Origin of the sequence: Lysinibacillus macroides (genome assembly GCF_001281525.1) — a bacterium.
In the GTDB taxonomy this organism is placed as follows: Bacteria; Bacillota; Bacilli; order Bacillales_A; family Planococcaceae; genus Lysinibacillus; species Lysinibacillus macroides.
The window spans coordinates 1-57,671 of the sequence record NZ_LGCI01000014.1 but is presented as its reverse complement, the minus strand read 5'-3'; the positions used below and the strand labels follow the sequence as shown (position 1 = coordinate 57,671).

The 57,671-nt window shown below is 37.9% G+C and carries 55 protein-coding genes and 3 tRNA genes (1 of these 58 running past the window's edge); 48 read left to right on the top strand and 10 right to left on the bottom strand.

Going from position 1 to position 57,671, the window contains the following annotated elements; genetic code table 11:
* The 22 genes from rnmV to ADM90_RS22120 form a co-directional block, all read left to right on the top strand.
* Window positions 1-84: the 3' portion of a ribonuclease M5 gene (gene rnmV, locus ADM90_RS22225; RefSeq protein ID WP_053997050.1), read on the top strand. The gene continues 483 nt to the left of window position 1, outside the view; 84 of the gene's 567 nt are visible here — the last part of the coding sequence; its start codon lies beyond the left edge, outside the window; its stop codon occupies window positions 82-84.
* Complete coding sequence (gene rsmA / locus ADM90_RS22220; protein ID WP_053997049.1) at window positions 77-958, top strand: 16S rRNA (adenine(1518)-N(6)/adenine(1519)-N(6))-dimethyltransferase RsmA; 882 nt, start codon at window positions 77-79, stop codon at window positions 956-958. The genes rnmV and rsmA overlap by 8 nt, the downstream gene beginning before the upstream one ends.
* A gap of 157 nt (window positions 959-1,115) precedes the next feature.
* Window positions 1,116-1,376, top strand: coding sequence for a biofilm formation stimulator Veg (gene veg / locus ADM90_RS22215; RefSeq protein ID WP_004229199.1), 261 nt, complete (start codon window positions 1,116-1,118; stop codon window positions 1,374-1,376).
* Window positions 1,377-1,490: 114 nt separating this feature from the next.
* On the top strand, window positions 1,491-1,670 hold the full coding sequence (locus ADM90_RS22210) for a small, acid-soluble spore protein, alpha/beta type (protein WP_053997048.1): 180 nt from the start codon (window positions 1,491-1,493) through the stop codon (window positions 1,668-1,670).
* 327 nt (window positions 1,671-1,997) lie between these two features.
* On the top strand, window positions 1,998-2,864 hold the full coding sequence (gene ispE / locus ADM90_RS22205; protein ID WP_053997047.1) for a 4-(cytidine 5'-diphospho)-2-C-methyl-D-erythritol kinase: 867 nt from the start codon (window positions 1,998-2,000) through the stop codon (window positions 2,862-2,864).
* Between the two features lie 56 nt (window positions 2,865-2,920).
* A complete protein-coding gene (purR, locus tag ADM90_RS22200) occupies window positions 2,921-3,754 on the top strand; it encodes a pur operon repressor (protein WP_053997046.1) in 834 nt (277 codons plus the stop codon).
* Window positions 3,751-4,125 carry a RidA family protein gene (locus ADM90_RS22195; RefSeq protein WP_053997045.1) on the top strand — a complete coding sequence of 125 codons (375 nt, stop codon included), beginning with the start codon at window positions 3,751-3,753 and terminating at the stop codon, window positions 4,123-4,125. The genes purR and ADM90_RS22195 overlap by 4 nt, the downstream gene beginning before the upstream one ends.
* A gap of 228 nt (window positions 4,126-4,353) precedes the next feature.
* A complete protein-coding gene (gene spoVG / locus ADM90_RS22190; RefSeq protein WP_053997044.1) occupies window positions 4,354-4,656 on the top strand; it encodes a septation regulator SpoVG in 303 nt (100 codons plus the stop codon).
* A gap of 276 nt (window positions 4,657-4,932) precedes the next feature.
* Window positions 4,933-6,303, top strand: a complete 1,371-nt coding sequence (gene glmU / locus ADM90_RS22185) for a bifunctional UDP-N-acetylglucosamine diphosphorylase/glucosamine-1-phosphate N-acetyltransferase GlmU (RefSeq protein WP_053997043.1) — start codon at window positions 4,933-4,935, stop codon at window positions 6,301-6,303.
* A 24-nt stretch (window positions 6,304-6,327) separates the two neighbouring features.
* On the top strand, window positions 6,328-7,287 hold the full coding sequence (locus ADM90_RS22180; protein WP_053997042.1) for a ribose-phosphate diphosphokinase: 960 nt from the start codon (window positions 6,328-6,330) through the stop codon (window positions 7,285-7,287).
* 218 nt (window positions 7,288-7,505) lie between these two features.
* Window positions 7,506-8,102 carry a 50S ribosomal protein L25/general stress protein Ctc gene (locus ADM90_RS22175; RefSeq protein ID WP_053997041.1) on the top strand — a complete coding sequence of 199 codons (597 nt, stop codon included), beginning with the start codon at window positions 7,506-7,508 and terminating at the stop codon, window positions 8,100-8,102.
* Between the two features lie 152 nt (window positions 8,103-8,254).
* Window positions 8,255-8,821, top strand: a complete 567-nt coding sequence (pth, locus tag ADM90_RS22170; RefSeq protein ID WP_053997040.1) for an aminoacyl-tRNA hydrolase — start codon at window positions 8,255-8,257, stop codon at window positions 8,819-8,821.
* A gap of 179 nt (window positions 8,822-9,000) precedes the next feature.
* Window positions 9,001-9,228 carry an anti-sigma-F factor Fin gene (locus ADM90_RS22165; protein WP_016993788.1) on the top strand — a complete coding sequence of 76 codons (228 nt, stop codon included), beginning with the start codon at window positions 9,001-9,003 and terminating at the stop codon, window positions 9,226-9,228.
* Between the two features lie 142 nt (window positions 9,229-9,370).
* Window positions 9,371-12,880 (top strand): transcription-repair coupling factor, encoded by a 3,510-nt coding sequence (gene mfd / locus ADM90_RS22160; RefSeq protein ID WP_053997039.1) that lies wholly within the window; start codon window positions 9,371-9,373, stop codon window positions 12,878-12,880.
* A gap of 729 nt (window positions 12,881-13,609) precedes the next feature.
* Window positions 13,610-14,146, top strand: a complete 537-nt coding sequence (gene spoVT, locus ADM90_RS22155; RefSeq protein WP_053997038.1) for a stage V sporulation protein T — start codon at window positions 13,610-13,612, stop codon at window positions 14,144-14,146.
* Window positions 14,147-14,436: 290 nt separating this feature from the next.
* Window positions 14,437-16,059 (top strand): putative polysaccharide biosynthesis protein, encoded by a 1,623-nt coding sequence (locus ADM90_RS22150; RefSeq protein WP_053997037.1) that lies wholly within the window; start codon window positions 14,437-14,439, stop codon window positions 16,057-16,059.
* 184 nt (window positions 16,060-16,243) lie between these two features.
* Complete coding sequence (gene yabN / locus ADM90_RS22145) at window positions 16,244-17,704, top strand: bifunctional methyltransferase/pyrophosphohydrolase YabN (protein WP_053997036.1); 1,461 nt, start codon at window positions 16,244-16,246, stop codon at window positions 17,702-17,704.
* 4 nt (window positions 17,705-17,708) lie between these two features.
* Entirely contained in the window at window positions 17,709-17,999 is a 291-nt protein-coding gene (locus ADM90_RS22140) for an RNA-binding S4 domain-containing protein (RefSeq protein ID WP_053997035.1), read from the top strand.
* Between the two features lie 112 nt (window positions 18,000-18,111).
* On the top strand, window positions 18,112-18,411 hold the full coding sequence (gene yabP, locus ADM90_RS22135) for a sporulation protein YabP (protein WP_004229167.1): 300 nt from the start codon (window positions 18,112-18,114) through the stop codon (window positions 18,409-18,411).
* Window positions 18,408-18,899: a spore cortex biosynthesis protein YabQ gene (gene yabQ / locus ADM90_RS22130; RefSeq protein WP_053997034.1), complete on the top strand. Its 492-nt coding sequence runs from the start codon at window positions 18,408-18,410 to the stop codon at window positions 18,897-18,899. Before yabP ends, yabQ begins: the two co-directional genes overlap by 4 nt.
* A gap of 17 nt (window positions 18,900-18,916) precedes the next feature.
* Window positions 18,917-19,321 carry an FtsB family cell division protein gene (locus ADM90_RS22125; protein ID WP_053997033.1) on the top strand — a complete coding sequence of 135 codons (405 nt, stop codon included), beginning with the start codon at window positions 18,917-18,919 and terminating at the stop codon, window positions 19,319-19,321.
* A gap of 134 nt (window positions 19,322-19,455) precedes the next feature.
* The gene (locus tag ADM90_RS22120) at window positions 19,456-19,884 is read left to right on the top strand and encodes a S1 domain-containing RNA-binding protein (RefSeq protein ID WP_053997032.1); all 429 of its coding nucleotides are present in this window, start codon (window positions 19,456-19,458) and stop codon (window positions 19,882-19,884) included.
* A 297-nt stretch (window positions 19,885-20,181) separates the two neighbouring features.
* Here ADM90_RS22120 and ADM90_RS22115 read toward each other — a convergent pair whose 3' ends face one another.
* Window positions 20,182-20,433, bottom strand: coding sequence for a hypothetical protein (locus tag ADM90_RS22115; RefSeq protein WP_053997031.1), 252 nt, complete (start codon window positions 20,431-20,433; stop codon window positions 20,182-20,184).
* A gap of 154 nt (window positions 20,434-20,587) precedes the next feature.
* Here ADM90_RS22115 and ADM90_RS22110 point away from each other — a divergent pair, with 154 nt between their 5' ends.
* The gene (locus ADM90_RS22110) at window positions 20,588-21,277 is read left to right on the top strand and encodes an aspartate/glutamate racemase family protein (protein WP_053997030.1); all 690 of its coding nucleotides are present in this window, start codon (window positions 20,588-20,590) and stop codon (window positions 21,275-21,277) included.
* Between the two features lie 727 nt (window positions 21,278-22,004).
* On the opposite strand, the gene ADM90_RS22105 is transcribed toward ADM90_RS22110, so the two are convergent.
* From ADM90_RS22105 to ADM90_RS22095, 3 genes are all read right to left on the bottom strand, one after another.
* A tRNA-Glu gene (locus ADM90_RS22105) sits at window positions 22,005-22,076 on the bottom strand.
* Between the two features lie 6 nt (window positions 22,077-22,082).
* Window positions 22,083-22,159, bottom strand: a tRNA-Met gene (locus ADM90_RS22100).
* A 9-nt stretch (window positions 22,160-22,168) separates the two neighbouring features.
* Window positions 22,169-22,243 (bottom strand) — tRNA-Gly (locus ADM90_RS22095).
* Between the two features lie 543 nt (window positions 22,244-22,786).
* Here ADM90_RS22095 and ADM90_RS22090 point away from each other — a divergent pair.
* The 19 genes from ADM90_RS22090 (at window position 22,787) to ADM90_RS22000 (ending at window position 45,257) form a co-directional block, all read left to right on the top strand.
* A complete protein-coding gene (locus ADM90_RS22090; protein ID WP_053997029.1) occupies window positions 22,787-25,180 on the top strand; it encodes a SpoIIE family protein phosphatase in 2,394 nt (797 codons plus the stop codon).
* 27 nt (window positions 25,181-25,207) lie between these two features.
* Window positions 25,208-26,614, top strand: coding sequence for a tRNA lysidine(34) synthetase TilS (tilS, locus tag ADM90_RS22085; protein ID WP_053997028.1), 1,407 nt, complete (start codon window positions 25,208-25,210; stop codon window positions 26,612-26,614).
* A 71-nt stretch (window positions 26,615-26,685) separates the two neighbouring features.
* On the top strand, window positions 26,686-27,228 hold the full coding sequence (hpt, locus tag ADM90_RS22080; protein WP_053997027.1) for a hypoxanthine phosphoribosyltransferase: 543 nt from the start codon (window positions 26,686-26,688) through the stop codon (window positions 27,226-27,228).
* Window positions 27,229-27,574: 346 nt separating this feature from the next.
* Window positions 27,575-29,602, top strand: coding sequence for an ATP-dependent zinc metalloprotease FtsH (gene ftsH, locus ADM90_RS22075; RefSeq protein WP_053997026.1), 2,028 nt, complete (start codon window positions 27,575-27,577; stop codon window positions 29,600-29,602).
* A 154-nt stretch (window positions 29,603-29,756) separates the two neighbouring features.
* Complete coding sequence (locus tag ADM90_RS22070) at window positions 29,757-30,590, top strand: aldo/keto reductase (RefSeq protein WP_053997025.1); 834 nt, start codon at window positions 29,757-29,759, stop codon at window positions 30,588-30,590.
* Between the two features lie 131 nt (window positions 30,591-30,721).
* On the top strand, window positions 30,722-31,489 hold the full coding sequence (locus tag ADM90_RS22065) for a type III pantothenate kinase (RefSeq protein WP_053997024.1): 768 nt from the start codon (window positions 30,722-30,724) through the stop codon (window positions 31,487-31,489).
* A 21-nt stretch (window positions 31,490-31,510) separates the two neighbouring features.
* Window positions 31,511-32,392 (top strand): Hsp33 family molecular chaperone HslO, encoded by an 882-nt coding sequence (gene hslO, locus ADM90_RS22060; RefSeq protein ID WP_053997023.1) that lies wholly within the window; start codon window positions 31,511-31,513, stop codon window positions 32,390-32,392.
* Complete coding sequence (locus tag ADM90_RS22055) at window positions 32,376-33,347, top strand: peptidyl-prolyl cis-trans isomerase (RefSeq protein WP_053997022.1); 972 nt, start codon at window positions 32,376-32,378, stop codon at window positions 33,345-33,347. The genes hslO and ADM90_RS22055 overlap by 17 nt, the downstream gene beginning before the upstream one ends.
* A gap of 244 nt (window positions 33,348-33,591) precedes the next feature.
* Entirely contained in the window at window positions 33,592-34,521 is a 930-nt protein-coding gene (cysK, locus tag ADM90_RS22050) for a cysteine synthase A (RefSeq protein ID WP_053997265.1), read from the top strand.
* A 195-nt stretch (window positions 34,522-34,716) separates the two neighbouring features.
* Entirely contained in the window at window positions 34,717-36,471 is a 1,755-nt protein-coding gene (locus ADM90_RS22045) for a methyl-accepting chemotaxis protein (protein ID WP_053997021.1), read from the top strand.
* 610 nt (window positions 36,472-37,081) lie between these two features.
* On the top strand, window positions 37,082-38,491 hold the full coding sequence (pabB, locus tag ADM90_RS22040) for an aminodeoxychorismate synthase, component I (RefSeq protein WP_053997020.1): 1,410 nt from the start codon (window positions 37,082-37,084) through the stop codon (window positions 38,489-38,491).
* Complete coding sequence (gene pabA / locus ADM90_RS22035; protein WP_053997019.1) at window positions 38,488-39,063, top strand: aminodeoxychorismate/anthranilate synthase component II; 576 nt, start codon at window positions 38,488-38,490, stop codon at window positions 39,061-39,063. Before pabB ends, pabA begins: the two co-directional genes overlap by 4 nt.
* Window positions 39,064-39,068: 5 nt before the next feature.
* Window positions 39,069-39,914 carry an aminodeoxychorismate lyase gene (gene pabC / locus ADM90_RS22030; protein ID WP_053997018.1) on the top strand — a complete coding sequence of 282 codons (846 nt, stop codon included), beginning with the start codon at window positions 39,069-39,071 and terminating at the stop codon, window positions 39,912-39,914.
* Window positions 39,907-40,761 (top strand): dihydropteroate synthase, encoded by an 855-nt coding sequence (gene folP / locus ADM90_RS22025; protein WP_053997017.1) that lies wholly within the window; start codon window positions 39,907-39,909, stop codon window positions 40,759-40,761. Before pabC ends, folP begins: the two co-directional genes overlap by 8 nt.
* Entirely contained in the window at window positions 40,761-41,126 is a 366-nt protein-coding gene (gene folB, locus ADM90_RS22020) for a dihydroneopterin aldolase (RefSeq protein ID WP_053997016.1), read from the top strand. The genes folP and folB overlap by 1 nt, the downstream gene beginning before the upstream one ends.
* Window positions 41,126-41,632 (top strand): 2-amino-4-hydroxy-6-hydroxymethyldihydropteridine diphosphokinase, encoded by a 507-nt coding sequence (folK, locus tag ADM90_RS22015; RefSeq protein ID WP_053997015.1) that lies wholly within the window; start codon window positions 41,126-41,128, stop codon window positions 41,630-41,632. The genes folB and folK overlap by 1 nt, the downstream gene beginning before the upstream one ends.
* A 57-nt stretch (window positions 41,633-41,689) precedes the next feature.
* Complete coding sequence (gene dusB / locus ADM90_RS22010) at window positions 41,690-42,730, top strand: tRNA dihydrouridine synthase DusB (RefSeq protein ID WP_053997014.1); 1,041 nt, start codon at window positions 41,690-41,692, stop codon at window positions 42,728-42,730.
* Between the two features lie 158 nt (window positions 42,731-42,888).
* A complete protein-coding gene (gene lysS / locus ADM90_RS22005; protein WP_200908585.1) occupies window positions 42,889-44,391 on the top strand; it encodes a lysine--tRNA ligase in 1,503 nt (500 codons plus the stop codon).
* Window positions 44,392-44,795: 404 nt separating this feature from the next.
* Window positions 44,796-45,257, top strand: a complete 462-nt coding sequence (locus ADM90_RS22000; protein WP_152928068.1) for a hypothetical protein — start codon at window positions 44,796-44,798, stop codon at window positions 45,255-45,257.
* A gap of 247 nt (window positions 45,258-45,504) precedes the next feature.
* Here ADM90_RS22000 and ADM90_RS21995 read toward each other — a convergent pair whose 3' ends face one another.
* From ADM90_RS21995 to ADM90_RS21970, 6 genes are all read right to left on the bottom strand, one after another.
* Complete coding sequence (locus ADM90_RS21995; RefSeq protein ID WP_053997011.1) at window positions 45,505-46,785, bottom strand: tetratricopeptide repeat protein; 1,281 nt, start codon at window positions 46,783-46,785, stop codon at window positions 45,505-45,507.
* Window positions 46,772-48,004, bottom strand: a complete 1,233-nt coding sequence (locus tag ADM90_RS21990; RefSeq protein ID WP_152928067.1) for a tetratricopeptide repeat protein — start codon at window positions 48,002-48,004, stop codon at window positions 46,772-46,774. The genes ADM90_RS21995 and ADM90_RS21990 overlap by 14 nt, the downstream gene beginning before the upstream one ends.
* 4 nt (window positions 48,005-48,008) lie before the next feature.
* A complete protein-coding gene (locus ADM90_RS21985; protein ID WP_053997009.1) occupies window positions 48,009-49,754 on the bottom strand; it encodes an Hsp70 family protein in 1,746 nt (581 codons plus the stop codon).
* 13 nt (window positions 49,755-49,767) lie between these two features.
* The gene (gene grpE / locus ADM90_RS21980; protein WP_053997008.1) at window positions 49,768-50,469 is read right to left on the bottom strand and encodes a nucleotide exchange factor GrpE; all 702 of its coding nucleotides are present in this window, start codon (window positions 50,467-50,469) and stop codon (window positions 49,768-49,770) included.
* A gap of 214 nt (window positions 50,470-50,683) precedes the next feature.
* Window positions 50,684-52,111, bottom strand: a complete 1,428-nt coding sequence (locus tag ADM90_RS21975) for an AAA family ATPase (RefSeq protein WP_053997007.1) — start codon at window positions 52,109-52,111, stop codon at window positions 50,684-50,686.
* Window positions 52,112-52,114: 3 nt separating this feature from the next.
* A complete protein-coding gene (locus tag ADM90_RS21970) occupies window positions 52,115-53,263 on the bottom strand; it encodes a DnaJ domain-containing protein (RefSeq protein ID WP_053997006.1) in 1,149 nt (382 codons plus the stop codon).
* 137 nt (window positions 53,264-53,400) lie between these two features.
* Between ADM90_RS21970 and ADM90_RS21965 the strand changes: the two genes are divergently transcribed.
* The 6 genes from ADM90_RS21965 (at window position 53,401) to ADM90_RS21950 (ending at window position 57,323) form a co-directional block, all read left to right on the top strand.
* A complete protein-coding gene (locus ADM90_RS21965; protein WP_053997005.1) occupies window positions 53,401-54,105 on the top strand; it encodes a YARHG domain-containing protein in 705 nt (234 codons plus the stop codon).
* A 348-nt stretch (window positions 54,106-54,453) separates the two neighbouring features.
* Entirely contained in the window at window positions 54,454-54,816 is a 363-nt protein-coding gene (locus ADM90_RS21960) for a hypothetical protein (RefSeq protein WP_053997004.1), read from the top strand.
* 32 nt (window positions 54,817-54,848) lie between these two features.
* Window positions 54,849-55,853 (top strand): putative zinc-binding metallopeptidase, encoded by a 1,005-nt coding sequence (locus ADM90_RS21955; RefSeq protein ID WP_235473813.1) that lies wholly within the window; start codon window positions 54,849-54,851, stop codon window positions 55,851-55,853.
* 265 nt (window positions 55,854-56,118) lie between these two features.
* Window positions 56,119-56,262 carry a hypothetical protein gene (locus tag ADM90_RS24605; RefSeq protein ID WP_161804098.1) on the top strand — a complete coding sequence of 48 codons (144 nt, stop codon included), beginning with the start codon at window positions 56,119-56,121 and terminating at the stop codon, window positions 56,260-56,262.
* Window positions 56,263-56,772: 510 nt separating this feature from the next.
* Window positions 56,773-56,883 (top strand): LuxR C-terminal-related transcriptional regulator, encoded by a 111-nt coding sequence (locus ADM90_RS25275; RefSeq protein WP_235473795.1) that lies wholly within the window; start codon window positions 56,773-56,775, stop codon window positions 56,881-56,883.
* Between the two features lie 152 nt (window positions 56,884-57,035).
* Window positions 57,036-57,323 carry a hypothetical protein gene (locus ADM90_RS21950; RefSeq protein WP_053997002.1) on the top strand — a complete coding sequence of 96 codons (288 nt, stop codon included), beginning with the start codon at window positions 57,036-57,038 and terminating at the stop codon, window positions 57,321-57,323.
* Window positions 57,324-57,671 lie beyond the last annotated feature (348 nt).

Here is a 57,671-nt window from a genome sequence, read left to right as displayed (position 1 = left end):
AAACGATTGAAGATGTTTCAAATTACAGAACAGCAATTTGGTGCGGCAGTCGCACAGTTAGACCAGGAGGAAGATCATGCATAAAGATATTGCAACACCAATACGAACACAGGAAATTTTAAAGAAATATGGATTTTCTTTTAAAAAAAGCTTAGGGCAAAATTTTTTAATTGATCCTAATATTTTACGAAATATAGTGAGTCATGCAAATTTAACAGAAAATAGCGGTGCGATTGAAGTTGGACCTGGTATTGGGGCATTAACAGAGCATTTGGCGAGAAATGCCAAAAAGGTTGTTGCCTTTGAAATTGACCAACGATTATTGCCTGTGCTAAATGATACACTTAGCCCATATAATAATGTATCCATTGTTCATGCTGATATTTTAAAGGCAGATGTTGCAGAGGTTATTGCAGAGGAGATGCCAGGGATTGAGGATATTATGGTTGTTGCCAATTTACCGTACTATGTAACAACACCCATTTTAATGAAATTACTTAATGACCGATTACCGATTCGTGGCTTTGTTGTTATGATGCAAAAGGAAGTGGCAGATCGAATAACGGCTAAGCCAGGGACGAAGGAATATGGCTCATTATCGATTGCGATTCAATATTATGTAAAGGCGGATATTGCAATGACTGTGCCAAAAACCGTTTTTATGCCACAGCCGAATGTTGATTCTGCCGTTATTCGTCTTATTAAGCATGATGAACCACCCGTTAAAGTAATAGATGAGGATTTTTTATTTGTCGTAACACGTGCATCATTTGTACAACGACGAAAAACAATCTACAATAACTTGCAATCAGGTTTACCAAATGGTAAGGCGCAAAAGGAACTGATATTAGAAGCATTAGCAGCTGCTAATATAGAACCGACCCGTCGAGGAGAAACACTTACCATTCAGGAGTTTGGAAAATTAGCAGATGCTTTATATCCTGTCTTTGCAAAGTAAAAATTTCTGTTAACATTTTTTCTTAAATGTAAAAAAATATCTATATTTTTATAAAAAATAAGTTGACAAGATTTATAAGAGGCTGATAAAATATTATATTTTGTTGACATTTTTGGGCCATTAGCTTATACTTGTTATTAGTGAGGTGTAAGCGAAAATGCCAAAAACTTTAGCGGACATTAAAAAGTCGTTGGATTGTCATTTGGGTAAACGTTTGCAATTAAAAGCAAACGGTGGTCGCAAGAAAACGGTTGAGTGTGCAGGGATACTACGTGAGACATATCGCGCCATCTTTGTAGTAGAACTCGATCAAGAAGACAATACGTGTAAGCGCGTATCGTATAGTTACACAGATATTTTAACTGAAGCAGTAGAGATTACATTTTTAGACGAAGCAAAAGCTGCTGTCGCAAAATAGTTTCTAGTACTTATTTCTATATTTTAGGAACACTCATGTATGTTAAAAAATACATGAGTGTTTTGCGTTTTCACGGGCATACTAAATTCGTCAGCTGTTAAAGGAGGAGTTACTATGCCTAGAAAAGGTATCATGTCACCTCGATTAAAAGAAGAGATCGCAAAAGAGCTTGGATTTTATGATGTTGTGCAGAGAGAGGGCTGGGGCGGCATAAAAGCTCGTGATGCTGGTAATATGGTGAAACGTGCCATTGAAATGGCTGAACGGGCAAGTAGTGAGCAGGAGCGTAAGTAAACTACACTTGTCTTGAAGCAGCAGGGATAAAAATCCTTACGAACACAACAAATACAGCTGACAACAGGGAACCGTTACACCTAACAGGGTATACGGTTCTTTTTTTCCATTTTCGTATGACCAATATGGTAAAATAAAATGAAAAATCTTGCGCGACAATAACTTTTTATTTTGATTTAGCAGATATACAAATGCCCACTGAATCAAGATAAAGCTTCTAGTGGATGTCATGAATTTGGAAAAAGAGCTTTTTAAGCAGGTTCAAAAAATTCGGATGTAAGGACACGGGGGCGAAGTTGATGCGTGAGCGATAAAGGAGGAAGAAAAATGCTTTATGTAAAGGCGCCTGCAAAAATTAATTTAACATTAGATGTACTTTATAAAAGACCCGATAATTTTCACCAAGTTGAAATGGTGATGACAACAGTCGATTTGGCTGATCGCATAAGTCTTGAATCTCGAGAAGATGGCGTGATTCAAATTATTTCAACAGATAATTTTGTACCCACTGACCATCGTAATTTTGCTTATCAGGCAGCGCGTCTTATCAAAGATACATACGGCATTAGACAAGGTGTATCCATTACTATTGAAAAGGAGATACCTATTGCGGCAGGATTAGCAGGTGGAAGTAGTGATGCGGCTGCTACATTAAAGGGCTTAAATGAGCTATGGGAATTAGATTTGTCCATAGATGAAATAGCGGAGTTAGGAGCTAAAATCGGTTCAGATGTGTCGTTTTGCGTCTATGGTGGCACGGCATTAGCTACAGGGCGTGGAGAAATCATAGAAGAATTACCAGCACCCCCTAATTGTTGGGTTGTCTTGGCCAAGCCGAAAATTGGTGTCTCAACGGCTGAAGTATATGGAGGGCTAAAAGTCGAAGGGCTAGAACATCCAAATACAAAGCAAATGATACGTGCAATTGAAACAAAGGATTATGAACTACTATGTGCTTCATTAGGAAATGTTTTAGAAACTGTAACATTTAAGCTCCATCCAGAAGTTGTGATGCTAAAGGAGCAAATGAAGCGTTTTGGGGCAGATGCTACATTAATGAGTGGAAGCGGTCCAACTGTGTTTGGCTTAGTAGATAGTGAAGCTCGTGTCAGTCGTATTTATAATGGCTTACGTGGCTTTTGTGAGGAAGTTTATGCAGTACGGATTTTAGGCGAGCGGAATACACTTGCTTAAAAACGCATAATTGTGTTAATTTTACCTATAAATATTCGTGTTTAGGAGAGGGTCGCGTGAAATGGAAACGTAGTGAACGACTAGTTGATATGACGTACTATTTACTAGAACATCCACACCAATTGATCCCGCTAACTTATTTTTCAGAACTATATCAATCTGCAAAATCGTCCATTAGTGAGGATTTAACGATTGTAAAAGAAACCTTCGAAGAAAAGGGAATCGGGTTATTGATGACAGTGCCAGGCGCAGCAGGAGGCGTAAAATATATTCCGAAAATGTCCGAGGCAGAAGTACGTTTAGTAATTCAGGATTTAAAGGCAGAGCTAGAACATTCAGATCGATTGTTACCAGGTGGCTATTTATTTATGACAGATTTACTGGGCAACCCAGATTTAATTAACCGTGTAGGGAAGATCTTTGCTTCTGCTTTTGCAGATCAGCAAATAGATGTGATTATGACGGTTGCAACGAAAGGTATATCAATTGCCCATGCTATTGCAAGACATTTAAATGTACCTGTAGTGGTTGTCAGAAGAGATAGTAAAGTAACAGAAGGCTCTACAGTTAGTATTAATTATGTATCTGGTTCTTCCAGAAGAATTCAGACAATGGTATTATCAAAAAGAAGCATGAAAAGTGGACAACGTGTGTTAATTACGGACGACTTTATGAAGGTCGGCGGTACTATGAATGGCATGAAAAATCTCTTAGAGGAGTTTGACTGTCAGTTAGCAGGCATTGCGGTGCTTGTGGAGGCGGAGCATGCGGACGAAACATTAGTAGATGATTACTATTCACTTGTAAAGCTTCATGAGGTGAATGAAAAAGATCGAACAATTGCATTAAGTGAAGGTAACTATTTTTCTAAAAGGGGACATGACAAATGAAAGTAGTAGCAACAACAAACGCACCAGCAGCAATCGGACCATATTCACAAGGAATGATTGTTAATGGAATGTTTTATAGCTCAGGTCAAATTCCATTAACAGCTACAGGTGATTTAGTGGAAGGCGATATAACTGTACAAACAAATCAAGTATTTGCTAATTTAAAAGCAGTTTTAGCGGAAGCTGGGACTTCTTTAGATAATGTTGTGAAAACAACGGTCTTCATGAAGGACATGAACGACTTTGTAGCGATGAATGAAGTATATGCAAGTCATTTTGGTGATCATAAGCCGGCTCGTTCAGCTGTAGAGGTAGCCCGTCTTCCAAAGGATGTAAAAGTGGAAATCGAAGTTATTGCTATTGTTAAATAAATGGAAAGGCTCACTAAAGAGTATGATATTTTCTCTTTAGTGAGCTTTTTTCGTTAATAAATGAAATGTTGACAAACAATTGTCAAAATTGGCGTATATAAGGGAAAATATTATTCTGATAAGTATTCAAATTTTTTAGAAAATTTGATAGACTATAAAAAGGAAAATATTTGGTGACCGAGAATATAATATTTTCATAAGGCATCTAAGAAGAGAGGTGGTGAAACAATGGAAGTTACTGATGTGAGATTACGTCGGGTACAGACGGATGGTCGCATGCGTGCGATTGCTTCCATTACACTTGACAATGAATTTGTTGTTCACGATATTCGTGTAATTGATGGAAACACTGGGTTATTTGTAGCAATGCCTAGCAAACGAACGCCAGATGGAGAATTTAGAGATATTGCCCATCCAATTAATTCTGACACGCGAAACAAAATCCAAGAGATCATTTTAAAAGAATACCATAATTCTAGTGATGTAGAGGAAACGGTTAACGAGGGAGAATTAGAGGAAATTGGTGTGTAATAAAAAGGTAATAAATTCTAATTAAAATATTTATTACTAATTATTATCAGATGTGAAATTTAGGATGATTATTAAGAACTCTTCATAATTTTGAGGAGTTCTTTTTATTGTAATAAAACAAGAAAAAGAGCAATTTTAGGAGAGATGATGCCTTGTTCGAGCAGAAGGCGTAGCGGTTTTTGGTGTTCATCTTTTTGTCAACTCTACATGCCTTGAAAATAGATGGATTTTGCTATATAGTCATAAGAGAAAATGAGCGTATTGGAGGACTTACAGATGAGCAATATTTTTGCTGTCATTTTGGCTGCAGGTCAAGGTACACGTATGAAGTCCAAATTATATAAAGTGCTCCATCCGGTATGTGGAAAACCAATGGTACAGCATGTGGTGGATCATATTCAAACGTTAGATGTAAATCGCATTGTAACGGTTGTAGGACATGGTGCAGAAACAGTACAACAACAACTTGGCGATAAAAGTGAGTATGTTTTGCAAATAGAGCAGCTAGGCACAGCACATGCTGTCCAACAGGCTGAAGCTATTTTAGACAATGAAGAGGGCACAACATTAGTCGTATGTGGTGATACACCATTAATTCGCCCTGAAACAATGAAGGCCTTATTCGAACATCACCAAACGAAAAATGCTAAGGCGACTATTTTAACAGCGATTGCCGAAGATCCAACTGGCTATGGTCGTATTTTACGTGGTAGCAATGGACAGGTTGAACAAATCGTTGAGCAAAAGGATGCTTCAGCTGAGCAGCAATTAGTAAAAGAAATAAACACAGGCACATATTGCTTTGATAACAAATTGTTATTTGAGACATTAAAACTTGTGAAAAATGATAATGCACAAGGTGAATATTATTTACCAGATGTCATTGAAATTTTACAGAAGCAAGGCGAAATTGTAGAGGCATATGTAACAGATGATTTTGAAGAAACGCTAGGTGTAAATGATCGTGTGGCACTGTCACAAGCAGAGACATTAATGCGTGCAAGAATTAATGAAAAACATATGCGTAATGGTGTCACAATTATTCATCCAGAATCAACGTATATTAGTGCAGATGCTGTTATTGGATGTGATACAGTTATCCAGCCAGGTTCTATGATTGAAGGTTCTACAATTATCGGTGAGGACTGCATCATTGGGCCAAATACTCAAATTACAGATAGCCGCATCGGGGATCGTACAACGATTCATTCTTCTGTTGTGCATGAAAGCGCTATAGCGGAAAATACAGCTATCGGACCGTTTGCACATATTCGACCGCTTTCAGACATCGGTAGTCATGTGAAAATTGGTAACTTTGTAGAAGTGAAGAAAAGTAAACTAGATAATGATACAAAAGTATCGCATTTAAGCTATATTGGTGATGCCGAAATAGGTAGCAATGTCAATATTGGCTGTGGTTCTATTACCGTCAACTATGATGGACAAAATAAGTACAAAACAATTATTGAAGATGATGTATTTGTAGGATGTAATTCTAACTTAGTGGCACCAGTGAAGATTGGAAAAGGTTCATTTATTGCAGCAGGTTCTACAATTACAAAAGAAGTTCCTGAAGATGCACTTGCCATTGCTCGTGCAAGACAAGAAAACAAACCGAATTATGTAAGCAAATTAAAATCAAAATAATTATCAATTAAACAGGAGGCCATCATGCCATATCATTATGCAAACTCACAATTAAAAATATTTTCACTTAATTCGAATAACCCACTAGCGCAAGAAATTGCGCAGGAAATGGGCGTTGAATTAGGAAAATCTTCTGTTAAGCACTTCAGTGATGGAGAGATTCAAATTAGCATTGAAGAAAGTATTCGTGGTTGTGATGTGTTTATCGTGCAGTCTACTTCTGCACCAGTAAACGAACATTTAATGGAGCTTTTAATTATGGTGGATGCAGTGAAACGTGCATCTGCTCGTACAGTAAACGTTGTTATGCCTTATTACGGCTATGCGCGCCAAGATCGTAAAGCAAAAGCACGCGAGCCAATTACAGCTAAATTAGTGGCAAACTTACTTGAGACTGCTGGAGCAACACGTGTTATCGTGTTGGATTTACACGCACCTCAAATCCAAGGTTTCTTTGATATTTTAATCGACCACTTAATGGCAGTACCTTTACTATCTGATTACTTTAAATCTAAAGGTATTCCAGAAGACGAAATCGTTATTGTTTCACCAGACCATGGTGGGGTAACACGTGCTCGTAAAATGGCTGAACGTTTAAAAGCACCAATTGCAATTATTGACAAGCGTCGTCCAAAACCAAATGTTGCGGAAGTTATGAACATTGTTGGTAATGTTGATGGTAAAGTGGCAATCTTGATTGATGATATTATTGACACAGCTGGCACGATTACAATTGGTGCAGATGCATTACGTGCTGCTGGCGCAAAAGAAGTTTACGCTTGTTGTTCTCACCCTGTCCTATCTGGTCCAGCCATTGAACGTATTGAAAATTCTTCTATTAAAGAATTAGTGGTAACAAATACAATTCAGCTTGCGGAAGAGAAAAAATCGCCAAAAATTACAGAGCTTTCTGTTGCTAAATTAATGGCTGATGCAATTTCTCGTGTGTATGAAAACAAATCTGTAAGTACATTATTCGATTAATAATAAATAGGATAAATAAAAGGCAAATCTATCTTTAGCGATAGGTTTGCCTTTTTATGAGCTTATTTTGTGTGAAAGTTCTCACAAATGGGTATAATAGAAAGTATGTTATAGTATTTACATTATTTTTTAAGAGGTAAATAGTATAATAGCCTTCGAAAGAACCATAATTATAAAGAAGGCGTAAATAATTTTTCTTGGAAGGGGAATAAAGAGGTATGAGTACAGTATTAAGTGTTAAAAAGCGCGAAACTGGGCATCGTTCGACATTAACCCAACTTAGAAAAGGGGGAGCTATTCCTGCAGTTATTTACGGCTATCAATTAGAGTCAACCCCAATTTCTATTTCTGCAAAGGAACTAAAAAAGTCCATACAAAAAAATGGACAAAATGGTGTGTTTGCAATGGAGCTAGAAGGAAAGAAAGTAAATGCTGTTATTTCAGAAATGCAGCAAAATGCATTAAAAGAACAAGTGAATCATATAGACTTTTTAGCCATTAATATGTCTGAGGCATTAGAAACAGCTGTGCCAATTAAATTAGTGGGTGAGTCAGTTGGTGTGAATGAGGGCGGTATTTTAATGCAGCCTAACTTAGAGCTAACCGTGAAAGTAAAGCCAACTGATATCCCTGAAGCAATTGATATTGATGTGACTGCACTTAAAATTGGAGACACACTAACAGTTACCGATATTCGTGATCGTGTAGCTGTTGAGATTATTAGTGAAGACGATTATGTCATCGCAACAGTGGTAGCTCCAACTGCTACAGAAGAAACGACAGAAGCAGATGATAATGCTGAAGAACAAGCGTAAAAATCAATAAATAGGACAGGCTAGTAAGAAAGTTTCGTCTTTCTTACTAGCCTTATTTTTTTGCTTAAGCTTTTGGAACTGTACCATATGCTTTCTAGCTGTGTGATATGGTAAAATAATGACTATTAGAGTGGGGAAAGAGAGAGGTATTTATGAAAATTATTGTTGGTTTAGGAAATCCAGGTAAACCTTATGAACATACAAGACATAATATTGGCTTTGATGTGATTGATGCATTAGCAGAAAAATGGGGAACCTCTTTAACAAATTCAAAATTTAATGGGATGTATACAACTGTTCATCGACCTGAGGGAAAGGTTCTACTTGTTAAGCCTTTAACATATATGAATTTATCAGGGGAATGTATTGGGCCGCTGATGGATTATTTCGATATTGCTGTAGAAGATTTAATTGTTATTTATGATGATTTAGATTTAGAAACAGGAAAATTACGCCTACGCCAAAAAGGCAGTGCAGGTGGACATAATGGCATTAAATCTTTAATTCAGCATTTAGGAACACAGGAATTTAATCGTATTCGAGTAGGTATTAGTCGTCCACCAGCTGGCATGAAGGTAGCCGATTATGTACTGGCGAAATTTTTGAAGGAAGATCAAGCCCTTATTGAGGATGCCATTAAAAATGCTGTAAATGCTATTGAAGCATCTCTTTCCAAGCCATTTCTTGATGTGATGAATCATTTTAATGCGAGCAAATAGATGGAGCTAGGCTCATTGAGTTCCATGAAAGTCTCAATGGTTTAAAGTGCACTTATTGCTAAAACAATAGTTAGGTACTTTAAAATATTGCAAAGCAGATACATTAGCAAAGTGCATAATCCTTTTTATAAATGTCTATACTTTAAGTAGTAAGTTGCTTAAAGGAGGATGATTTGGAGATGTCAGTTCGCTATCGATGTAGGCATTGTGAAGTAGAAATAGGGACACTACCGTTTGATGCAGATGATACAATTCGAAAGCTACATATTTTCGAATTGGGAGAAGCAGATGATTATGTTGAAAAGGATCAACATGGACAAACAACTGTACACTGCATTTGTGAGCAATGTGAGGATTCGCTGAGACAATATCCAGATTATCACGCACTCAATAAATGGATTCAATAAATGGATTGGAAGGATGCTTTGACGCACTTCGTGTGTGTTCAAGGCTTTTTCCGTTTTATAAAAGAGCCAATAAAGCTATATTTATAGTACTAGGTTAATAGTAGAAATTAATACATTTTTATGCTGAAAGGAGCTTTTGACTGTGGAAATTTTACGACAGCTTGTGTCGCAGGATAAACATATTACATCATTTTTACAGGAGATTCGGAGCGGTCAAACTGCATCACAGCTTATTACAGGTTTAACAGGAAGCGCACGCCCTGTCATGGTTGATGCGTTATTTGAATATGTAAAAAAGCCAATTTATATTGTTTCTCCTAATCTATTGCAGGCACAGAAGATGGTTGATGAGCTGGCGGGATTATTAGGGGAGGAACATGTTTACTATTATCCAGCTGATGAATTTATTGCAGCAGATCTTTCTGTAGCCTCTCCTGAATTACGTGCTGAGCGTATTGCAACACTGGATTGCTTAGCTAGGGGCAAGAGGGCTGTCTATGTTATCCCTGTTGCAGGTTTACGCAAAGTCATGCAACCGAAAGAGCATTGGCTACGATATTTTTTACAAACAGCTGTAGGAGAAGAGATTGATATTGATGTATGGCTACAAACATTAGTCGAGATGGGCTATGTACGGAATTCAATGGTGACAACGCCAGGAGAATTTGCGTTACGTGGGGGGATATTAGATATTTATCCACCTTATTTAGCAGCGCCTATTCGTATTGAATTATTTGATACAGAAGTAGATTCTATTCGAACATTTTCGGCAGATGATCAGCGCTCTATTGATAAATTGCCCAAAATTCGTATTCTTCCTGCATCGGAGGTTATTCTTACTCAATCGGAAAGACAGGCATTGGCAGGTCGCTTAGAGACAGCACTAGCCTCTAGTTTAAAGAAGGTAAAGAAGCAGGAAACAAAGGAATTGCTTTATCAGCATATTCAGTATGATATTGAATTGCTACAGCAAGGAAGTTTACCTGACTATGTTAACAAATATGGCTCATTATTATATGAGCAAACCGCCTATTTGGGTGATTATTTTGCACATGATGGACTTGTCCTTTTTGATGAGCTTGGACGTATTCAAGAGGTTATGGATGCGTGGGAACGTGAGGAGGATGAATGGTTTTTATCTTTAATTGAAGAGGGAAAAATGGTTCATGATGTGAAGCCTGCCTTTACATTAAAGGAAATACTCGCTATGCTTCCACAGCAAAAGCTATCATTTTCCTTATTTTCACGAACATTCTCAGGCATCACATTTAATAAAACAACGAGCTTTTCCTGCAAGCCAATGCAGCAATTTCATGGACAAATGTCACTGCTACAAAGCGAGGTGGAACGCTGGCTACTTGGTAAGTTTACAGTATTAATCGTTGTGAGAGATAGTGAGCGTGTGAAACGTGTGCAGCAAATGCTGGGGGAATATGATATCCATGCCGCACTAGGGGAGCCAACAGAGCCTGGTATTTATATTGTAGATGGAAGCTTATCGAGTGGTTTTGAATTGCCCCTTCAACGTTTAACAGTTGTAACAGAGGATGAGCTATTTAAACAGCAGGCAAAGAAAAAAGCACGTACGCAGAAAATGACCAATGCTGAACGTATTAAAAGCTATACAGAAATTAAACCTGGTGATTATGTTGTCCATGTTCATCATGGGATTGGTAAGTATATTGGTGTAGAAACATTAGAAGTCAACGGTACACATAAGGATTACCTACATATTCGATATCGTGCAGACGATAAATTATATGTACCTGTCGAACAAATAGACTTAGTCCAAAAATATGTGGCCTCAGAGGACCGTGAGCCAAAGCTACATAAATTAGGTGGGGCAGAATGGAAAAAGGCGAAAGCAAAGGTATCCTCTGCTGTACAGGATATTGCTGATGATTTAATTAAGCTTTATGCGAAGCGTGAAGCAGAAAAGGGGCATGCTTTTACGCCTGATAACGATGATCAACGTAATTTTGAAGCTATGTTCCCATATGAGGAAACAGAGGATCAGCTACGTTCTATTGTTGAAGTGAAGCGAGATATGGAACGTGAGCGCCCAATGGATCGCCTAGTTTGTGGTGATGTAGGTTACGGTAAAACAGAGGTTGCCATTCGCGCAGCATTTAAAGCCATCCAGGATGGTAAACAGGTTGCCTTCCTTGTACCTACAACAATTTTAGCTCAGCAACATTATGAAACAATCCGAGAGCGCTTCCAAGACTTTGCTATTAACGTAGGGCTGTTATCTCGTTTCCGTACTAAAAAAGAGCAAACAGCAACATTAAAAGGGCTAAAAGAAGGGCAAGTCGATATTGTTATAGGAACACATCGTATTTTATCGAAGGATTTGATATTCCAAGATCTTGGCTTATTGATTGTTGATGAAGAACAACGCTTCGGCGTAACCCATAAGGAAAAAATTAAACAATTAAAAACAAATGTCGATGTCTTAACGTTGACGGCTACACCCATCCCAAGAACACTTCATATGTCAATGGTGGGTGTCCGTGATTTATCTGTTATTGAGACACCCCCAGCCAATCGTTTTCCCGTGCAAACTTATGTGATGGAGCATAGTGGAGCATTAGTGCGAGAGGCAATCGAAAGAGAAATGGCACGTGGCGGACAAGTGTTTTATCTCTATAATCGTGTAGAGGATATGGCTCGAAGGGTTGAGGAAATTCAAGTGCTTGTTCCAGAGGCTCGTATAGGCTTTGCACATGGGAAAATGACAGAGACGGAGTTAGAATCGGTTATTTTATCCTTTTTAGAGGGTGACTATGATGTACTTGTGACGACAACAATTATTGAGACAGGTGTTGATATTCCAAATGTCAATACATTAATTGTCCATGATGCTGATCGTATGGGCCTAGCACAGCTTTATCAATTACGTGGACGTGTTGGGCGTTCAAATAGGGTAGCCTATGCCTACTTTATGTATCAACGTGATAAAGTATTGACAGATGTAGCAGAGCAACGATTACAGGCAATTAAAGAATTTACAGAGCTTGGCTCAGGCTTTAAGATTGCGATGCGTGATTTATCGATTCGCGGAGCTGGGAATTTGCTCGGAGCGCAGCAGCATGGCTTTATTGATTCTGTTGGCTTTGATTTATATTCGCAAATGCTGCAAGAGGCAATTGCTGAACGTCAAACAGGTGTGAAAAAGGAAGAGAAGCCTGAAATTGAAATTTTATTGAGCGTGGATGCTTATATTCCTGATGCCTATATTCCAGATGGCTATCAAAAAATCCAAATGTATAAACGCATTAAGGCAATGGATCAGGTAGAGGAATATGACGAAATCATGGAGGAATTAGAGGATCGATTTGGCGATCTCCCAATTGAAACAGAGCGCTTGCTACGAATCGCCCGCATGAAGGTATGGGGGTTAGGTGCAGGTGTAGTATCTGTAAAGGATAGGCAAAAAGTGATAACGATACTGTTATCTGAGGAAGGCACAGCCAATGTGGATGGCAGTAAAATTATTGAAGAGTCTATGAAATTCGAGCGTGCTGTTGGCTTTGGTATGGATGGCATGCAATTAAAAGTAACAATAGATGAGCGCCGGTGTGGGAAATACCAGCCGTTCGATATTTTAGAAGAGCTGATGCAGATTATTGATCAAGCTAAAAAGCAATAAGAGAAATGAGGTTAGTTTATCTTTTTAGACAGATAAACTAACCTTATATTGTTAGGGGATTTATGTAAAAACCCTTCTGTTAAAGAAAGAGGTTGATGTCCATTATAAGTATATGTTTTGACGCTATCACCTTGCTTTCACGCAGAAGGGCATCCCTATACAAATAGAATCTTTAGAAAACTGTCCAACCTATAATTATGATAAAAATATAGTACTGATTAAGACAATTGGAGTTAACAACAGACCTGTGTAGTTAAGCCATCGACTTTCCTCTGACTTCTTAAAGGCTAAAATCTCCACTATAATACTAACAGTAAAATATAATATCCCTTTAACACCAAATATTATTAAAAATCACTTGTAGATTGATGAGGAACGCCATTTCACTAGAAGGCATAGGACACCTATAAGCATAAAGAATACTATACCAATAATTTCAAGGATTATTGCATACATAGAAAATTTACTCAATTCCAAATCTCCCTATTCTTATTACAACGTTTCCTTTCTAAAATTGTATAAGAGTATTTAAGAATTTGCATATAAAAAGTAATTTTTTGGGTACTATCATAAGGTGTTAATGGACGTTTGCGTTAGGAAATTAGCGCTTTTTGCAAAATTTTGATGGCTGTGACATCCTTTTTCTTCAGTTTTTTGCATAGATTGCTTCAATAAAAACCATACTGTAGGTGAATAAAAATTTCATTGTAGCGAAAGCGAGGCATTAGAATGAAGGCAACAGGAATTGTTCGTCGTATTGATGATTTAGGGCGTGTAGTTATTCCAAAAGAAATTCGTAGGACGCTACGTATTCGTGAAGGCGATCCGCTTGAAATTTATACGGACCGTGAAGGTGAAGTCATATTAAAAAAATACTCTCCTATTAATGACCTAGGAGAATTTGCAAGAGAGTATGTGGAGACACTTTACGAAACATTAGGAACACCAGCATTTGTCACTGACCGTGATGAGGTAATCGCCGTTGCAGGGATTGGCAAGAAGGAATATATCAATCGTCGTATTACATCCTTTGCAGAGGGCTTTATGGATGAGCGCTCTACAAAGATTGAAAAAATGGAAGCAACGCTTGAAATTGTGCCAGGACAATATGAGCAAGTAAAATCGTATTGTGCGACGCCGATTGTCGTAAATGGCGATCCGATAGGCTGCATTATTATTTTATCAAAAGTGCATTTTGTTGGAGATGTAGAAGTCAAGGTAGTGGAAACTGCTGCTAACTTCTTAGCAAAACAAATGAATAGTTAATGCATATAAAAGTTATTGCGATGGTCTTTTTAGGCTGAACAATAACTTTTTTTGCGTACAGAAAGAATACGAATGAGGAAACTTGAGGCTAGCAAGCACGTCAAACTTTTAAGATCGAACCGTAGGGATCACGGGATAGCTTGGTATAGAAGAGAAATCGCTGTGAGGTAATACATACGCTCGCAAGTAAGCTCTGTCCCAAGAAGCGCCCACTTCAAGCGTAGCTAAGTGGCGAGTGGTTCACGGTATGCTATACTATTGGCATTGTTAAGAAGGAAAGAGGGCAATTTATGGCGCAACATTTCGGCATGAAAAGCTATATGAAGGGAGCGGCCTTGTTAACAATAGCTGCCCTGATTGTAAAGGTGCTTAGTGCTATTTATCGTGTACCTTTTCAAAACCTTGTTGGTGATGAAGGCTTTTATATTTATCAGCAGGTATATCCTGTTATATCGATTTTTGTTGTTTGGACATCCAGTGGTTTTGCTGTGGCTGTTTCTAAAATGCTAGCAGATAATGACTCACTGAGTAATGCACAAGAACGTGAACAAAGACGAAGTGCCATTATGCGTATCGTTTTTTATTATTTGACGGTGTTATCATTGCTATTTTTTGTAGTGTTATTTGGTGGTGCCGAAAAAATTGCACAATGGATGGGTGATGCTCAGCTTGCGCCATTGATACGCACAGGCTCCTTTGTTGTATGGGTGATGCCAGCACTTGCTATTTTAAAAGGCGGCTTTCAATCGAGAGGAATGATGGAGCCGATTGCCTATGCTCAAGTTCTCGAACAAGCGATTAGAATAACGGTGATTTTAGCAGGGACCTTTATTATTATGGCTACAACTAATTCACTTTATAGCGCAGGGAAAATGGCTATTACTGGTACTGTTATTGGGGAAGTAGCTGCTTTTTTCTTCCTTGTCTATCTATTTTATCGACAATTTGGACTGTTTCATACTAAGCAGCAACGACAGCCTGTGTCCAGCTTATCAATTATTAAAGAAGTTACCTTATTGAGCATAAGCGTAAGCATGAGTGGTCTACTATTACTTGGGTATCAATTGGTTGATTCATTTACGATTTATTCACTACTGATGGAAAATGGGATGGCTTCTACAATGGCCAAGGAAACGAAGGGGATTTATGATCGTGGTCAGCCCTTGGTCCAGTTGGGCATTGTTATCGCATCTTCATTGTCACTTGCGATTGTCCCCCTTGTGGCTCATTTATCGAAAAAACAAGAGGGGCGTAGTGCAGTTCCATTTATCCAACTAACCTATAAAGCAGCTATTTTATTTGGATGGGCTGCATCCTTAGGCTTAATGCTTATTATGCCATATTTGAATGAAATGCTGTTTAAAACAAATGCCTTATCAGCAGTATTAACCGTCTATGTATTTCAAATTGTGCCATTGTCGATTATCCTTACATTTACAGCTATTTTACAAGGCTATGGCAAATTAAAAAAGCCAGCTCTATTTCTGCTGTTAGGCTTTATCATCAAAATTGTACTAAATCTATGGATGATTGGTTGGCTTGGTATATTAGGCGCAGCTATCGCAAATGATATAGGCCTATTATTAACGGCAAGTATGCTTATTATCTATTTAAAACGTTTAACAAGCATTCAATTGGCATCAGTCAGCTTTTATAAAAAAGTAGGAATCGCTTCTTTAAGTATGGCAATTGCTGTGCTTCTATGGTTACAGTTTACACCAGCTCTTTTAAGCTATTACCTATCTTCACGTGTAACAGCCATCATTGCCAGCTTTACAGCAGTATGCTTAGGGGCATTTGTGCTGCTAACGATGGTAGCGAAGAAGCGGGTACTAGCAGAAAAGGAGTGGTACCTATTACCATTTGGCCGAAGAATGGCTGTTTATCAACTATGGTTAAATTCAAAAAAATAAGCAAGGATTCCTCGCCCCTCAAGAAGCATAATGAGTAAATATGGGTTAAATTAGAAAAGATAAACGAACGGCAGAAGGGGCGGAACATTAATGATATGCCTTTCTTATAGGTAGTCAATCAACATATAGTGTCGCGTTCCTTAAAATGCCTGTGTGAATTGACATAAAGAAGTAGGTGGGAGTATTGAAGACGTTAACAATTATTGGCTTAGGTGCGGGAGATTTTAATCAACTGCAAATGGGTGTTTATCGAAAATTAAAAAATGCGAAAAAATTATATGTTCGCACAGTGGATCATCCCGTATTGGAGGAATTAGCAGCGGAAGGTGTCGAATTTGAGAGCTTTGATAAGGTCTATGAAGAGCATAATTCATTCCAGCCTGTCTATAAGGAAATTGCAGACAGACTTATTGAAGTAGCAGCTGTAGAAGATATTATGTATGCTGTGCCTGGTCATCCTTTAGTGGCAGAGCAAACAGTGCAGTTGCTTATTGCAGCAGCGGATGAGGGAAGCGTTAATGTAGTTATTGAGGGTGGACAAAGTTTCTTAGACCCGATTTTTGGCGCATTAAAAATTGATCCGATTGAGGGCTTTCAATTACTGGATGGTACTAGCTTTTCCATGCATGATATTAATATGCGCCAGCATCTGTTAATTGCACAGGTATATGATACATTTAGTGCCTCAGAGGTGAAGCTAACCTTAATGGAGAAATATGATGATGAGTACCCTGTAACAGTTGTAACGGCAGCAGGCTCTGCTCAAGAGAAAATTATCACTGTACCCCTCTATGAACTCGATCAAAGTGTCGAAGTTAATAATTTAACAACTGTTTATGTACCGCCTGTGAGATCACAGGAGGCAGCACTGCGTGATTGGACAACATTGCGCCAAATTATTGCAACATTAAGAGGTCCGAATGGCTGTCCTTGGGATCGAAAACAAACGCATGAATCCTTAAAAAAATATTTGCTGGAAGAGGCACATGAATACTTAGCAGCTGTAGATGCTGAGGATGATTATGCAATGATTGAGGAGCTTGGTGATGTGCTATTGCAAGTATTTTTACATGCACAAATTGGAGAAGATCAAGGATACTTTACACTTGAAGATGTTTTAGCCACTCTTAGCGAAAAAATGATTCGTCGTCATCCACATGTTTTTGGTGATGTTGCGGTGGAGGATGCGGATGGCGTTGTTGCCAATTGGGAAGCGATCAAAGCTCAGGAAAAGGGCACTAGTGATAAACCATTATTAAAGAATGAGTATAGAGCCTCCTCTGCGCTACAAACATCCTATAATTATCAAAAGCTGGCTGCAAAGGTAGGCTTTGAATGGCCAGATGTAGAAGGGGCATGGGAGAAGTTTGCAGAGGAATGGCAGGAATTTCGAGCTGAGGTCAAAAAAGGTTCAAGTGTATCTCGTCTCGATGAATTTGGGGATGTGTTATTTACATTAGTGAATTTAGCACGCTTCTATAAAATCTCACCTGAGGAGGCTATGCTACATGCCAATGAAAAGTTCGCAAGGCGCTTTGGCTATGTAGAGGCACAGGTAAAGGCAAGTGGCAAATCATTTACTGATTTTACATTAGAACAATTAGATGCTTTTTGGGATGAAGCAAAGCAGTTAGAAAAGGAGTAGAAAGATGAGATTAGATAAATTTTTAAAAGTATCACGTTTAATTAAACGCCGTACTTTAGCAAAAGAGGTGGCAGATCAAGGGCGTATTACCATTAATGGAAAGGTAGCAAAGGCTAGCAGTACAGTAAAAGTGAGCGATGAGCTTGCCATCCGTTTTGGCCAAAAAATCGTCACAGCACGTGTAGAGGAATTACGGGACACGGTGAAAAAAGAAGATGCTGCAAAAATGTTTACGATTTTAAACGAAGAACGTCTCGAAAAGATTGAACCTGAATTTATTGATGATGAGGAATAGTCTTTCTGTTGCTTCCTTCTTCTTTTATAGCTGAAAGTCAATAAAGTTGTCATGCTTTGAAGGTTGTCCGCATAAAGTGAACAGAAGCTAGGACGACTAAAGGAGGAAGAAAATGACGCTACATCAAGAAAGTAATCGTTACACAATTCCATCTGGAGAGCATATTTTAACGATTCGCAATCGTAAAAGAATGGACATGACTTCTGTAAAATCAATTGAACGCTTTGATCAGGAAGAATTTTTCATTAAGACGTCCCAAGGGCATTTGCTAATCCGTGGAGAGGAACTGCATATCGTTCATTTAGATGTTGACAAAGGCTTATTGACACTTGAAGGAACTGTAAAAACCTTACAGTATGACGAGGAGGAAAGTGGCTTCTCCAAAGGTTTCCTTCATAAATTATTTGGATGATTGTTAGTGAACAGTTTTTTCAATTAATCGTCATGGTTTTGAGCGGTATAGCAGTTGGTTTCATTATTGATAGTGTGAGACTTATTGTTTTTTCGACTCCAAAAAGGTCAAGCCTTCGAAAGTGGATGATGGTTTTTGAATTACTAACATGGATTTTACTCGGAGGATTGACATACTATTTATTGTTTTGGCTAAAGGATGGCGCTTGGCGGGCTTATGACCCGCTAGCGCAAATTGCTGGGATTTTTTTGTACCAATCATTTTTTCAAACCTTTTTACGTTTCGTTGCAAGAACTTTGGTGAATATAACATGGAGACCCTTTTGGTTTATCGTACACTTGATTATTACGGTTATTCGACATATTCTTCAACTATTCATTCATATCGTTATGTTTGTTTTGAGGCCTTTTGTCAAAATTTATTCGTATTTGTCCTACACTTTTTTTAAAAAGTTACGATATTTGAAGTATAATAAAAAGCAACAATAATTTTCGGAGGTGCGGGCATGACAAAACGTCATTCATCAAATGATGAACAACAAAATTTCACGAAGCTTGATAATGACTATGTCCGTAACACGGATAAAGCTATTAATCGCAAGCAGCAAGCACGCAAACGTAAAATGCGTCGTATTATCTTTTTTGCGATTATACCAGTCGTTATTATCGCTCTTCTCTTAAATGTGTTGTCACATCAAAATGAAGTATTAGCAACAAAAGAACAGGCAAAGAAAGAAGCAGAGCAACATCTTGCTGAATTGAAAGAAGAACAAGACTTATTAAATCTTAAAATCAAACAATTAGAAGATGATGAATATATCGCAAAGCTCTTACGAAAAGAGTATTATTTATCTGAAGAAGGTGAAATTATTTTCATTATTCCTGATAAAGAGGATAAAAAAGACGACTGAAAGGCTATGTATTGTTGACACTCTTTTTTTGTTATATATAATGAAAAGAGAAGTATATTGCAATAAAAAGTTTGATTAAATTGATTACATGACTCAAAAGGGTCGCTTAATTTTTAAGGAGGAGCATTTTTTTTATGTCAATTGAAGTAGGCAGCAAGGTACAAGGTAAAGTAACAGGAATCACAAATTTTGGAGCATTCGTTGAGCTGCCAGATGGCAAAACAGGCTTGGTTCACATTAGTGAAGTAGCTGATAATTATGTGAAAGATATCAATGAGCATCTAAAAGTTGGAGATGAAGTTGAAGTAAAAGTGATGAATGTTGAAGCGGACGGAAAGATTGGTCTTTCAATCCGTAAAGCAAAGCCTCAAGTTGAGAGACCAGAGCGTCCAGCACGTCCACGTCGTGATAATCGTTCTAACGATCGCAACGAACGCCATCAGCCAAAAGAAAATTTTGAACAAAAAATGGCACGTTTCTTAAAAGATAGTGATGAACGTCTAGCAACACTTAAACGTGCTACGGAATCAAAACGTGGTGGTCGCGGAGCTAGAAGAGGGTAGTTTGCTGACTGTTTTAATCGTAGAAAAAGTGTATGAAATAGAGTAGGGATTAGCTTTCTTTAAAGGCTAGTTCCTTTTTTTGCGAAAACGAGTCAGTTTACGCTGAAGCAGTGCATCAATTTTTCTAACCTTGTTTGACCAGAAGAAAGATGATTTGAAATTGTTTTGTGATAATCGTTAATTTTAGCTTTTATATCAGAAAAAGCCCTATCAGACAAAAGAGCGAGAAATCAAGGTTTATTATTGATTTCTTGCTCTTTTTTATAGTGCTTATAAATCTGTCTGTTTTGAATGTACCTACAAAGTAGACGAAGGTTTTTTCTTCTTGTTAGGTGGTGTGGTAGTTGTTTGGTGAGAAGGGGTTTTCCTCGTGCTTTCTGTTGGGTGGATGGCCATTTTTACAAGTAAAAAGACGCCATATACACTTATAGCAAGTCCACTAAGCAATAGTAGAATTTGCACAAAAAACGGCAAGCGAATAAGAATCGAAACCAGAATAATCATCGAGCCGCTTCCACAAATAAGAGCGGCTTTTGTTAATTGATTCACAAGTAATAGACCTCCTGAATAGTATGAATTGTCTATATAAGTATGCCATATTTTGAGGTAATCGGCACAAAAGAAGGCATATATACTGTTTCTCTAATTATCAGAATGCTATAGTATATTTTAAAGAAAAGCCTGTTAAAGGAGGAATTTACATATGAAAACAATTGGATTGATTGGGGGTATGAGCTGGGAATCTTCAGCACAATACTACAGAATTATCAATGAAGAAGTGAAAAGAAGGTTGGGTGGGTTGCATTCAGCGCAATCTATTTTAGCGAGTGTGGATTTTGAAATGGTTGAACAGTTTCAGCAATTAGGAAAGTGGGATGAAGCAGGTGAGTTACTTGCAAAGGTTGCGAGCAATTTAGAAACAGCAGGGGCAGATTTCATCGTTATTTGTACAAATACAATGCATAAGGTAGTACCAATTATCGAGAAGGCCATTACAATTCCAATTTTGCATATTGCGGATGCAACAGCCTATGAAATGAAGCATCAAAAGATAAGGAAAGTTGGTTTACTCGGCACTAAGTATACGATGGAGCAAGATTTTTATAAAGAAAAGATTCAGCAGCATCAAATAGAGGTTGTGATTCCTAACGAAGGGAGTCGTACAGAGATTAATCGTATTATCTTTGAGGAGTTATGTTTAGGAGAAATTAAGGTATCCTCTAAAGAATACTATTTACAGGTCATCCATGAGCTTGTACAGCAGGGCGTGGAGGGGATTATTTTAGGTTGTACAGAGATTGGGCTTCTCATTAATGCGCAGGATGCAGCTATTCCTTTATTTGATACAACAATTATTCATGCTACATATGCAGTAGATGTAGCATTAAAATAAAATTTTCTTGATAGAGGGAATTTTAGCCTTATGAAATGATATTGTAGGTATTTTAAAAAATAGAATAAAGAAACTTTCTTTCTACTACTAAAAAGTACAATATTGAGTTTTTTGTATAGTAATAATTCCTATTATATTCCTGTATTTGTTAGAATCATAAAGGACATTTGATGTGAATACAGTGAATATCAGTAATTAATGTTTGATGACGTGATAAACGTATTGAATTATCTGGAAATAGGAAATTTGTTTTAAAAGGGCAATGGTTGCTGTTTTTAAAGTGTCTCCCTGCTGATTGTTCACTATTCGATCTAAGAGTATGTAGTTGTAGATCAGTATAAAGTGAGCCTTCTAATAGATCCGCTTTTATCTACCTGTCCTTAAAATGATCAAACACTATGTTAAGTCAACTCCCACTATGAACTTAGCATATTTACTTCGTTTGGTTAAGTAGAGTACTTCACAAGGTAAATGTATGGTGAAAAATAACATCCAATAATAACCAGAGTATTAAAAATACGGAAAAATTAATGGATATGAAAAGTCAATTTACATTAATGGATTTAGTGTAAATTGACTTTTTCAGTGTTCTCATAATAACTTAAGAAGGATTTTTCAAGCCTTCTTTTTTATAAAATCGGAGTAGACAGTGCCATAAAAATACTGTTGTAGATAGAGATAAATAAAAAGCCCAAAACGATGTTAATGATCGTCTCGGACTTTTGGATGACCCGTACGGGATTCGAACCCGTGTTACCGCCGTGAAAGGGCGGTGTCTTAACCACTTGACCAACGGGCCTAATAATGGTGGCGGCCGAGGGGATCGAACCCCCGACCTTACGGGTATGAACCGTACGCTCTAGCCAGCTGAGCTAGGCCGCCAATAGAAAATGGAGCGGAAGACGAGGTTCGAACTCGCGACCCCCACCTTGGCAAGGTGGTGTTCTACCACTGAACTACTTCCGCCTGTTGTCTAAGCAACAAATTAAATAATACAAGCCAATGATGCTAGTGTCAAGTAGCTTTACAAAAAAATTAACTAAAATGATGTTGTACAAAGTTTGCCACTAAAACAAGGGGATTTTATCCTAGAATTTTTTACTGTTAACATTAAGAAAAAATGTAGTGCTCCTACTACGTTCTACTATGCTTTCATACAAATAAGACCATGTTATAGTAATGAACGTCTGGCGGATTTTTTGTTCTTGCGTAGAAATCTATCGCTAGCCTTGTTCATTGCAAGAGATGTCGTAATTTTTATAAACTTTAGGCTTGGACAAGTGATTATTAAGGCTGCCGCTGCATTTTGTTACACTCTAGTTCAGATAAATTATGTGTGGCTGTCGCTGTGTTTTCCTCCACTGTCGCACAAATTCATATTTGCTGCCGCTTCTCGTATTTATGTATAGCTATTCGTCGAAAAATTTATATTTTTTTATGCCACCGTCAGACAATCTTTCTATACATAATTTTTTATAATAGCCAAAAGTGCGGAAAGGGGATAGTTAAATGACAAGTATCGAATGGTATACTACAACAAATGTAGATGACCAAAGATTAGGAACAAAAAAAAGACAAATACTCATCGGCGCCCTCTTTTTTTTAACATCCTTTTTTTTGGCGCAGTCTGTTGTATTTGAAGCAGCTGTACCGTTCTCAGTTCCTTTTTGGGCTATTATTCGAACAAAGTATCGAGAGTATGCCAAATTTGTGTTATTTGGAGGTTTGATAGGCTGCTTGTTCCTCGGCTTTGGACAAGTCCTTATTTTAGTATTGCAAATCCTTATGTATGAATGTATTAGACGCTTCCGTTACTGGCAGTTGCCTCAAAGTATTGCCGTTTCATTGGCCGTATTGCTGGTACAAATGGTATGGCAGGGCGTAATGTATCAGGGCTTGCCTCCGGTGCTTGTACAGTTTTATGTAGGGTGTGAAGCGGCTCTAGCTCTTATTATGACGTTGTTTATGCAAGTATTATTTGTTAACTCCTATGAGTGGTTTACGAGTCATTGGACATATGAGAAGCTGGGTTCTGGATTAGTAGTATTTGCCGCCATGCTTACAGGAATGCAGGCAGTTGTGTTTAGTTATTTTTCATTGCCTATATTTTTATTACAGCTTTTTATTTGCTTTGGCGCGTTAGTAGGAAGCGTTCCATTGGCAACGGTAATCGGTGCAGTTTTGGGGACCCTTATCGGTGTTGCAAAGCTGTCGTTTACAGGAATGCTATCTGTAGCGACTTTAACAGGATTATGTGCGGGTATGGGGGCTAAAGCAGGTAGATTTGGCGTAGCAATCGGCAGCATTTTGCCCAGTGTCTTTTTTTTATTTTATGATGCCACATTGCCGCTAGATAGTGTTTACTTTACCTCCATTGTTATTGGCAGTGTTGTTTTTTTAACCATTCCAAGGAAATATTCAGATATGGCGAGGGACAAGCTCTTTCCACAGCGCGAGGAGATTTTACTTGCAAGGCAAAATTGGTTAACTGAACATGTTACGTATAAATTAGAGCATTTTCAGCATTTTGTACAATTTATGAAGGAGCTGGTCTTTGATCGTTTTATGACAACACCCGTTGAAGCAACAAAAGAAGTATCACCGATGAATACTTGCTTAAGTTGTTTTCGTTATGACCATTGTTGGGGAGCACAAAATAATGGGATGGACAAGCTTATGACAGATTGGTTTCATATGAAAGGTATGGGGAAGGAGTCAACTCTTCATCGTGTGGAAGAGCAAATACGCTATAAATGTGTGAAGTCTACAAAAATTTTTGAGGAGCTAGATACGGAACTCTACCGTGAACACATTAATGGTCAATATTTTCATGGAAAAAAAATGATCGCACTTCAGCTTCGGGATATGAGCAATCATTTAAATCAGCTAATGGCTGAGATGAAGGAGGATGCGATTTCCTTTGTGAGCGTGGAAAAGGATATTATTGAACGCTTAAAGGAAGCACATATTGAGTGCTTTCAGCTTGATGTGCTGAGCAATAAGCCTGGAGCACGAAAGATTGTTTGTGCTTTAGCACCGGCGCGGGTTGATTGGGAGGAAGAGACGACATTAGCTGAACGGATGATTTTACCGATTCTTTATGAGATTTTTGATGAGCCATTTGAAATTGAAAAGGTTGTTGCTTGTGATGTACCATTTCGACATGTCCAGATATGCTTTAGATCAGCTATTAGCTTTGAAGTAGAGTATGATATATATAGCATGTCAAAAGAAGCAACATTATACTCTGGTGATTCACATGCCCTCTTTCAATTACACCCTGGGCTCTTTGCAATCTTGCTATCAGATGGTATGGGGCAGAGCAAGGAAGCACAACATGAAAGTAGAAAGCTGATCCATTTAATGCGAGAATGCCTTAATTACAATATGAATCCAGAAACAGCGATGCATACATTGCATTATGTAATGTCTTTAAAGCAGCAGAATGATATGTATGCAACGCTTGACTTTGCGCTTGTTGATTTACAGCATGGCGATTTATGGTCTTGGAAGGCTGGGGGAATGTCCACTTATATTTTACGTGGAAAAGAGATCTTAAAGGTTGAAAGTAATGCAGCGCCTGTAGGGTTTTTATCCATTTCAGCAGTTGAGGCTGAAAAAAGAAAGCTAAAAGCAGGGGATGTTATTTTAATGCATTCAGATGGTTTATTTTCCAGCGTAGCTGATTGGGATGAGCAGGAGGAGATGTTTTTAGCTTATGCACAGCAGGTCATAAGTACCACTAAAACTATTCAAGATAAGCTAACAACCATTATGCAGTCGTTCCAGGATTATTATGCTATTGAAGATGACTGTACAGTATTAATGCTGGAGGTGACACATGTTGTACCGACATGGGCTGTCTTTAGACCAGCTCAACATTCACTGAGTAAATCATCTTAATTGTATCGAAAAGGGGAGGAGAAGCGTTTGTCATTTGAATTAAAGGTCAAATCATTTATTGAAAAAGAGCGATTATTACAGCAAGACGACCATCTTCTCATCGCCGTTTCGGGAGGAATCGATTCGATGGCGTTACTGCATTATTTTGTGGACACAAAAGAGCAATGGGGCATTCAGATAGAGGCAGTACATGTCGATCATATGTTAAGAGGGGAAGCTTCTGCTGAGGATAGAGCATTTGTCCAAAAATATTGTGATAATAATGGCGTTTACTTACATGCGAGGGCGATTCCGATACCTGCAATAATGGCACAGGAAAAAGGGAATACACAGCTTATTTGCAGGAGGGAAAGATACCGATATTTTAAAGAGGTCTTACAGCAAACGAATGCGACGAAGCTTGTCACTGCACATCATGCGGATGACCAATTAGAGTCTGTGTTAATGGCGCTAACCAAAAATGCGACCATCAATAGTATGCAAGGAATACGTGCCCAACGATTTTTCGCTGGAAAAACATTAATTCGTCCATTTTTAACGGTTACAAAGTACGAAATAAGGGAATATTTACTTAGAAAAGGTTTAGATTATCGGGAAGATGCTAGCAATGCCAAGGATACTTATGTACGCAATCGCTATAGACATCATGTGGTGCCTTTATTGGAGGCAGAAAATCCACGAGTGAGTGAACAGGTAACCCATTTTACAAAGCAATTGCAGGAAGACGATGCGTTTTTAATGGCCTTAGCCCAAGATGTATTTTCTCAAATTATCGAGAGAAGTAACGAAAATACATACAGCATGAAAATTGATGCTTTTCAATTGATATCGCTTGCTTTACAAAGGAGGCTCATTTTAATACTATTAAACTATCTTTACAAAGATTCAAATACGATACAAAGTTATGCTTTAGTGACATCAATTTTAAAGCTTTGTGAGACGACAGCAGGATATGCTGAAATTCACTTGCCTGAGGATTTTTTAGCAGTTCGTCGTTACGGACAATTAACAATTCAGAAGAATAGGCCATTGGAAGGAGTAGCTTCTTCTGAGAAAAAGATAATTTCGACTGCTAATGGATGGACAACATTGACAACTGGTGAACGTTTATGCCTAGCTAAGCTAGATGATTTAACATCTGAGCTGCTGACGGATACTGCACAACTTTTTTATTTTAACGCTAGCAAACTCTACCTACCGCTCTATGTACGAACGCGCAAGGATGGAGATCGAATGCTGTTAAAAGGAATGGATCAGCCAAAACGCTTATCTCGCCTTTTTATAGATGAAAAGATTCCTTTAAATGAGCGAAATAGCTGGCCGTTACTGATTTCTCAATCTGATGAGGTAGTAGCGGTAATTGGTGTGCGGATGGGCATGTTTTTTTCAACTACCCCGCAACCAAACGATGATACAGTGCTCATCGTAGACTAAGGTCTTTGTAAAATATTTCAACATAAATGATAGGTTGAAGATTTTTTGATACATCACGAGGAGGAATCGATATGTTACAAAATGACATCGAAAAAATTATGATTACAGAAGAACAATTGCAGGAAAGAATTGTAGAGCTAGGTGCACAATTGACAGAGGAGTACAAAGATGCATTCCCATTAGCTGTCGGTGTTCTTAAAGGGGCGATGCCTTTTATGACAGATTTAATGAAGCGCTTTGATTCTTTCATCGAGCTAGATTTTATGGATGTCTCTAGCTATGGCAATGCTACAGTGTCATCTGGTGAAGTAAAGATTTTAAAGGATTTGAATACAAGCGTTGAGGGGCGTGATGTATTAATTATTGAGGACATTATTGATAGTGGTTTAACGTTAAGCTATCTCGTAGATTTATTTAAATATCGTAAAGCAAAATCCATTAAAATTGTGACATTGCTTGATAAACCATCAGGTCGCAAAGTGAACTTAGCTGCTGACTATGTTGGCTTTGAAGTGCCAGACGGCTTTGTTGTAGGTTATGGGCTAGATTATGCAGAAAAATACCGAAACCTACCTTATATTGGTATTTTAAAGCCTGAAGTTTATTCATTCTAAGTTATAAGCTACCCGTTATGAAAAAGAAAGGCCCCCGCGTAGGTCATCAATTTTTCGTGATATCAAGAAGCAAAAGCACATCTATTTTTAATAGAATGGAAATAATTGTTTTGGGATTTGCGTATTATGAATATAATTCAAAATCTTGACACAATATTCCGCTATATCAAGCTTAAGGAACAGGTACAATTACGCTGGGACGTATTAAAGATGATCTAAAAGCTGTTTGAATAACAGTAAAAAATAAACGAAACATTTTTTAAGTAGAGCTTTTCGTTGTATCCTGAAATCAGGGTATGTTAAGATTTTACTTATAATTTTTCTGTTTGTAATGAGGAGGCTGGAGATGAATCGAATATTTCGATATACCATATTCTACCTACTGATTTTCCTAGTGATTATCGGTATTTTTGGTACTTTCAATGGCGGTAATTCGCCAACGCAAGAGCTAACGTATTATGAGTTTCAAAATGCTCTCGATAATAAAGAAATAACAAGTGCTACCATTCAACCTGATAAATCCGTATACATTGTTGAAGGTACACTGAAAGGCTATGAAAAAGGTCAAAGCTTTACGGTAAATATTCCTCGCGATAATCAATCCTTAATGGACCGCATCGATGAGGCTGCTAAGGATAAGGATAGTAATATTAGCTATTTAGCAGCACCAGAAACAAGTGGATGGATTCAATTCTTCACAGGAATTATTCCTTTCATTATCATCATTTTCTTATTCTTCTTCCTAATGAGCCAATCTCAGGGTGGCGGTAATAAAGTGATGGGCTTTGGTAAAAGTAAGGCGAAACTTTATGATGATCAAAAGAAAAAAGTACGTTTTACAGATGTAGCAGGTGCTGATGAAGAAAAGGCAGAGCTTGTTGAGGTTGTAGAATTTTTAAAAGATCATCGTAAATTCACTGAAATCGGTGCACGTATTCCAAAGGGTATCTTACTTGTAGGGCCTCCAGGTACAGGTAAAACATTACTAGCACGAGCAGTAGCAGGTGAAGCTGGCGTTCCGTTCTTCTCCATTTCAGGTTCTGACTTTGTAGAAATGTTCGTCGGTGTCGGTGCATCACGTGTTCGAGACTTGTTTGAAAATGCTAAGAAAAACGCACCATGTATTATCTTTATTGATGAGATTGATGCAGTGGGTCGTCAACGTGGCGCTGGTCTTGGCGGCGGTCATGATGAGCGTGAACAAACATTGAACCAATTGCTTGTTGAAATGGATGGTTTCGGTGCAAATGAGGGAATTATTATCATTGCCGCAACAAACCGCCCAGATATTTTAGATAAGGCATTATTACGTCCAGGTCGTTTTGACCGTCAAATTACAGTAGGGCATCCTGATGTAAAAGGACGTGAAGCAATCTTAAAAGTACATGCACGCAATAAGCCATTAGCAGATACAGTTGATTTAGGAGCAGTTGCGCAACGTACTCCTGGCTTCTCAGGTGCGGATTTAGAAAACTTACTAAACGAAGCGGCGCTTGTAGCTGCTCGTAAAGGTAAACGTTCGATCAATATGACAGATATCGATGAGGCATCAGACCGCGTAATTGCAGGTCCAGCTAAAGCGAGTCGTGTGTACTCAGCAAAAGAGAAAAAACTTGTATCCTTCCATGAGGCGGGTCACGTAGTTGTTGGCCTTGAGTTAGATGAGGCTGATACTGTACACAAAGTAACCATTGTGCCACGTGGTCAAGCAGGTGGTTATGCAATTATGTTGCCAAAGGAAGAACGCTTCTTTACAACAAAACAGGAGCTTTTAGATCGCATTGCAGGGCTTCTTGGTGGCCGTGTAGCAGAGGAAATTGTTCTTGGTGAAGTATCTACTGGAGCACATAACGATTTCCAAAAGGTAACAAGTATTGCACGTGCAATGGTAACTGAATACGGCATGAGTGAAAATCTTGGGGCAATGCAATTTGGCTCAAGCCAAGGCGGTAACGTATTCCTTGGCCGTGACTTTAATTCAGACCAAAACTATTCTGATTCAATCGCTTATGAAATTGATAAAGAAATGCAAAAAATTATTGATACACAGTATGAGCGTACAAAACGTATTCTCACGGAAAATCGTGACTTGCTTGATTTAATTGCCAATACTTTAATGAAAAAAGAAACATTAAATGCACAGGAAATTGAGCATTTACGCACACATGGTGTATTACCAGAGCCAGAAGCTGTTGAAAAAATTGAGGGCAACACGCCAAAGATTGAAGCGAAGCCAACATTAGATACAATTGGTGAACCAGTTGTTGAAAAAGATTTGCTTAGCAAGGACCCAAATCCAATAGCTCTGGATTTAGCAAAAGAAGGTAAAGAATCCAACGATGCTCCAAAGGGTATCGATGAAAAACGTGATTAATAGGGCAAAGGCTGTTTACTAGTTGGGTAAACAGTCTTTTTCTTTGCCTTTTTCTATGATGAAGCAGTACGATGTATAAATGAAGGACAACTACATATGACTCTGTAGAGAGCAAATGATATTGTTAGTGAAAACAAGATAGGAGTGTTGAAGCATGGGAAATGTGACATTGAATAATGGACTGGAAATGCCTTTAGTGGGCTATGGTGTTTTTCGAGTACCTGAGGGAGATGATCTAGCAGAGGCCGTAAAGACAGCTATCACAAAAGGTTATCGTAGCATTGATACAGCACAAGTATACCGTAATGAAGAAAGTGTTGGACGGGGTATACGTGCAGCGATTGAAGAAGGCTTAGTGACTCGTGAAGAGCTATTTATTACCTCTAAAGTTTGGAACGATGCTCTTTCCTATGAAGAAACACTAGCTGCTTATGAGAGCAGCCTAGAAAAAATAGGGCTGGATTATTTAGATTTATATTTAGTACACTGGCCTGGCATCGATGATAATTATATTGATGTATATAAGGCCTTAGAAAAAATTTATCGAGATGGTCGAGTGCGCTCTATTGGTGTAAGTAATTTCCATGTACATCATTTAGAAACATTGTTGAAAGAAGCTACGGTTATCCCTGTGATTAATCAAATTGAGTTCCATCCGCATTTAACACAAAAGGAAGTACGCGCCTATTGCGAAGACAAAGGTATTCAGGTGGAGGCATGGTCACCTTTAATGAATGGTTCCTTGCTAGAAGAGGCTTTGATTCAAGAGCTTGCTGCGAAATATGGCAAAACACCTGCACAGATTGTATTGCGTTATGATGTTCAGCATCATGTTGTAACGATCCCTAAAACAATGACACCTACACGTATGGTTGAGAACCTAGAGGTTTTTGACTTTGTCCTAACAGAGGAAGAAATGGCACAATTAGATGCATTAAACGATGGTCGCCGTTGTGGTCCAGATCCAGAAAAATTTAATTTTAAATAATGATCAGGGGGCTGCCTAGTATAGGGAGCCCCTTTTTAAAGAAGTTGTTACTTCTTGCTATAAAAAATATGGTATTATTTTCTCAAGTGTTTTAATTCATTTTTAGGTTTACGGTATGGGAGGTAGTAGGCTTGATTTTAGTGCTGGATGCAGGGAATTCCAATATTGTATTGGGTGTCTATGATGACAACGATCAATTAGCCTTCCATTGGCGTATGGTAACAGACCTTCATAAAACAGAGGATGAATATGCCATGCAAGTATTATCGTTTTTTCATCATGCAGGTATTTCATTTGAACAAATTACAGGTATTATTATATCCTCAGTTGTACCACCAATTATGTTTTCATTAGAGGCAATGTGTCAGAAATATTTCCAAAAAAAGCCTTTAGTCGTAGGACCTGGTGTAAAAACAGGTTTAAATATTAAATACGACCATCCACGTGAGGTTGGTTCAGACCGTATTGTCAATGCTATAGCGGCCTTAGATTTATATAAAGCACCTTTAATTATTGTTGATTTTGGTACCGCAACAACCTATTGTTATTTGAATGAAAAGGGCGATTACATGGGTGGTGCTATTGCGCCAGGTATTACGATTTCAACGGAGGCGCTTTATACACAGGCTGCAAGATTACCACGTATTGAAATATTGCGGCCTACACATATTGTTGGCAAAACAACTGTTTCTGCGATGCAGGCAGGTATTTTTTATGGCTTTGTCGGGCAAGTAGAGGGTATTGTGCAGCGCATGAAAGCACAAAGTAAAGAGGAGCCATTCGTAATTGCTACAGGCGGGCTAGCGAATCTAATTGCGGGAGAAACACAGATCATTGATGTTGTAGAGCCATTTTTAACATTAAAGGGCTTGTATAAGCTATATAAACGTAATCAATAAGAAATGAGGGACATTTCATTTATGAAAGACTATTTAGTAAGAGGTTTAGGGTTTAATGGACAAGTTCGCGTTTTTGCAGCTCGTACAACAGAGACGGTAGGAGAAATGCAACGCCGACATGATACATGGCCTGTTGTATCAGCAGCTCTAGGCCGTTCTATGACCGCCGCTGTTATGATGGGTGCGATGTTAAAGGGTGAAGAGAAGATCACCATCAAAATTGAGGGGAACGGTTCAATCGGCCCTATGGTGATTGATAGTAATGCACATGGTGAGGTACGTGGCTTTGTCACAAATCCGCATGTTCATTTTGATTTAAATGAGCATGGGAAGCTTGACGTGCGAGCAGGGGTTGGCTCAGAGGGTGCTTTAACAGTTGTAAAAGACCTTGGCTTAAGAGATATGTTCTCTGGACAAACACCTATTGTCTCAGGTGAAATTGCTGAAGATTTTACGTATTATTTCGCTACATCTGAGCAAGTCCCTTCATCTGTTGGCTTAGGGGTTTTGGTTAACCCAGATAATACAATTCTTGCAGCTGGAGGGTTTATTCTTCAATTGATGCCAGGCTGTGATGATGAGACCATTAATGAAATTGAACAACATCTTGCTACAATAGAGCCTGTCTCAAAAATGATTGAAAAAGGCTTTACACCTGAGCAAATTTTAGAGGCTGTATTAGGAAATGGGCATCTACAAGTTTTAGATTCCATGCCGGTTGAATTCAAATGTCAATGTTCAAAAGAGCGTTTTGGTGCAGCAATTTTAGGTTTAGGAATAGCGGAAATTCGAGAAATGATTGAAGAAGATGGCAAAGCAGAGGCACAATGCCATTTTTGCTTGGAAACATACGAATTTTCTAAAGAAGAGCTAGAAGGATTTATTGATGAGCTCAACGCGTAATCGACGCCCTGCACCCGCTGTAACACCAAACCAAACGCCTTTATTGCAACGCCGTTTAAAGACAAAGCCTGCTTTAGCCGTTATGGCGATTTTATTGCTAGGAAATATGATATGGTTCATCGCTTGGTTAATCCCCAATAAAGATCACGAAATTGGCAGTGACGAGCAAGTCGCTGCTATTGGCGGGGATGTTATTACACGACAAGAGTGGATGATTGCTATGGAAGAACGTTATGGTAAAGAAACACTACAAAATTTAGTGAATGAAACTGTAATGGAAAAGGCAGCCAAAGCATATAAAATTAAAGTAACGGATCAAGAGATTGACCTTGAGCTAGCATTGATGCGCTCTGCACAAGACAAATTCGATACAACTATGCAAAATCTTTCAGCACCACAGCTACGTCAAAAAATCCGTTCACAGCTAATCCTTGATAAAGTCCTGACAAAAGATGTTGTGATTAATGAAGACAATGTGGAACAGTACTACGAAGAGAATCAGGGATTGTATAATACAAAAACAAGCTATCGTACAAATTTTATTGAGGTAGAATCTAAAAAAGCTGCTGATGAAGCATTGAATGAGTTAAAAAATGGCTCTGATTTTTCAGTGTTGGCACGTGAAATTTCAGCGGACAGTGCTTCAGCAAGCCTAGGGGGCGATATTGGCTTCCTTACAGAAAACCAGGAAAATATTGACCCTGCCATTATCAATGCTGTGAAATCACTAAAAGCAACTGAGGTAAGTAAAGCCTTTAAGTTAGATAATGGCCATTACGGCATTGTTCAGGTGCAAGAGGTATTAGAGGGACAATCCTTTACATATGACGATGTGAAAGAACATATTAAACGTGAGCTAGCCTTAGAACAATTGCCACAATCTGTGACGCCTGAAGCTTTTTGGTCTGAATTTAACGCAACATGGTATTATGGGGAATCTAAGAAAGAAAAGTAATCACAAAAAGAGTCTGCAGATTTTTGTGGGTAATAGAAGTCCAAACTAGCTTGCGAATGCTGGATATCAATGGCGGTGACTTACCCAAACAAATGATGTAGATTCTTTTTAGTATGCTTCATGGGAATTTCAATAGTATTCTGAAAATATATAGTTTCTTTATTGACAATCGAATGGAAAAATTGATAAAATACAAAGTAAGTAAAACCTATAAAAATAGTAGGAATTGGGAGTGGATGATGAAATGAGTAAATTAGCAAATTCAGTAGCAGAATTAGTGGGAAATACACCGATTGTTAAATTAAATCATGCAACAAATGAAAATGAAGGGACTGTATATGTAAAATTAGAATATTTTAACCCTGGTAGCTCAGTAAAAGACCGTTTAGCTTTAGCCATGATTGAAGCGGCTGAAAAGGATGGCACATTAAAGCCTGGTGGTACAATTATCGAGCCTACATCTGGTAATACAGGTATTGGTCTTGCAATGATCGCTGCAGCTAAAGGATATAAAGCTATTTTAGCAATGCCAGAAACAATGAGCTTAGAGCGCCGCAATCTATTACGTGCATATGGTGCAGAGCTTGTGTTAACACCTGGTCCAGCAGGTATGAAGGGAGCTATTGCCAAGGCAGAGGAGCTAGCTAAAGAGCATGGTTATTTCTTACCACAGCAATTTACAAACCCAGCAAATGCTGAAATTCACCGCTTAACAACAGGTCCTGAAATTGTTGAAGCATTTGAAGGCGTAACATTAGATGCATTTGTAGCAGGTATTGGTACAGGCGGTACAATTACAGGGGCTGGTGCCGTTTTAAAAGAAAAATATCCAAATATTGAAATTATTGCTGTTGAACCAAAAGATTCTCCAGTTCTTTCAGGTGGTCAACCAGGTCCTCATAAAATTCAAGGTATTGGGGCGGGCTTTGTACCAGCCGTTTTAGATACAGAGGTATATTCTTCTGTATTCCCTGTAGAAAATGAGGTTGCCTTTGATGTAGCACGTAAAGTAGCTCGTGAAGAAGGTATTTTATGTGGGATTTCGTCAGGCGCAGCAATCCATGCAGCAATCGAAACAGCAAAACGCTTAGGCAAAGGCGCAAATGTCCTTGCAGTTGTACCATCAAATGGTGAGCGTTACCTATCAACTCCTCTTTATCAATTTGAAGACTAATAGAATAGAAGTGTTAAAGGCTCCTTACTGATATGGTAAGGGGTCTTTTATTATTATTTCTTCTTAAATGATATGGTCTTATTATTATCCATGCTTTACAATTAAAGAGAAGACATATAGGTAAATATAACCAAAATATGACATTAAATAGGGATGTAAAGGATGCCTATTTTGAGTGGAAGGGTGGAGATTTTAATGAAACAAATTTCAATACGCACTAAATTAGGAGCATTGTTAATTATTCCTGTTATTATTCTGACCATTGCATTCGCGATTAGTATCATGTTTAGTAAAGATGTAAGAGATGAACTAAAGCTATTAATTTTCGATAAAGTATACAGTGCGCAAACCAATTTAATTGAAGCAGATCGTGATTTATATCAGGCGAATTTAGCTGTTATTCATATTGTAGAAAGTGACACAGCAGAGGACTTAAAAGATAATCAGGCAAACTATGAGGAAAATATAGGACAAATAGCGAAGAGGGTACAAACTTCTCAACAACTATTGCAAGATTCAGTGGTATATAAAACATTAAGTCATGAAGAATCTGGAAATACTATGGAGCAAAATTTTGTAGCTTTTCAAGAGAATTTTCAACGCTGGCAAACTGAAATGACAACTATTATAAAAAAGGCTGAAACAACGGATGTGGCACAAAGAAAAGAGCTGTTTGCAGAAATCAAGGAAGCTGATCATACTTTTGCCACGGCACGTAACAATTTAGATGAATTAGAGCAGTTGATTGATACAAATGCCAAACAATCCTTAGTATCATTAGACGCTATTTATAAGCAAGGCAATACATGGCTATTAGTGGGCATTTCTATTGTGATTATTATTGTTGTGGCACTAGGCGCATTTGCCGTTCGAGGGATTGTACGGGCAATTCAAGTGATTATGAACGAAACGGAAAAAATTGCACATGGTGACCTTACCGGAGAAAATATTCAGCTACATCGACGGGATGAGTTTGGTAACCTAGAGGCGTCTGTTAATACGATGAAAAATAATTTACGTGCATTAGTAAAATCTGTGGATAATGCGACAGGCGGTGTGGTTGAATCATCAAATGTTGTCAGTGCCGCTGTTGAGGAAACAACGATATCAATTGAAAATGTAGCTAATACACTCCAAACTATGGCGAAAAATGCTGCTCAAGGGGCCATAAATGCAGAGACAACTAATAATCGAGTACATGAGGTATCCCAACAAATTGCACTGATGACACAATATACAACAAGTATGATACATCAATCACAAGATGCTACAGCAGCAAGCGAAAATGGGAGGACACAGGTACAGCAGCTTCGTGAAACAGCCAATGCTTCCAATCAAGTATTAGTAGATGTAAATAATGTCATAAATGAATTACTGTCAAAGGTAACGAATATTGAAGGTGTGATCGATGTCATTACAGGGATTGCTGAGCAAACCAATTTATTAGCATTGAATGCGAGTATCGAGGCAGCTAGAGCTGGGGAACATGGCAAGGGTTTTGCTGTTGTAGCAGAAGAGGTACGAAAATTAGCGGAAGCATCTGCCAATGCCACTACGAAAATACGTGATATGATACAGCTTATGTTACATGAATCGGCGAAAGCTTCAGGTGCCCTCGAGGGGACATTGGACATTTCACAACGCCAAGAGCAAGTGACACTAGAAACAGAGCAAGTATTTACCTCTATTCAAAGCTCTATCGATACAATAATGCGATCGATTCACGACGTATCACAGGGAATGCAAAATATTATGCTACTACAAGGTGAAACGGCGACAGCTATTGAAAGGATGACAGCTATTACGGAGCAAACAGCCACAACAACGGATGAAGTGGCGGCTTCAGCTAATGAGCAAAGTAAAGCGATTGAAAGCGTCGCCCGCACAGCAGATGAATTACAAGTATTGAGTAAAGAGCTCCAAAGTTTGTTAAATCGTTTTTCTTATTAATCATAATGGAAGATAGACATTCACTATTTTTCCGTGAATGTCTATTCATATTGTTGAAAAAAGATAGTGACAATTTCCATGATAAAATTAAGCATGTTCAGTTTAAACGGTACAATGGCTCGGATGTCTTTATGAAACTATTTTTTCACATTACGATTGTCCAATCATCTTATAATTCCCATGAACAATTAAATCGCATCAATAAAAACTTGCCTACCGATTTTCTTAGTAAAAAGAAGGAATAGTTCTGATAAACCCAATAAATCCTTGATAGAATAGATAGAGCATCTGTAGACCTCGCTATGTTGTTTGGTGGTATTCTCAGCTCTAGCGGATACAGGCATTTTTTGTACTCTTTTTTGAGGAAGAACTGATTTTAGTATTAAACCCTCTTTTTAAAACAAAATAGTAAAGGTGTATGAGCCGATGATGGTAGATTCAAGTTCCTTAGCGAAAGATATATAAATGAAATCTTGGAGAGTTTGTGCACCCGTTGAAGGACATTCACATAGTTAGAGGGATGTCTATTTTTTTGATAAACATATTCACTTCTATAGGTGATTCACGTTAAGATGGAATCACATCATATGATTCAAAGGGGAAAAAGAACTTGAAAACAATTGTAACCAAAACAATATCAATGGATGCGGATTCATTTTTCTATAGCTATAAAGAACAAACAAAGACACAACAAGCACATATCTTTTTAGAAAGTGGACGTGGCGGACATGTGACGATAGCTGCATGGAATCCATTAGCTACTGCATACTCAGTAGACGAGGGGCTTTTGGTAAAATGGAGAGATGGGAGAAGTGAGGTTTTGTCGGGTGAGCCTCTTGCATTATTGGAGCAACTGGTAGCGAAATATCAAATTTCATATAATACAGAGCTTCCTGTATTCCAAGGAGGGGCCGTTGGATTTGTAACATATGACTATGCTCGTAAAATTGAACGGCTTCCTGATACAGCACAGGATGATTTACAAGTACCAGATATTTATTTTTATATTTTTGATTGCTGGGCAGTACATGATGTGAAAACGAATGCGATGACACTGATGAAGTTAGAAGATTGCGATGTTGACTTGGAAGAACGGGCTTATAACTGGCAAACTGCAGCACAAGCAGGGCTTGCTACACGCAAATTTGAAAAAACAAATGCTGCTGAAGTGGTCAATGATGAAAATGAGCTACATGTATCATTTGCAGGTACAGATTTTGAAGCGGCTGTTACAAAAATTCAAGAGTACATTGCAAAGGGAGATGTATTCCAAGTAAATTTATCTGTGCGACAATCTAAAAACTTACATGCAACGGCTATGGATGTCTATGAGGCATTACGAGCCTTTAATCCATCACCATATATGGCTTATATTGAAGCACCTGATTTTGCGGTTGTTTCTGGATCGCCAGAGCTATTGGTCAAGCGTCATGGCAATGAGCTATCAACAAGACCAATCGCAGGTACTCGACCAAGAGGGAAATCCGAAGCAGAAGATTTAGCGTTGGCACAAGAATTAATTGATAATGATAAAGAGCGTGCTGAGCATGTGATGTTAGTAGATTTAGAGCGTAATGATTTAGGACGTGTATCGACATATGGAACGGTCGAAGTGGATGAATTTATGGTGATTGAGCGCTATTCACATGTTATGCATATCGTTTCCAATGTACGAGGAGAAATAGCGGAAGGTAAAACAAATGCAGATGTGATTCGTGCAATGTTCCCAGGCGGCACAATTACAGGTGCGCCAAAGATACGCACAATGGAAATTATTGAAGAACTGGAGCCTGTAAGACGTGGCTTATATACAGGTTCAATTGGCTGGCTCGGCTTTACAGGAGATATGGAGTTTAATATTGTGATTCGTACAGCGTTTATTAAGGATGGGATGGCACATATTCAAGCTGGTGCAGGTATTGTCATTGATTCAGTTCCGGCAAGAGAGTATCAGGAATCCTTAAATAAGGCGAAGGCAATGTGGCAGGCAAAGGCAATGGCGGAGGAGCGAGCAAAATGATTTTAATGATTGACAACTATGATTCTTTTATCTATAACATCGTACAATATTTAGGTGAGTTTGGTCATGAAATAGTCGTGAAGCGTAATGATACAATAACCATCGAGGAAATAGAGCAGCTTGCGCCAAATATGATTGTAATTTCACCAGGACCATGTAGTCCAAATGAAGCTGGTGAAAGCCTAAATATTATTAAATATTTCGCAGGAAATATTCCAATTTTAGGCGTTTGCCTTGGTCATCAGTCGATTGCGCAAGTTTTTGGAGGCAATGTTATTCGCGCTGAACGCCTTATGCATGGTAAAACATCATCTGTGCTACATGCAGAAATTGGCTTGCATCAGGGAATGCCAAATCCGTTTCAGGCAACTCGCTACCATTCTTTAATCGTAGAGAAGGAAACATTGCCAGTATGTCTCGAGGTGACAGCGTGGACAGAGGAAGGCGAAATTATGGGGCTACGCCATAAAGAGTACCCAATCGAAGGTGTACAATATCACCCAGAATCGATTATGACTGAGCAAGGCAAAAAGCTTTTGCGTCAATTTATAGATCTGTATGTGGGGAAGTGAGATAAATGCAATGCTGGATGAATGGACAGTATATAGATGAGCAAGATTTACGAATTTCACCCTTTGACCACGGATTTTTGTATGGATTGGGATTTTTTGAAACGTTCCGAACATATGGTGGTCAAGTATTTGGCTGGGAAGCACATATAGAAAGACTACAGCTAGCTTTATCGCAATATCGTATTCACTTAACATATAACGAGCATGAATTACTGGACGTGGTACAGCAATTAAATAAGCTGGTAGATGGACAGGATGGCTATTTTCGTCTGAATGTATCTGCTGGCGAGCATGCAATTGGGCTACAGCCAACAGAATATAGACAACCAAATGTCATTATTTTTCGTAAACAATTACAGCATACAGCTCGTGGCACAGAAAAAACAGCTCAGTGGCTTACAACACGGCGCAATACACCTGAGCAGGAGGTACGGCTTAAATCACATCATTATGGCAACAACGTACTTGGTCGCTTTGAAATGCCGTCATTGGCACAGCAGGAAGGCTTCTTTTTAACACAGGAAGGCTATGTTGCAGAAGGTGTAACATCAAATATATTTTGGGTGAAAAATGATATACTATATACGCCATCCTTAGAGACAGGTATTTTACCAGGTATTATTCGCGCATGGGCTATACAAAAGGCTAGGGTGCTAGGGATGGACGTAAGAGAAGGCCTCTTTACACAGCAAGATGTAAAACAAAGTACAGAATGCTTTATTACTAACTCTATACAAGAGCTTGTACCTATTAGCAACCTAGAAGATCATTCGTTATTAGGCAATAAGGGGCCTGTTTATTCGTGTTTACATGAGGCATTTGTAAAAGAAGTGGAGTGTTTACATGCTTGAAAAATATACAACACCGTTAACGATTAATGGTATTACATTAGACTATAGAAAAGAAACATTTGTGATGGGCATTTTAAATGTTACGCCCGATTCTTTCTCGGATGGAGGAAAGTACAATAATGTAGAGGCAGCGGTTGCACAGGCGAAAAAAATGGTGGCTGAAGGGGCTAAAATTATTGATGTCGGTGGTGAATCTACACGTCCAGGCTATGAGCGAATTTCGGATGAGGATGAAATTGCACGCGTTGTGCCTGTTATTCAAGCATTAGTGAAGGAAGTACCTGCGATTATCTCCATTGATACGTATAAGGCGAATGTGGCTCATGCTGCTATTAAGGCGGGAGCGCATATAATTAATGATATTTGGGGAGCGAAGGCGGAACCTGAAATTGTACATGTTGCGGCTGAATTCCATGTTCCAATTATTTTAATGCATAATCGTGAAAATATGGATTATGGAGCGGACTTTTGGGCAACAGCAAAGGCGGACTTAGAAGAAAGTATTGTGATTGCACAAAAGGCAGGCGTTCCCGACCAACATATTATTTTAGACCCTGGCATTGGCTTTGCAAAAAACACTGCACATAATATCGCCATGATGCAACATTTAAACGATTTAGTAGCAATGGGGTACCCTGTTTTACTAGCTACATCGCGTAAATCAATGATTGGTAATGTTTTGCAGCTACCTGTGGAAGAACGTATGGAGGGTACTAGTGCAACGGTCGTTTATGGTATTGAGAAGGGCTGTCATATAATACGTGTTCATGATGTTAAGGAAATGGCACGAGCTACACATATGACGGATGTTTTAGTAGGGAAACGTGTTTATAAGGAGGAAGCGTAATGGACTATATTCATTTAAAGGATATGCAATTTTATGGCTATCATGGTGTATTAGCGGCAGAAACTACGCTTGGTCAACGCTTCCGTGCCAATATTTCTCTTGCAGTTGATATGACAAAGGCAGGAGAAACCGATGATCTAGTCTATACGGTGAATTATGCTGAGGTATATGCATTATGCCGAGATATTGTAGAGGGCGAGCCTTTAAAGCTGATTGAGGCGCTTGTGGTGAAGGTAGCCAATGCAATATTAACGACCTACCCTGATAAAGTAAAGGGTGTGCGTGTAGAGCTTATTAAACCAGACCCTCCGATTCATGGTTATTATAAAGAGGTATCTGTTGAGGTAACGAGAGGTGAGTTTTAATGAAGGATGTCTATTTATCGATTGGTACAAATATGGGAGAACGATATGACAATCTTCAGCAAGCAATAGCACTTTTAAAGCAGGAGAATAACATTGAGCTTGTCCGCATTTCCTCTGTCTATGAAACGGCTGCTGTTGGCTACACAGACCAAGCAGATTTTTTAAATATTGCTGTTCACCTAAAAACAGATTTATCCTCTGCTGATATGCTGAGTATTTGCCAATCCATTGAACAGGAATTAGGTCGTGTGCGTGAGTTTCGATGGGGCCCTCGCATTATTGATCTTGACATCTTGCTTTATAATCACGAAAATATTGAAACAGAGCGCTTAATTGTTCCACATCCACGCATGTATGAGCGAGCATTTGTGTTAGTGCCGCTAGTTGAAATCACCTCAGCACCACTTGACGAGCAGCTAGAACAAGCACATCGTCTATTACAGCAGCTAGATTGTGAGGGTGTAGCTTTGTGGGAGCATTATGATAAGCCTCTAACAGTAAACTAAGTAGCATCGTATACGAATAAATAGATAAAGTAACGCTTTAGAGGGAGGACATCAACGTTGAGTCAAGCAACTGAAAAGCCGTTTCAAATTGGTGATATCGTAATGGACAACCGTGTTGCATTAGCGCCAATGGCTGGAATTTGTAACTCTGCTTTCCGTTTAACGGTGAAGGAATTTGGAGCAGGGCTTGTATATGCTGAAATGATTAGTGATAAAGGAATCGTACAACGCAATGAAAAGACATTAGGTATGCTTTATATTGATGAGCGTGAAAACCCATTATCACTACAAATTTTCGGCGGCGATAAAGAAACATTAGTAGAAGCGGCAAAATATGTAGAGGAAAATACAACAGCTGATATTATTGACATTAATATGGGCTGTCCTGTCAATAAAATTATTAAATGTGAGGCAGGAGCACGCTTGCTGCTTGATCCAAACAACGTATATGAAATGGTTGCAGCAGTAGTCGATGCGGTCAAAAAGCCGGTATCTGTGAAAATGCGTATTGGCTGGGACGATGAGCATGTTTTTGCAGTCGAAAATGCACAGGCAGTAGAGCGTGCAGGTGCATCGGCAGTAGCTGTTCACGGCCGCACACGTGTACAAATGTATGAAGGTAAGGCAAACTGGGATGTGATTCGTGATGTAAAGCAAAATGTTCGTATTCCTGTATTGGGGAATGGTGATGTAGAAACACCTGAGGACGCTAAACGTATGCTTGATACAACGGGTGTAGATGCAGTAATGATTGGTCGTGCTGCATTAGGGAACCCATGGATGATTTATCGCACAGTGCAGTACTTAGAGACAGGTGAGCTAAAGAAAGAGCCAAGTGTACGTGAAAAAATCGATGTCTGTCTCTTGCATTTTGAGCGTTTAATGCAATTAAAGGGAGAAGGAATTGCAGTACGAGAAATGCGTAAACATGCATCATGGTACTTAAAGGGTATACGCGGGAATGGCAAGGCGCGTAAAGCTATTAACCAAATCGAAAAAGCTGTAGAGCTACGTGCGCTATTAAACAGCCTTGTGGATGACTACGAAGAGCATGATTTTGATTTAGTTGTGCCAGAAGCAAAGCAATTAATTGTATAGTGTGTTTTATAGGTGTCCCTATGTCCGTTAAGGGACACCTATTTATAAATTTTAGAATTATTAATTATTTTAACTGTAGATTGAAAATAAAGTGAAACAGATGATTACCACTTTAAAATTGTGTACAATAGAAATATTATGGACATAAATGTTAAGGAGTGAAACAAGTGTCAAACATAGAAGAATTAAATGATCAGCTTTTGGTGAGACGTCAAAAAATGATGAATATATTAGAAAACGGTCAAGATCCATTTGGCAGCCGTTTTGAACGTACACATTTATCAACAGAGGTACTTGCTCAATTTGCAGAGCAAACAAAAGAGCAACTAGAGGAAAACCTTCAAGAGGTTGTGATTGCAGGCCGTATTATGACAAAACGTGGTAAAGGAAAAGCAGGCTTTGCACATATTCAAGACTTAGGTGGTCAAATTCAAATTTATGTACGTCAAGACCATGTAGGCGAACAAGCATATGAACTATTTAAACAAGCTGATTTAGGGGATATTGTAGGGGTACGTGGCAATGTATTCCGCACACAAGTTGGAGAGCTTTCCGTGAAGGCTGAAGGATTCACTTTCCTGACAAAAGCACTTCGTCCAATGCCAGAGAAATTCCACGGCTTACAGGATGTTGAACAACGCTATCGTCAACGTTACTTAGATTTAATGACAAATGAAGATAGCAAAAAAACATTCATTACACGCTCAAAAATTATTCGCGCCATTCGTAACTACCTAGATAACGCTGGTTATTTAGAGGTAGAAACACCAATGCTTCATACAATTGCTGGTGGTGCAGCGGCTCGTCCATTTATCACACATCATAATGCTCTTGATATGGAATTATATATGCGTATTGCCATTGAATTGCATTTAAAACGTTTAATCGTTGGTGGTTTAGAAAAAGTGTATGAAATTGGCCGTGTTTTCCGTAACGAAGGAATTTCCACACGTCATAATCCTGAATTTACAATGATTGAGCTCTATGAAGCTTATGCGGATTACCAAGATATTATGTCTCTAACAGAAAACCTGATTGCACATGTTGCTCAAGAAGTGCTTGGTACAACGGTTGTTCAGTATGGGGAAGATGAAATCAATCTTGCTGTAGGCTGGAAACGTGTGCATATGGTAGACGCTGTAAAAGAAGGCACAGGTGTAGACTTCTGGCAGCCGATGACAAAAGAACAAGCTCAAACGCTTGCTAAAGAGCATGGTGTAGAAGTGAAAGATGTTCATGAAGTAGGTCATATTATTAATGAATTCTTTGAACAAAAGATTGAAGAGACACTTGTACAGCCTACCTTTGTCTATGGTCATCCAGTAGAAATCTCACCTCTTGCGAAGAAAAACCCAGAGGACGAGCGTTTCACAGATCGCTTTGAGCTATTTATCGTTCGTCGTGAGCATGCGAATGCCTTTACAGAATTAAATGACCCAATCGACCAACGCCAACGCTTTGAAGCGCAATTAGCAGAAAAAGAGGCAGGCAATGATGAGGCACATGAAATGGACAATGATTTCATTGAAGCATTGGAATATGGTATGCCGCCAACAGGTGGCTTAGGAATTGGGATTGATCGTTTAGTGATGCTATTAACAAATGCACCATCTATTCGCGATATTTTACTATTCCCAACAATGCGTCATACTTCGAAATAAAATCATAAGCAGAAGCAGTTTGTTAGAATAAAGTACTGCTAAAGAACTACTCCCATGTCAGGAGAGCGTAACAGGAGAATCTACCGAGGATTCTCCTGTTTTTTCGTGTAGAGGAAGCCGAAAGAGTGATTTGGCTTGTTTTCCTAAATTTATAAAAAGTTGGGAATTATTGTGTTCTCACCTTTACTTTCTGTCACAGTTTTATGAATGTTAATATATATAAATTTTATTCATAAACCATACAAGTGATCTTCTTACCATTCTTACAGGAAATTAGGCTGTTTGTTTATTTAATATAATTTTGGAAATTAAGAAAATAGATTGCGAAATTACTAAAAATTGGGCTAAAATGGTGATATATGATATAAATTTGGCGGTGGTGGAGAAAAATGATATTCACATTTATGTTAAAGAATGTTTTCAAAGCACAAACAGAGGCAGAAATATTAAAATCCTCTGTGATTTATGGATGGTCTTTAGTCGGGATAATGACTATTACTATTGCTTTATTAGGTATATTACCTCAATTTGTACAAGGTGGTTTTGATGCAGGGCCAGCCTTATTTGTATTTTTAATAGCTTGGATTCTTTTTACTGCTCGTTACACCTCATTTAAGCCTATGTTAGGAGCGGCATCAGCAGGAATTACGATTGTCGCGTTCAGTGCGCTTTTAGAAAATGCCTTTGCTCGACGTAATAATGGTTCGTTTACAATGGGGATATTATTTGGTGTACTTTTCGTCCTTCTCACAATAGCGTTAAAAAATAGTTTGGTATCATTATTTTACTTAATCAAAGAGACTGTTAGATTTATTAAATACAAAAAACATCAAATTACTTTAGAAGATACTGTGCTACAGGCTTAAAACGCTAAGAGAGCAAAATAATAGGGGATTAGAGTGTGGTGGGACAAGGGTTATTTCCCCCGCCGTGCTTTTATCGCAAAGAAAGCGTTCCAAAGATTTAAGAGGCTGAAATCAAGTTTATTGTCTCTTATCAGCCTAAGCTTGCACAGACAGGTATTACGCTGTAAAAATATAAGAAATATAAAAAGCTGCGCTCCGATTGTTAACGGTATCTAACTATCGGAGCGCAGTTCATATTCTTGAGAGTTTAAGAGAATATATTGATAATGACGCCTATGACCAGCGTTGCTATTATGAGCAGACACCCACAGCCGATAAGGAATGAAAAGATATTTTTTATGTACCCCGCTAAAAAATACCAGACAAGTGCTACGATAACACCCAATCCTATACTTTCTGTACTAACTGCAAAAATTATACCAAATAGAATTGCCCAAAAGACGGATCCTCTAAAAGCAACCTCTCTCATCTGTGCAGAGACTGGGGAACTCTGATAAGTATGTTGCTCTTGCTTCACAGGTATTTGTTGCGAAAAGGTCTCTTGCGTTTTAACCTGTTTTGGTGGGGTGTTTTTGCTAGGCTTACCGCCATGCTTAATGGCGAAGTCACCATAGTCAATATCTCCAAAGTAGTAAATGTCATCTGTTACATACTGCTGCATATTGCTTGTCCATTGCGCAAAGTCTTGATTACCGTAGTTATTTAAATTATTTACAAATTGAATAGCGTGTCTAAAGCCAAACCATTTTTCACTATGATCTTCTACATGACGAATAATCCCGATGATCACGTCATTTCTATTTTCTATTGCTAAATGCTGGAGTTTGTCTTCAGCCTGCTTAACTTTATTTTCGTAATTATAGTACATGGCATAATCCCACATCATAATGATGATAGGTAAATTGCGTAACACAATTGGATCTTTTAAATGATTCTTAAATAATGTAAAAATATCCTTTATTCGATTATCAATGGAATAAATTCTGGCTAAATCCATTACAAGAAAATCATTCGTTGGTTCCAAGCTCAGGGCTTGTTCCGCATAGTTTGCTGCATCTTTATAACGTTGAAGTTCTATATAAGCATCCATTAGTGAGATTAAAATGCCTACATCATTTGGGATATCGCTTTGCAAGTCCTTTAAAACTTGGATTGCTTGTTCAAATTGCCCATTTCGCATATAACCCTGTGCTAATAATTTTCTTGCATTTAAATGTTTAGGGTTTATGGCAAGGGCTTGTTTGATTTTGACAATAGCATTGGCTGTTTGTTCATTTTCTAACAATCTATCTGCTTCATTTAACAAAATATTAATATCTTCGTGTATAATTTGTTCATCGTATGCTCTGCGTTGTTCAGAATTACTTAAAGTATTATAAGCTTCACGAATTAATTGATATTCTTCATGGTGCTGCTCATTTGTATAAATTCTTACTAGCTTATAAAAAGCTCTTTTTATTTCGTCCTCAGTAGCCTCTTGTGACACATTCAATATCGTATAGTAATTTTTTGTATCAATTTTCATCATATGACTCGTCCACCAACCTACGTTTAGCTTCTATCCCTGTCCAATCTTCAGGGTATAGTTCTACTAGCTTTTGGAGCAAAATTTTGGCTTCATTTAGATGTTGCTCTTGTAATAAACCTGATAAAGAAAGCATTGTATCGTCGCGATAAGGGGAATCCCAAAACGTTTTGTTATCCATATGTAAAAACTGCTGTCCCGTGTTAATCGCCTCATTTGACCTACCTTGTGCAATTTGAGCTTGCAATAAAAAATACATAGCATCATCTGAATAGTAGGCGTCTTTATTTATAGCTAAACTTTTTTCGAATAAAGCTGTGGCGGTAGGGTAATCTCTTTTTTGAAAGGCTTGAAGTCCTTGTTGATATGAAGACTTCTCAAGCGTTGCAGCTATTTGGGCAATTTCTTCAGCAGAAAAAAGGGCAAATGGGTTTTCCTCATCTATTTGTTGTTCTAGCTTAGATGTTTCAGAAAGCTGAGCTTCTAGCTTGTCAATAGTAGCTTTTAGTTGAGATATTTCTGTATCTCGCTGTTTATCAATAAGGGTCTCCTGGTTTTCTAGTGTAGCAGGTATAGATAAAGGTGGAGCCTCCTTTTTGAACAATAAGGGCAGTACTATAATAGTTATGGCAGCTAAAATACTAACTAGAGAGAACATGATCTTACCTGAGCGAAGCTTGTTTTTCGCTACCTCGACAGGCTGTTCAAGGTTTGACTGATGCATAAAAAGTAATATTTGTTTTGTGTCTGGTAGTTGCTGAATATGGACAGGCATATTTTGTAGTAATTGCTTTGTATATTGTTCGTTATGCAGCAAAGCACTAGAAAATAGAATGGCTTTATAGACAACTGTTGGCAAAACATAGCCTATTTTTAATAAAGGTAATAAGTATTCAAGCCCCTTTTCAAACTGGTTTTGTTGAAAGCATATAAGTGCCTTATTATAGGTTTTAGCAATTTCCTCATATACAGGGAGAGATTGAATAACAGCCGTTCGTTGCTCTGCAAGAGGAAAGAGATTTGGTCTTTTTAATGATCTCCATAGGAATAGTGCCTGATAAGGTTCTCCTATAGCTATATAGCATAAACTTAGCGACCATGTGAGTAGGTCGTTTTTCTTTTTAGGTTCGTAGAGTGCTTGTAATTTATCTTTTGCATATAGATACTGTCCTTCTTGAATAAGAAGGACAGCTTCGGTTAATTGTTCTTTTAAGCTTTTCATAGGGCTAAACAAGTTCGATCAGTAAATCTGTTAATTCATCTTCTAATTTACGAACGAAAGTTTCATCGTTATCTTGAACTGCTAGTTTAATTTGTTGCAATAAGCTCTCTACTTTTGTTATATCAGAACCTTGTAAATCAGGAAGTATACGTTCAGCTCGACTGACAACATTTTTCACCGTGTCATACAATTGTGATTTTGTCCAATCAGTATCAGCACGTTGTTTAGCTAATTGAATTTCCGTTTTTGTCATAACGCCTGTCTGTGTATCAATTTGCTTTTTTATACGTTTCCCTGTGCTAACAATCTCCGCCTCTACCTCTAAAATACCATTGATATCATAACTGAAAATAACATCAATCATTTCTTGGTTAGCGGGACGAGGAGGAATGCCCTCTAAAGTGATTGGTTCACTTGAAATAGCTAAATTAGGCTGTACCATTTCCTCATTAGGCTTGCCTTGGAATACGTTAATGTCTACAACTGTTTGGTTATCATGTAATGTGTTAAAACGCTTGCTCTTCCGTATAGGAATTGGTGAGTTCGCCTCAATAATTTCAGAGAAGAAGCCTTTTACAATTTGGGAGCCAATAACAGAACTTGTTTCAATTCCAAGTGAATAAGGGCAAACGTCCAGCACCATAATGCCTTTATCGCTGCTAATAATCCCTGTTTTAATCCCTGCTTGAATGGCTGCACCTAAGGCAACAGCCTCATCTGGATTAATATCTTTACGTGGAGCTTTATTAAATTTTTGCTGTACAATTTGCTGAACTAATGGAATTCGGGTTGAACCGCCTACTAACAACACATCATCAATATCATGTACAGATAAATTTGCTTCTTGTAATGCCTCCTCCACTTGAAGTAATGTGGATTCCGCTAACGGGCGAATTAAGTCTTCAAATTCATCTCGCGTAATCGTCTCGCTAATAGAAATAGGCATACCATCCTTCATCATAAAGAAGGGAATTTCAAATTGAGCTGTTGATTGAGCTGAAAGCACTTTTTTAACTTCCTCAGCCGCTAATTTTAAACGGTTTTGTCTTTGTAAAATTTCTATCTCAGAGCCGCTATCAATACGCACATTTTCTTTGCGCTCAATCACTTTTATTAGCCAGTCAGCTAGCAATTTATCAAAATCTAAACCACCAAGACTATTGTTTCCTGAAGTTGCCTTTACCTCTACTACACCATCAAACAATTCGACAATCGAAACGTCAAATGTCCCGCCACCTAAGTCATAAATAGCAAGCTTCATATTGCTAGTCATATTTTCTGAACAAAATGAGATAGCGGCTGCTGTTGGTTCATTAATAATACGCTCTACCTTTAACCCAGCAATTTCTCCTGCTGATTTTGTAGCCTTTCGTTGGGCATCTGAAAAATAGGCGGGTACAGTAATAACTGCTTCTGTAACGATCGTACCTAATTGGTGTTCAGCCGCCTCTTTTAAATACTTTAAATAATGAGCTGATATTTCTTCTGGTGTATAGGCTTTATCTCCTACCGTGACATTTTCACCCGTTCCCATCAGCCGCTTTACTTCACTCGCTGTTAATTTTGGTGCACCAGCCATTGCATTTTTTGCTGTTGCGCCAATTACAATTTCATTGGTTTCAGGTTTCATATGAAAGATAGAAGGGGTTGTGCGTTGACCATCCTTGTTGACAATAATTTCCGGTCGTTCATTTTTTAAATAGGCTATTGCGCTGTTTGTTGTACCTAAATCAATTCCGATGACTGTCATATAATTTAACTCCTTATCCAACATTAATTACTTTAGCAATTCGAACAATTTTAGTTGTTTTTTGATCCATGAAGCAACGCTCTAGGACATCGACTACAGTGTACAGGGGTACTTGATTATCCGTTGTCACAACGCCGATGCTTTCCATGTAGGCTCCGTCTAAAATTTTCCCTTTGACAGGTATTTCTACAATGCCTAATTGAGCTAAATTGTTCAAATGTTCTGATATAATTTTATCTGTTTCTGCTACCCAATCTTTATCTACTTTTTCTGATAGGCTTGCTGCTCTATGAATCAAATCCATAGAATCAATTCCTTTAATCATTACATGAATATAGGAAGCTCGCTCTTGTTCAAAGGCTTCAATGGTTGCTACCATGTCTGGATCTTCTTGTATATCTAAACGTGTATCTAAAAACTGGCGAAGTTCCTCAAACATTTTCATGTTTACTTTTGTTCCTTTTTTTACTTGAGTATTAATTTGTTCAATTAATACTTCAAGAGGCTGTTCTTCGGGCACATCGAAATCTTCAAATTTCTCCACCATTTCTTCGAGATTTGAAAGGTTTTCTTTTAACAGTTGTTCAATATGACTTTTAATCTCCACATAAATCACTTCTTCCTTAAAGTAGTGAGTTGGCAAGATAGCCAGCAATTTTCTTGCTATGCTATCCAAGTTGCTTTCCCAATTAGGCTGGTCATGGTAGATGCGCATAATGATGGCCAGCTCATCTAATAAACAATGTACTTCCTCCAGATAGCTGATCGTATGACTTTTAAAAATGATGCTTAAGCAATTTTCTAAGGGAAGGTGTTTTTTTTGAAATAATGCAATAAATTTCTCTTGTTCAGAGGTATATTGTTGTATTACTTCCTCTTTTAGCGTATCCTCCTGGGGACAATTTTCTTTAGTAATTATTCTTCAACTCCTATACATCAACTTGATTTCGCACTCTATATCGATCACTTGACTCTACTGCATAAAGGACTTCCTCTGTTAGTAAGTCAAGCTCATGCTCACCTTCAGTTGTTAATGTGTAAGTGGCCTTCTTTAAAATCGCGTCCTCTAACATATTGCGGACTAGTCGCCCGTTCCCGTGATTTGATGGACTATCAATCATATTACGACTAATAATACGTTTTGCTATTTTTTTAGCTGAGGCTGTCATACGATACTGCTTCTGTTTTAACATCAATTCCAATATCTCCAGTTGCTCCTCCAGTGTATAGTCTGGAAATTTAATGGTATATTTGAAGCGAGAGGCAAGTCCAGGGTTTGATTTTATAAAACTTTCCATCTCCTTTGGATAACCAGCTAAAATAATAACAAGTGTGTCTCTGTCATCCTCCATTGCTTTGACAATGGTGTCTACTGCTTCCATTCCAAAATCATTACTGTTTTTTGCTCTTGTTAAGGCATATGCCTCATCAATAAAAAGCACACCATTCTTAGCTTCAGCAAGTTTTCCTAGGGTTTTTACTGCCGTGTGTCCAATATATTCACCAACTAAATCCCCTCTCATCACCTCAACTAAATGACCAGATGTTAAAATACCAAGTGCTTTTAAAATATTAGCCACAATACGTGCAACTGTAGTTTTTCCACTACCTGGATTGCCTGTGAAGACCATATGTAAACTGAGTTTTTCCGCTTTAAAGCCTTGTTCCTGCCTCATTTTAGTGAAGGAAATCCAATGATGTAAGTCATAAATACTTTGTTTAACCGATTGTAGCCCAATTAATGTCTCTAATTCATGTAAGGCTTGTGAAATTGTATGTTCCTCTTGTTTATTGCCCGGTAATACTTTGTTTAGCTCAGGTGATTGTTCCATACATAAAATCATTTCATTAATCCAATGATTCAGTAATTTTGCATCTTCAGAATGGTGTGTGACAGATTGTAAGACAAGCTTGGCTCGTATTAAGTCGCCCATTTTTTGATTTGCCTGATAGGAAGTAATATAGTCAATTTGTTCAAAAGGAGCTTGGTTTAATAGAAAATTAGCACAGCGCAGTATGGTTTTCGCGTAACTAATTGAGTACTTTTCCGTTAATTCAAATGTTGTACATTGTAGCCATTTTGCTTGGGCGGCAAGCAGATTATGACGTTTTTCATCCTCATAAGCCATTTCACTATAGCACTTTGCTAAAAACTGTTGGATGGTTAACTGCAAATGAATAAGTTGAGCAGCTTGTTTTTCTTTTAATAACTGTTGAATTTTTCGGTATACTCGATTTAATCGGAATAAATGATGTGAAATCAATTGTTCATCATAAGGCTTAAATGCTTCTAAGATATCATCTTGTATGGAATAAAATGACTCCTCGATTAAGTGATATTTATCCAGTATAATCATTCCCTAAATCAAATAGTTAAAAAATTGCTGTTTACATTTAAAAAGAGCGGGATATTTAATTTCTAGTCGTTTTACATCTTTTTTGAAGCTTTGATAATTCTCATTTGCATACCATTCGATGTCATCATGTATAAATTGATTATGCTCCTCCCATTCCTGCTCACTTGCATAGTCACTTTTAAATAAGTAAATGTAAAATAATTTTTTGAACAATTTGCCGATTGTTTTGTCATGAGACAATTTTTGAAATTCACTATAAATTATTTGCTTTTTCTGTAACTCTTCTAAGAAGGCATTGTTTGATAAATTTCCTTCATTTCTTAGAAGACATATAATATATAAAGCGTTGTATGCCCAATTGAAAGTATAGGAGTTGCATAAGAATTCGATCCATACTTGTAACTCCTCTATTAATAATTGTTTCGCCTCATATGTAAATGGATGTTTTGCAATAATCTGTTTATATTGTTCATACATCGTCGTGCTATCTGCAGCGCAGCAAATTTCAAAAAATTGACATAGATAGAAGGCATGTTTTTGACTATCGACATGTGGCTTTAATCGTAATTTCTCTATAAAGGCCCATGCTTCCTCATATCGCTCAGTGCATAGATAAGCTTTTATTAAAAGTGATACAAGCTCATAGTTAGCTGGAGCTATTAATAACCCCTGCTTTGTTACTCGTACCATATTTCTATACTGTTCTAACCTAGAATAAAGAATAGCTAGCTGAATATAGGCATCTATAAATTCCTCATCTGTTTGTATAGTAGTGTGTAATAAGTGTTCTGCTTCCTCATAATCTTCTAATTTCATTAACATGAGAGCATATTCGTAATAATGGGTCGCGCTTGGCTGAATTGTAATAATTTCATTAAAAGAGTCTTTTACTTCACTGATAAAGCCTGTTTTACTTGCCTCGAATGCTAATTCTTTTAGGTGTTCAATTCGTTGCCCGTATTCTAATTGAATATCATAGTCTTTCCGTAATTTGGGATCTATCAATATTCGATATGCTTCCCTGAGTTGAGCTGACTTCTCTGGGTATTTTTCATTAGAGTAACGGCGAATCATTATGCTAAATGCTCTTTTAAGTTCGTCTGAATCGACATCAACTGTTACTTCTAATATTTCATAATAAGTACTATTCAAAATATACCTCTTCCTAATGTATACTTTTAGTGAAAGTTCTACTATATTTAGCAATAAATATCGGAAATAATATGTCTACATTTTAAGGTATATAGTGATAAAATACAATTAAATTCTAAATTGTGGGGGTGATATAGGTGAAAGGTACGTTGGGAGAGATACTATTAATTATAACATTGGTCTCTGTTATTTCGTATGCAATTATCCAACCTGTAAGCTTTAAGGCAGCCATCGTGCCACTTGATTTAGCGGAAAAATTACATAGCCTTCCTCGTATTGTCTCAGAGAAGGTGGATGGCCTAATGAATGAAGAAGGCGTAGGGGAAGATAGCGATTATATATTATCTAATAGTAATACGGAATATTTAACGTATGAGCATTTAGCTGATTTAACAGAGAAGGAGCTGCGTATTGCACGGAATGAATTATACGCGCGCCACGGTTTTATTTTTGGAGCAGAGGATTTGAAAATGTATTTTCAGAATCAAGTTTGGTATGAAGAAAATAGTAATTTTTCAGAAACCTCTCTTTCTGATATAGAATTGGCCAATGTTTATCTTATTTCAACTTTAGAAAATAGTTTGAAACATACATCTGAATTTATTATCCCTTACAGTTATAATGCTTATTTGGATACTTCAGATATAGCCAATTATTCTCAAGAGCAATTGAAATATATTCGAAATGAGATATTTGCCCGTCACGGTTATCAATTTGCTAGTGGTCCGTTGCAAGAGTATTTTAGTAGTAAGCCTTGGTATGTTGCAAATCCTTATTTCCACGATGAGCAGTTAAGTGATGTTGAGCTTGCTAATATTGAGTTTATCCAATCATATGAATAACCTAAGAATTTTTTAGAAGTATAGTTTTGAGCAACCTAAATATAGAGTTAGTGGAAAAACGGCTACAGATAAACTTTCTTACTTAACCTATACTGTTGAGAAAGGTTGTTGGGCATATCCAACAGCCTTTTTTGCCATATGACAATAAAATAACATTAATTACCATTTTACCCAATCCTCTTTTGGCTAAATTGAAAATAAGGAAAAGGAGGGCTTTAGACGAAAGGAGGAAAATTAGTCTGATACTGATTGGGATAGGTGTGATCCTTGTCATAGGTTTATTATATTTAGTCCAGTATAAGGGATTAGTAAAAATGGGGAATTGGTCAAAAAGATATCAATAATGGAATGTTAATTTTTGCGACAATTGATCAAGGTGCGGGAAGTAATGTTGTAAGGATTGCTGTTAAGCAAGAGCGAATGCTCGATGAATATATATTTCTTTCTTTAGAAAATGGTGATTATACACGTGCCTTTGCATATGTAGTAGATGCGATTCAAGCAGAAGAAATCGAATATGAAGGGTTAGTGGTAACGGCTGAAGCACCGTGGAATGTAGATGATACTTTATTGCTTATTACACTGATGGTATTTTGGGGGTTTGGCTTTTATGCGGTTATTTGGGGAAAAGGCTCATCCAGGGATGGTTCATCAGACGGTTATGGAAGCAGTGACAGTTATTCAGGTGGTGGTTCAGATCAGGATTTTTAAGTGTATAGAAAGGGGGAAGTAGCGTGAAAATTATGAAGCAGGTAGTATTTTTAATGATGTTGTTACTATTGGTAGGCTGTGGCGAGGTACAATCTGACGGTGAAGTCGTAAAGAGCGTTGCAAGTGAGGTAGAGGATACAAATTCTACAGAGGATGTAGAAGGCACATTGATTCAGGTAAATGCTAAAAGTGACGATGTGATAGAGAATGGTTGTTATGAAGGGGAAATTTATATTGGGGCGGAGGATACTTGTGTTTTACCGTTAGAATGTGAGAACGCTGAAACTTGTATAGCGCGTGGAGATGAATTAGTGCGAATATTAGAGGATGAGTATGGTTCACTGACGGCAGAGGAGTCGGTTGCAACTGACTTAGAGGGTGTTTATGATCTGTATACCTATGAAATTGATAATGACGTTGAACAAATTCTGACAGAGGATGATGTAACGGATGAGGATATGGAATATCATGCGGAACTATGGTTTGATTTTGCATGGTTAATTCCAGAGTCGGAACGCGAAGATATCAATCAATTTATCGTGTTTGAAAGTGGCGATACATTAGCGTATGTCAATTTACACGATGATGATGGGAAGTATTGGACATTAGGCATGAACGCTGAAAATATTGAGTTAGCATCTGAAACAATGATTACGTATATTCATGAATACGCACATTATCTATCATTGAGAGATGGCGAGCAAAATATTTGGGTAGACTTAGAGGCCTGTGAAAATGTGCTGATTGAAGATACAGGCTGTTTTTATGAAGATGCCTATTTAACGGCCTTTTATGAGCAGTTTTGGAATCCAGCAAGCGAATACGAGGAGGATTATATATCAGGCTATGCAGCAAGTTCAGTAGTAGAAGACTTTGCGGAATCATTCGCCCATTTTGTGTTGACACCGCAGCCAACAGACATCAGTACGATGGCTGATGAAAAAATTACCTTCTTTTATGGCTCAGACTACTTCGTAGAATTGCGCGCACATATTTTAACACGTGCGGCAACATGGCTTGTACGTGCCGTTGTGTAGGCAGTAGATAGACAATAGGATCCGTTATAATTTGGTGTGATAGATACTATGGGTAAGAATATAATGACAGTCTATCGTATAAAGTGACTATTTTCGCTACAATAAAAAACATTAGGTATGTATGGGGGATGTTCCGAATAAATTCGAAGCACCTCCCTTCTTTAATATTAGATGGTAGAGTGGCTTTATATACCCTATAGCGCATTTATCGACAATTATAAAAAAGCTTCTTTTCTTTATCATGCTGTACAGGAAGGACTGACTAATGGCATTCAACCTATTATTTGAGCTACAAGATAATGGGAATGAATCGAAAAGTTTAACACTAGGCTTGGGGCTTAGTATGATGAAGGATCGTGTAGAGCGATTAACAAGGTACGTTGTTCTATATAAAGCCAAAACAAGGTGAGGGCTGTTTATTGCATATTACACTAGTATATAAGAGGGTAGATGGATGCTTACAATCTTTAATTACTGATGACTAAATGCTCATACGAGAAGGGCTAAAAACGATTATTGATTTAGAAGACGATATGCAGGTTGTGACCTTAGCGAGAATAGTAAAGAAGCGGTGTCAATGGCAAAGCTTCTTCAGCCACAGCTCGTATTAATGGATATTCCAATATCATTATGGATGGAATCGTAGCATTAATGAAGATAAGGAGCAACTTCCGCATACGTTTGTTTTAATTTTATTCACGTTTTTAAAGGAGGACTAGATTATTAATGGTTTAGCGAATGGCGCAAGCGGTTATTTATTGAAGAATATGGACACAGATAAAATGCTTGCCTCTATTCATGACACAATACTAGGACAGTTCGTGTTGGCGGCAAAGGTGATAGCGCGATTATCATAAATTAGTGCTACACATATAAAAAAGTGGAGCTCACACAAAGAGAATTAGAAATAGCAAAATTAATGGTTACAGATAAAAGTAATAAAGAGAACGCGATAACGCTTTATATCGTAGAAGGTACAGTGCAAAGCTATGTAAGTAATTTATATTGTAAGTTGAAGGATTATTTTTAGTATTGAAATAGTAAAAGCAGAAACATGGATTGACAATGTTTCTGCTTTTCTATTTAAATGAGGTTCACACAAGAGAAGGATATAGAGTATAATTTTCTAGTCTTTTATTTTTACGGGGGGAAATTTAAATATAACTTTAGTGGAGGTCTATAATGAATTATAGAATTATGAATAAACAAGTGTTTGAACAAGCACAAGTTCGCTCTGTTTCAGATGTAGTATTCATGGAAGAGGAACTGGCAAATGGCATGAAGTTAGCTATTTCGAAAAAGGACCCGACACTTACTTTATTTTTAGTGGAGATAGATGGACAAAAAAAGTTTGATGTTCGATGGGATGATTCATCTGAAATTTTCAATGGCTGGTATTCAGCGTGGGATAATTTCTTATGGTGCTTGAGTGTAGTAGATACACAAAGTGTGCAGAATCAAGAAGGGTAGTCAGTGTAGCAGGAATTGGGTTTTCGAGAAATACCTCAGTTCCTGCTTCGTATTAAAGTATAGAAAGAAGACATTTCTATTAAGAATAAAGTTTATTAAAAAAGTACTTGCGTAATATATAGTCTATATGTTAAATTATTAAATGTTGCTAAGAGAGGCGATAAAACATCTTCTCTTTTGAAAAAAGTAACTAAATAAAGTTTTGAAAAAGTGTTGACATAAAAGAGTGTTGATGCTAAGATATAAAAGTTGCTGTTAGAAAAACAGTATGAACCTTGAAAACTGAACAAGCAAAACGTAATCAATCAAGTTTTAAGTAGCTAGCTTTGGCTAGTGAATAAAACAAAA

Bases quoted from the DNA above. Each gene is read 5' to 3' on its own strand.
- ADM90_RS22110 (WP_053997030.1), top strand. From the start codon at position 20,588: ATGAAAACAATTGGATTGATTGGGGGTATGAGCTGGGAATCTTCAGCA.
- ADM90_RS21950 (WP_053997002.1), top strand. From the start codon at position 57,036: ATGAATTATAGAATTATGAATAAACAAGTGTTTGAACAAGCACAAGTT.
- hslO (WP_053997023.1), top strand. From the start codon at position 31,511: ATGAAAGACTATTTAGTAAGAGGTTTAGGGTTTAATGGACAAGTTCGC.
- ADM90_RS22180 (WP_053997042.1), top strand. From the start codon at position 6,328: ATGCCATATCATTATGCAAACTCACAATTAAAAATATTTTCACTTAAT.
- ADM90_RS22055 (WP_053997022.1), top strand. From the start codon at position 32,376: ATGAGCTCAACGCGTAATCGACGCCCTGCACCCGCTGTAACACCAAAC.
- ADM90_RS21955 (WP_235473813.1), top strand. From the start codon at position 54,849: ATGAAGCAGGTAGTATTTTTAATGATGTTGTTACTATTGGTAGGCTGT.
- ftsH (WP_053997026.1), top strand. From the start codon at position 27,575: ATGAATCGAATATTTCGATATACCATATTCTACCTACTGATTTTCCTA.
- ADM90_RS22125 (WP_053997033.1), top strand. From the start codon at position 18,917: ATGACAAAACGTCATTCATCAAATGATGAACAACAAAATTTCACGAAG.
- yabQ (WP_053997034.1), top strand. From the start codon at position 18,408: ATGATTGTTAGTGAACAGTTTTTTCAATTAATCGTCATGGTTTTGAGC.
- ADM90_RS22150 (WP_053997037.1), top strand. From the start codon at position 14,437: ATGGCGCAACATTTCGGCATGAAAAGCTATATGAAGGGAGCGGCCTTG.
- pabC (WP_053997018.1), top strand. From the start codon at position 39,069: ATGCAATGCTGGATGAATGGACAGTATATAGATGAGCAAGATTTACGA.
- ADM90_RS21995 (WP_053997011.1), bottom strand. From the start codon at position 46,785: ATGATGAAAATTGATACAAAAAATTACTATACGATATTGAATGTGTCA.
- ADM90_RS22175 (WP_053997041.1), top strand. From the start codon at position 7,506: ATGAGTACAGTATTAAGTGTTAAAAAGCGCGAAACTGGGCATCGTTCG.
- yabP (WP_004229167.1), top strand. From the start codon at position 18,112: ATGACGCTACATCAAGAAAGTAATCGTTACACAATTCCATCTGGAGAG.
- ispE (WP_053997047.1), top strand. From the start codon at position 1,998: ATGCTTTATGTAAAGGCGCCTGCAAAAATTAATTTAACATTAGATGTA.
- ADM90_RS25275 (WP_235473795.1), top strand. From the start codon at position 56,773: ATGGTTACAGATAAAAGTAATAAAGAGAACGCGATAACGCTTTATATC.
- ADM90_RS22090 (WP_053997029.1), top strand. From the start codon at position 22,787: ATGACAAGTATCGAATGGTATACTACAACAAATGTAGATGACCAAAGA.
- ADM90_RS22000 (WP_152928068.1), top strand. From the start codon at position 44,796: ATGTTAAAGAATGTTTTCAAAGCACAAACAGAGGCAGAAATATTAAAA.
- ADM90_RS24605 (WP_161804098.1), top strand. From the start codon at position 56,119: ATGGCATTCAACCTATTATTTGAGCTACAAGATAATGGGAATGAATCG.
- rsmA (WP_053997049.1), top strand. From the start codon at position 77: ATGCATAAAGATATTGCAACACCAATACGAACACAGGAAATTTTAAAG.
- ADM90_RS22210 (WP_053997048.1), top strand. From the start codon at position 1,491: ATGCCTAGAAAAGGTATCATGTCACCTCGATTAAAAGAAGAGATCGCA.
- spoVT (WP_053997038.1), top strand. From the start codon at position 13,610: ATGAAGGCAACAGGAATTGTTCGTCGTATTGATGATTTAGGGCGTGTA.
- folK (WP_053997015.1), top strand. From the start codon at position 41,126: ATGAAGGATGTCTATTTATCGATTGGTACAAATATGGGAGAACGATAT.
- ADM90_RS22070 (WP_053997025.1), top strand. From the start codon at position 29,757: ATGGGAAATGTGACATTGAATAATGGACTGGAAATGCCTTTAGTGGGC.
- grpE (WP_053997008.1), bottom strand. From the start codon at position 50,469: ATGCGCATCTACCATGACCAGCCTAATTGGGAAAGCAACTTGGATAGC.
- veg (WP_004229199.1), top strand. From the start codon at position 1,116: ATGCCAAAAACTTTAGCGGACATTAAAAAGTCGTTGGATTGTCATTTG.
- folP (WP_053997017.1), top strand. From the start codon at position 39,907: ATGCTTGAAAAATATACAACACCGTTAACGATTAATGGTATTACATTA.
- ADM90_RS22165 (WP_016993788.1), top strand. From the start codon at position 9,001: ATGTCAGTTCGCTATCGATGTAGGCATTGTGAAGTAGAAATAGGGACA.
- ADM90_RS21975 (WP_053997007.1), bottom strand. From the start codon at position 52,111: ATGATTATACTGGATAAATATCACTTAATCGAGGAGTCATTTTATTCC.
- ADM90_RS22140 (WP_053997035.1), top strand. From the start codon at position 17,709: ATGAGATTAGATAAATTTTTAAAAGTATCACGTTTAATTAAACGCCGT.
- hpt (WP_053997027.1), top strand. From the start codon at position 26,686: ATGTTACAAAATGACATCGAAAAAATTATGATTACAGAAGAACAATTG.
- ADM90_RS22120 (WP_053997032.1), top strand. From the start codon at position 19,456: ATGTCAATTGAAGTAGGCAGCAAGGTACAAGGTAAAGTAACAGGAATC.
- cysK (WP_053997265.1), top strand. From the start codon at position 33,592: ATGAGTAAATTAGCAAATTCAGTAGCAGAATTAGTGGGAAATACACCG.
- ADM90_RS21985 (WP_053997009.1), bottom strand. From the start codon at position 49,754: ATGACAGTCATCGGAATTGATTTAGGTACAACAAACAGCGCAATAGCC.
- spoVG (WP_053997044.1), top strand. From the start codon at position 4,354: ATGGAAGTTACTGATGTGAGATTACGTCGGGTACAGACGGATGGTCGC.
- ADM90_RS22195 (WP_053997045.1), top strand. From the start codon at position 3,751: ATGAAAGTAGTAGCAACAACAAACGCACCAGCAGCAATCGGACCATAT.
- folB (WP_053997016.1), top strand. From the start codon at position 40,761: ATGGACTATATTCATTTAAAGGATATGCAATTTTATGGCTATCATGGT.
- ADM90_RS21960 (WP_053997004.1), top strand. From the start codon at position 54,454: ATGTTAATTTTTGCGACAATTGATCAAGGTGCGGGAAGTAATGTTGTA.
- ADM90_RS22045 (WP_053997021.1), top strand. From the start codon at position 34,717: ATGAAACAAATTTCAATACGCACTAAATTAGGAGCATTGTTAATTATT.
- ADM90_RS21990 (WP_152928067.1), bottom strand. From the start codon at position 48,004: ATGAAAAGCTTAAAAGAACAATTAACCGAAGCTGTCCTTCTTATTCAA.
- pth (WP_053997040.1), top strand. From the start codon at position 8,255: ATGAAAATTATTGTTGGTTTAGGAAATCCAGGTAAACCTTATGAACAT.
- glmU (WP_053997043.1), top strand. From the start codon at position 4,933: ATGAGCAATATTTTTGCTGTCATTTTGGCTGCAGGTCAAGGTACACGT.
- pabA (WP_053997019.1), top strand. From the start codon at position 38,488: ATGATTTTAATGATTGACAACTATGATTCTTTTATCTATAACATCGTA.